Consider the following 56,393-nt stretch of genomic DNA (forward strand, 5'->3'; position numbering starts at 1 on the left):
TACGGGAAGGCCTTTTTGCTATGCGCCTTCAGCGTCAGTTTCCAGGAAGCCCAATCTGTCGATTGGGCTTCTTTTGTTGTGCCTTGTCACTGTGGCGAGGTGATTCCTCTAGTAGTAGATGCAGAGCCAGACAGTCGTCTCGGTAGGGTGGGTCCACTCCACCCTGTGCTGAAGGTGCGCCGGGATGTTGATGTAATCCCCTGGCCCAAGGTGGACGCGCTCCTGGACCCCGGTATCCGGTGTGATGAAGACCAGGATGGCTTCGCCCTGTATCAGCGCCACCCATTCGTGTTCATCCTGATCGAACCACTCCCCCGTGGGGGTCTGTTGCCCCTGGGAGAGGATGCGCTCGATGCGGAAGTGATTGGTGCTGACCAGGTCGGTGAACACCTCATTGGGCAGGGGGGAGGGGATCTGGCCAAGCAGGTTGCCTGTGTGCATGGGCTTGTCTCCGGCTGATGGGGGCTAGCTAAGAGTGTAGAAGCTGGAGGGGAGCTTCCCATGTGGAAGTTGAGGCTTCTAATGAGGCTTTAAATGGAAAAGTTCGGGAAAATGGTGCCTGATCCGCTGCAATCTCGTCAAATTCTTGCTATTTTGCGCGCCATTACGCAAACGATTTCCTTCACACATTCAGGATGAGTTATGGCAACGCAAGAAATGACGGCCCGCACCGGCAATAGCGGGTTTCTGGACTCCTATTTCTCCATCACCCAGCGTGGCAGCACTGTCCGCCAGGAGTTGCTGGCCGGTTTGACCACCTTCCTGGCGATGGTCTACAGCATCATAGTGGTGCCGAACATGCTGGGTGCTGCCGGCTTTGAGCAGGGCCCCGTCTTCGTGGCGACCTGCCTGATCGCCGCCTTCGGCTCCCTGCTGATGGGTCTGTGGGCCAAGCTGCCGATGGCCATAGGTTGCGCCATCTCCCTCACCGCCTTTACCGCGTTCAGTCTGGTACTGGGTCAGGGGCTGAGCATTCCGGTCGCCCTCGGCGCCATCTTCCTGATGGGTGTGCTGTTTACCCTGATCAGCGTCACCGGCGTGCGCCAGTGGATCCTGGACAACCTCCCCTCCGGCATCGCCCACGGCACCGGCATAGGTATAGGTCTGTTCCTGCTGCTGATCGCCACCAACGGCGTCGGCATGGTGATCAAGAACGAAGGGGCCGGTCTGCCGGTTCAACTGGGTGAAGTGACCTCCTTCCCGGTCATCATGACGGTGCTGGGTCTTGCCGCCATCTTCGGTCTGGAGCGTCGCAAGGTGCCGGGCGGCATCCTGATGGTGATCATCGCCATCTCCATCCTCGGCCTCATCTTCGATCCGAAAGTGGCCTGGCAGGGCTTCTTCGCCATGCCGAGCCTGACCGGCGAGAAAGGTTCGCTGGTAGGCAGCATGGATCTGCTGGGCGCCCTCAATCCGGTGGTGATTCCGACCGTGCTGGCGCTGGTGATGACAGCCGTCTTTGACGCCACCGGCACCATACGTGCCGTGGCGGGTCAGGCGGGCCTTATCAACGAACGTGGCCACATCATCAGCGGCGGCAAGGCACTGACTGCCGATTCCGTCAGCAGCATGGTCGCTGGCGTGGTGGGTGGTGCTCCGGCTGCCGTCTACATCGAATCGGCCGCAGGTACCGCGGCCGGTGGCAAGACCGGTCTGACCGCTGCGCTGGTCGGCGTGCTGTTCCTGCTGATGATCTTCCTCTCCCCGCTGAGCTATCTGGTACCGGCTTACGCCACCGCACCGGCGCTGATGTACGTCGGCCTGCTGATGTTGGGCAACGTCACCAAGCTGGACTTCAATGACTCGGTCGATGCCCTGGCAGGCATGCTGTGCGCCGTCTTCATCGTGCTCACCTGCAACATAGTGACCGGCATCATGCTGGGCTTCGTGGCCCTGGTTGTCGGTCGTCTGTTTGCCGCCGAGTGGAAGAAGCTGAACGTCGGCACCGTCATCATCGCCCTGGCGCTGGTGATCTTCTATGCCGGTGGCTGGGCCATCTAAGGCTTCCGGTGATAGTGAAGGGCCCCGCAGGGCCCTTTTTCATGGCTGTGAGGCCGCTAGCAGTTTCTCTCCCGTTTGCCCCGCCAAGTTTCAGATTGAAACGCCAACGCCCCTAATCCTGTTTCAAATCCGAACCTAACCTGCCGTCATTTTCCTCCCGATTTATCCCGTTAGACTGGCTCCATCAACCATCTGCCTACCCCGTGTGGTGGCAAGCCAAGGAGTGAGCCATGAAGAAGCTGATCAATGCCGTCGATGCCGTGGTCCGTGAACAACTGATGGGGATGGCTGCCGCCCACCCCGAGCTCAAGGTACGTATCGAACCCCACTACATCACCCGCGCCGACTCCCCCGTGATGGGCAAGGTGGCGCTGGTCTCCGGCGGTGGCAGCGGCCACGAGCCGATGCACGGCGGTCTGGTGGGCAAGGGAATGCTGGATGGTGCCTGCCCCGGCGAGATCTTTACCTCCCCGACCCCGGACCAGATGTACGAGTGCGGTCAGGCCGTTGATGGCGGCGCGGGCGTGCTGTTTCTGGTGAAGAACTACACCGGCGACGTGCTTAACTTCGAAACCGCGGTCGAGCTGCTGCACGGTGACGGGGTCAAGGTCGGCTTCTCCCTGATCGATGACGACGTGGCGGTCAAAGACAGCCTCTATACCGCTGGTCGCCGTGGCGTTGCCACTACAGTGCTGTGCGAAAAACTGGTGGGGGCCGCTGCCGAAGCTGGCTATGACCTGACCCGCTGCGAGGCGCTGGCCCGCCGCATCAACAACCAGAGCCGCACCATAGGCGTTGCCATGCATGCCTGCACCGTGCCTGCCGCCGGCAAGCCCTCCTTCACCCTGGCCGACAACGAGATGGAGTTCGGCGTGGGCATTCACGGCGAGCCGGGCATAGCGCGCCGCCCCTTCACCGACCTCAATACCCTGGTGGATGACATGTTCAGCGAGCTGGCTGACAACACCCCCTATGGCCGCACCCTGCGCCACTGGGACAGAGCCTCCGGCAGCTGGCAGGAGGAGCACACCTTTATCGAGCCGCTGAATGCGGGCGATCGGGTCATCGCACTGGTCAACAGCCTCGGCGGCACCCCCATCTCCGAGCTGTATGGCGTCTATGGCCGCCTCGCTACCCTGTGCGAAGAGGCCGGCATCCATCTGGTGCGTAACCTCATTGGCCCCTACTGCACCTCCCTCGACATGACCGGCATATCCATCACCTTGCTCAAGGTGGATGACGAGCTGATGACCCTGTGGGATGCCCCCGTTCACACCCCGGCCTTGCGTCGAGGCTGCTAAGGAGCCTTTATTCTCATGCTAAGCAAACATCAGATCGTCAACTGGCTGCTCGACTGCGAACACATCTTTACCGAGCAGCGTGACTACCTCACCGCACTGGATACCGACATCGGCGACGGCGACCACGGCCTCAATATGCAGCGCGGCTTCGCCAAGGTGGCCGAGAAACTGCCAGCGGTGGCAGACAAGGATATCGGGCAGGTACTGAAAACCACCGGCATGACCTTGCTCTCCTCTGTCGGCGGCGCCAGCGGCCCGCTCTACGGCACCTTCTTTATCCGGGCGGCGGCCAGCAGCGACGCCTGTCAGAGCCTGAGTCTCAGCCAGCTGTGCAAAATGCTGAGCGACGGGGTCGAGGGGATCGTCTCCCGCGGCCGTGCCGAGCCGGGTGACAAGACCATGTGCGATGCCTGGTGGCCGGCACTGGCGGCCCTGCAACAGGCGCAGCAGCAAGAGCTGCCGCTCAACGATGCGCTGGACAAGGCGGTGGCAGCCGCAGCGGCCGGTACCGAGGCCACCATCCAGATGCAGGCCCGCAAGGGGCGCGCCAGCTATCTTGGCGAGCGCAGCATAGGCCATCAGGATGCCGGGGCCACCTCGACCCTGCTGCTGCTGACCGCCCTGCGTGACAGAGCGAGGTTGTGACATGATCGGAATCGTAGTTGTCTCTCACAGCGCCATGCTGGCGGCCGGATTGAAAACACTGGCCGACCAGCTCGGCAGCCCGGCCAGATTGCTGCTGGCGGCCGGGGTCGATGACCCCGACCACCCCATTGGCACCGATGCCATCGCCGTGATGAGTGCGATTGAAGAAGCGGACGACGGCAGCGGCGTGCTGGTGTTGATGGACCTGGGCAGCGCCCTCTTGAGCGCCGAGACCGCCCTCGAACTGCTGCCCCCGGAGCTGAGCGCACGGGTGCGGCTCTGCCCCGCCCCGCTGGTCGAGGGCACCCTGGCCGCCGTGGTGGCGGCCGGTTCCGGCCTGACGCTGGACGAGGTAGCCGCCGAGGCGCTCGGTGCGCTGGGCCCGAAACAGGCGATGCTGCCAGCCAGTGCGGCGCCGACCGCCACTGAGACAGCCCCCGCAGCCGACGACGGCTGGCTGCGCTGCGAGGTGGTGGTGGATAACCCCCACGGCCTGCATGTGCGCCCCGCCGCCCGACTGGTGGCCGCTCTCAAGCCCTTTGCTGCCGAACTCAAGCTGCAAAAGGGGGATAAAGAGGCCAACCCCCGCAGCCTGACCCGGCTCGCCATGCTCAACGTGCGCCAGGGCGACCGGCTCACCCTGCTGGCGCGGGGGGAAGATGCCAACGCCGCCTTGGCCTGCTTCCAGCAGCTGGCAGCGGAGCGTTTCGGCGACTGACCTGCCTGCTTCAAGGCGCGGCAGCGGCTTCATCCGCCAGCAGCCGCGCCACTGTTGTGCAAGTAAAAGACGAAGGAGTCCCCGGCACTGCCGCCCCTTCGCCCCGATTCTTAATACATAAAGAGAGAGGGATAGAATATGGACCGCATTATCATCAGCCCCAGCAAATACGTGCAAGGCAACGGGGCCCTCGCCAATATCGGCAACTACGTCAAAGCGCTCGGCGCTAAGCCGCTTATTCTGGCCGACGCCTTCGTCACCAAGCTGGTGGGCGATACCGTTGCCACCAGCTTCCACGGCGCCGGTATCAAGCCGGAGTTCGACTGCTTCAATGGCGAGTGCTCCCGCCCCGAGATCGACCGCCTGCTGGCCCGCTGCAACCAGACGCCCTTTGACGTCATTATCGGCATCGGCGGCGGCAAGACGCTGGATACCGCCAAGTCGGTCGCCTTCTATCAGAAAGTGCCGGTGGTCATAGTGCCGACCATCGCCTCCACCGATGCCCCCACCAGCGCGCTGGCGGTCATCTACACCCCACAAGGGCAGTTCAGCGAATACCTGATGATCCCGACCAACCCCAACATGGTCATCATGGATACCGGCGTGGTCTCCCGCGCCCCGGTACGGCTGCTGGTCTCCGGCATGGGGGATGCGCTCTCCACCTACTTCGAGGCGCGCGCCAACAAGGTCTCCGGTTGCCAGACCATGGCCGGCGGTGCCTCCACGCTGGCAGCGCAGGCCATCGCCGAGCTCTGCTACAAGACCCTGCTGGCCGATGGCTACAAGGCCAAGCTGGCGGTGGAACAGGGGCTCTGCACCAAGGCGGTGGAGAACATCATCGAGGCCAACACCTATCTAAGCGGTATCGGCTTCGAGAGCAGCGGGCTGGCCGCCGCCCACGCCGTTCACAACGGCCTGACCCAGCTCGCCGAGTGTCACCACCTCTACCACGGTGAGAAAGTGGCGTTCGGTACCCTGGTGCAGCTGGTGCTGGAGAACGCGCCGATGGCGGAGATCGAGACTGTGCTGGCCTTCTGCCGCTCGATCGGCCTGCCCACCAACCTGCATATGATGGGGGTCAAGGAGCTGAATATGGCACGCCTGATGGAGGTGGCCAAAGCCTCTACCGCCGAGGGGGAGACCATCCACAACATGCCGTTCAAGGTCACCGCCGAGGATGTGCTGGCGGCCATCGTCACCGCTCACCAGCTGGGGCTGTAACCGCCCCACGGCTGACCCTGCCATATAAATCGGCCCCGCATCTGCGGGGCCTTTTCGTTTTCTGCGGGCCGGTTGGCGACGGCTCGCCGTCAGCCGTGATAGTCGGCGGGATCGATCTCAAGCAGCTTGAGCCGCCGCCAGAGGGTGGTGCGGCTGATGCCAAGATGCTGGGCCATCTGGCTCACCTGCCCCTTGCAGGCGTGGGCGCAGCGCAGGATGGCTTGCCGCTCCAGCTCCGCCAGGGTGAGCAGCGGTTGCCCCACCACCTCGTCCGCCACTTGCTGATAGCCGTGACGAATGGCGGCAGGCAGCGCCTCCGGCGGGATCGGCCCCTGACCGGCATGGAGCAGCGCATGCTCCACCGCACTGCGCAGTTCCCCCAGATTGCCGGGCCAGGGATAGGCGAGCAGACAGTCGAGGGCCGCCGGGCTGAACTGGCGCACCGGTTCGCGCCCCTGCGCCCCTAGCTGCTGGCTGATAAGGCCCGGCAGATCCGCTGCACGCTCCCGCAGGCCTGGCAGCCACAGTTCGCACGCCTGCAGCGCATAGAGCAGCTGGCGGCCAAACAGCCCCTCCTGCACTCGCTGCTCCAGCGGGGCGCTGCTGGTGGCGATGATCCGCACCTTGAGCGGCAGGATGCGGGCCGAATCGAAGCGCTGGATGCGGCCGGTCTTGAGCAGTTGCAGCAGCGCCGCCTGCATGGGGGCAGAGAGGCACTCCACCTGCTCCAGCACCAGGGTGCCGCCGTGGGCCAGCTCGAACTTGCCCGCCCGCTCCTGCCCCGCCTCGTCGGAGCCCATCAGCTCCAGCGCCATCCGCTCGCTTGGCAGCGCCTGACAGTTGAGGGTGATGAGCGGCCCGGCGGCCCGTTCGCTGCCAAAGTGGATCGCCTCCGCCAGCTGGGCCTTGCCCACCTCCTCCTCGCCGCGCAGCAGGATCGGCCCCTGACTCTGGGCCGCCTGCCGGGCGTAGCGCAGCAGCTTGCGCATGGCGCTCGACTCCCCCACCAGCGCCGACAGCTCGGGCACCGTCTGGCGCAGCTGGTGGATGGCCCGCAGCCGATCGACCGGGTGCAGCAGGGCGATAAAGCTGACCCCCTCCGGCCCCGGCAACGGCTTGAGGCTTATCAGCGCATTGATGAACTCCCCCTCCTGAGCGCCGAGCCGCTCCAGCGTCACCTCCACATGGCTGAGCGGCGTCTGCCCCTTGATGGCCAGCTGCAAACGCTGGGGCAACAGCAGGTGCTGCTCCAGGGGTTGGCCGAGACAGCGATCCGGATCGAGCCGCAGCCGGTGTGCCGCCAGGGCGTTGAGGTAGCGCAGCCGGCCCTGGGGATCCCAGGCCAGCACGCCGTCATCCATGCCGTCCAGCAGGGCGTAAAGCTCGCTCAGATGGTGCTGGGACTCCTGCATCAGGGTCTCCATCTGCAGCAGATGGGCCAGCTCGCGCCCGGCGCTGACGGTGAGCGCCAGATCCCCGACCGTTGCCTCCCCCACCCGGCAGATCAGCGCCATGATGGCGACCTGACGGCCGTTGCTGTTGTAGACCGGGCTGGCGCAGCTGTGCCAGGGATGGAGGGTCTGGTTGAAGTGCTGGGGGCCGCTGACGCAGAGCGGCACCCCCTCCAGCGCCGCCAGATTGATGGCATTGGTGCCGATGCGCCCCTCGCTGAAGAAGGCGCCGGGGCCAAACCCCAGCGCTTCGAGTTCTGCCAGCGTCTCACGATGGCCGGTGCGGGCCAGCAGGCAGCCGCTCTCGTCGGTGAGCAGCAGGGCGCAGGGGCGCCCCTCCATAAATTCGTAGAGATCCTCGAGGGCCATCTCGCCAGTGGTGAGCAACTCCCGCTTGCGCTGACGCAGGCTCTGCAAGGTCTGCCCCTTGGCGCTGTGGGGCGGGTGCCAGAGGGTGGCGCTGGTCTGGTGGGCGCAGCGCAGCCAGGAGGCCTGCAGATAGTCAGGCCAGGGCTGAGGAGGCAAGCGGTCAGATAGCAGAGTCACATGCAATATCCGGCAAGAGAGAGACCGACCATTTAACCACTCTTGCCGGCCCGATTCAGTGACCTGCCTCAGAGGGCGGCAATGGCATCCCGATCATCGCCCGCCGCCCCCTCGGCAAATTGCTGGCCGAGCCAGTGGCAGAAGGCGCGGCACTCCGGCATCCCCTCGCTCTCCTGATGGATCAGCAGGCTCCACTGGGGCCCCTTGACCCTGAACGCGGAGAGCGGCAGCAACTGCCCCTGCTCCCTGGCTGGCTGGGAGAGCCGTTCGCTCACCAGTGCCACGCCGAGCCCGGCGCTGGCCGCCTCCAGCAGCAGGCCGGGATCGGAGAAGTTGAGCCCCCGGGTCTGCAGGTTCAGATCCTCCCCCCCTTTCAGGGTCCAGTGGTGCCAGTCCAGCTCCCGCTCGCCATGCAGGGTGGTGCGCTCTGCCGCCGGTTGGGCCAGCACGGCAGGGGCGGCCACCGGCAGCAAGCTGTCCGCCAGCAGTGGCTGGTGGCGGCACTGGGCCTGGGGGGCGAGATCCCAACGCAGGGCGAGATCTATGGTCTGCTCCGCCAGGTCGGGCACCTCGTCGCTGGTGAAGAGCCAGAGATCGATGTCGGAGTGCTGACGATGAAACGTCCCCAACCGGGGCAGCAGCCAGTGGCGGGCGATGGCGCTGCTGGTGTTGAGCACCAGCTGGTTCGGCTTGCGGTACTGCTCGAGGCGCTGGATCCCCACCGCCAGTTGCAGCAGCACGCTCTGGGTGGTCTCCAGCAGATCCTGCCCCGCATCGGTCAGGGCAACCGAGCGCCCCTGCCGGTGGAACAGCGGCTGGCCGAGCAGCTCCTCCAGGGAGCGGATCTGCTGGCTGATGGCGGACTGGGTGAGGTGCAGCTCCTGCGCGGCCTGATGAAAACTGCCGAGGCGAGCCGCCGCCTCGAAGCCCCGCAGCACGTTGAGCGGGGGCCAGTGCTTGAACATCATTGATTAGCTCCACTTATCACTTGCACTGAAAATCGATCGTTTGTTCGCCGTGTTATGGGGGGATAGTCTATTCCCATCGTCAGCAACCTTAATAGTACCTAATCAGAGAGGGAATATGCGGGAACAGGGAATAGTGGCAAAGGGCTGGTTTATGCCCGCCGAATGGTGCCAGCACGCCGCGACCTGGATGGTCTGGCCCCACAACAAGGCGCTGTGGGAATCCGGCTGGGGCGTCACCCTGGCCGAGGTGCAACAGGACTTCGCCCGGGTGGTCAACGCCATCGTCCGGTTCGAACCGGTCAGGCTGGTGGTCGACCCTTCCGCGCTGGCCGAGGCGCGCGCCCTCTGTGACGAGCGGATCACCCTGGTCCCGCTCCCGGTGGATGACAGCTGGTGCCGCGACTCCGGCCCCACCTTCATCTGTCATCCCGAACTCGGCACTGCCGGGGTGAGCTGGCGCTTCAACGCCTGGGGCGGCAAGTCGGTTCACGGTCTGGACGAGGGGTTGGCGCGGCGTATCCTCAACAGCCTGGAGCTGGAGTGTATCGGCAGCTTTCTGGCCAACGAGGGGGGCGCCATCCATGTGGACGGCGAAGGCACCCTGATCACCACGGAATCCGTGCTGCTCAACAGCAATCGCAATCCGGGGATCGGCAAGGGGGAGATCGAGCGGATCTTCAGCCGCCTGCTCGGCATCGAGAAAACCATCTGGCTGCTGGGGGATCCCGACCATGTCACCGGCGACATGACGGACGGCCATGTGGACGGGGTCTGTGCCTTCAGTCGCCCCGGCCAGCTGCTGGTGGATGCCACCCGGGATGCCACCTCGACCTACGGCCTCGTGGTGCGGGAGAACCGACGGGCCCTGGCCCTGGCCACGGATGCCAGAGGGCGCACCTTCGAGTTGCAGGATCTGTACGACGCGAGTGAGGCCATAGACACCGAGGCCGAGGTCTTCTGTGCCTCCTACACCAATTTCTACCTCGCCAACGGCGCCGTCATCATGCCCGCCTACGGGGTGGCGAGCGACCGGGAGGCGGCGGCTGTGCTGCAAGGCGCCTTCCCGCAAAGGGAGGTGGTGCCGGTCTCGATCAACCGGTTGGCCCACGGCGGCGGTGGTATCCACTGCATCACCCAGCAGCAGCCCGCCTGGCCGCTGCGGGGCTGAGCGTTGCACGGCGGCGGCCAATCACAGGGAGTAACCACATCATGATCAGGAAGACACCAAGGTGGATGGGCTGCCTGGCCCTGCTGCTGAGCCTCTCGGCCGAGGCCGGGGAGGCCGATGCGGCAACAGGAGAGGAGAAGGTGCTGCGGCTCTACAACTGGGCGGACTACTTCGCCCCCGATACCCTCAGCGCCTTTACCAGAGAGACAGGGATCCGGGTCATCTATGACGTCATGGACAGCAGCGAGACCCTGGAGGCCAAGCTGATGGCCGGTCGCAGCGGTTATGACCTCATCTTTCCCGGCGATACGGTGGCGGAGCGGCTGATGCGGGCGGGCAGCCTGCAACCGCTGGATCAGGGCAGGTTGCAGCACCTGGGGGAGATAGAGCCAGGCTTGCGGCGCCTGCAGCAAGCCTATCCCCATTCACGGGATGCGGTGGTGCCCTACACCTGGGGCACCATAGGGCTCACCTATAACGCAGCCATGATCCGGCAGCGGATGGCGGATGCCCCGGTCAACAGTCTCGATCTGCTGTTCAAGCCCGAGCTGGCGGCAAAATTTGCCGACTGCGGCATCTCCATCATCGACTCCCCCGACGAGGTGCTGGCTGTTGTGCTGCACTACCTGGGACGGGATCCCCACAGCGGCAAGGCCGAGGATCTGGATGCCGCGCTGGCGCTGCTCAAGGGGCTCAAGCCCCATATCCGCAAGTTCCAGTCCCAGCCGGTGACCCAGCTGGTCAACGGCGATCTCTGCCTGTCCCTGGGTTACAGCGGCGACATGACCCAGGCCAGGCGCGCCGCCGCCGAGGCGGGCAAGGAGGTCGACTTCGAGTACAGATTGCCGAAGGAGGGGAGCACCGTCTGGATGGATACCATGGCGATCCCGGTGGATGCGCTCCATCCTGACTATGCCTACGCCTTCATCAACTTCGTGATGCGCCCGGCCAACATGGCGGCCATCACCAACAGCACCGGCTATCCGACCGCCAGTGCCAGGGCCAGACCCATGGTGGATGCCACCATGACGGCCAACCCGGATATCTACCTGGATGAGGCCAGCTACCAGCGGCTCATTCCGGGCAAAGACATTGCACAACCCCAGATGCGTGCCCGGATGCGAGCCTGGACTCGTTTCAAGAGCAGCCTCTGAACCCCAGGAGTAGAAAGATGTTTTCCCGACGCCACGTATTGAAACAACTGGTCGCCCTCGGCGCCATTGCCGGGTTCGGCAGCCTGCCCGGCGCCCGCTCGGCCTTCGCCGCCGGCGAGACCGGTGCCGCCGGCCGCTACCACATGCCGGAGGAGTCCTCCCCCCAGGCCCTGGTCTGGGTGGCCTTCGGTGCCACCAGCGAGATCTGGGGTCGCAACTACAAGGAGGTGCAGGCCACCATAGGCCGGCTGGTGCAGGCCATGGCGCCCTACACCCGGGTCAACGTGCTCTGCCACCAGGATGACGAGGAGCTGGCGCGCCAGCTGTGCGGGGAGCGCAACACCCACTTCGTCCACGCCGTGATGGACGATATCTGGCTGCGGGATACCGGCGGCGTCTTCGTGCAGGATGAGCAGGGGGAACTGGGGCTGGTGGACTTCAACTTCAACGGCTGGGGGGACAAGCAGGAGCACAGCCATGACGCCAGCATCGCCTCTCTGGTGAGCCGCCAGGCGGATGCCCATTACCTGCAGAGCGAGATCATCGGCGAGGGGGGCGGCATCGAGGTGGATGGCAACGGCACCGCCATCATGACCGAGAGCTGCTGGATCAACAGCAACCGCAACCCCGGCCTCACCAGGGCGCAGGTGGAGGCAGAGCTCAAGGCCAACCTGGGGCTGCGCAAGATCATCTGGCTGCCGGGGATCAAGGGCCGCGACATCACGGACGCCCACGTAGACTTCTACGCCCGCTTCGTGCGCCCCGGGGTGGCGGTGATCAACATGGACAAGGATCCCGACTCCCACGACTACAAGGTGACCCGCCAGCACCTGGCCATACTGCAGCAGGCGACGGACGCCGACGGCAACAAGCTGGAGCTGCATCAGCTGCCGCCACCCCTGGGCGGGCGGGACAACAAATTCAGCCGCAGTCCGGACTTTGCCGCCGGTTACATCAACTACCTGCCGATCAACGGCGCGGTGATCGCCCCCGAGTTTGGCGACAAGGCAGCCGATAGCTACTGCCGCGATCTGCTGGCCAAGCTCTACCCCGGCCGCAAGATAGTGCAGGTCAACATAGACCCGGTGGCGGCAGGGGGCGGTGGCATTCACTGCATCACCCTGCATCAACCGGCCTGAGCCTCCTCTGCCGACTCATGACCCGGTGCGACTCGACGCTCCGGGTCATGTCCCTTGGTACAACAGCCCCTCAGATCCCCGTCATGCCGATCTCGTCGAGCTGGACGTGGGCGGGTTGGCGCAGGGTGTAGAGCACGGCCTCGGCCAGATCCTCTACCTGCAGCCAGCCGGGCTTGCGATCGCCCGGGCAGGCCGGGGGCGGCACCTGGACCAGCCCGGGGCAGAGGGTATGAACCCGAATGCCCTGATGCTGCACCTCTTCCCGCAGCGCCTTGGCGAACCCCAGCACGGCAAACTTGGCGGCGCAGTAGACGCTGGCCCTGGCGTAGCCGTGCCTGGCGGCCTGGGAGGCGATGTTGATGACGGTGCCATGGCGGCTCGCCAGCATGTCCGGCAGGCAGGCCTGGGTCAGCAGGAAGGTCCCCTTGGCGCAGGTGTCCATGACCCTGTCCCACTCCGACTCCGGCAAGTCCTGCACCAGGTAGTCGCTGCCCACCCCGCTGTTGTTGACCAGCAGGTCGATGGGACCGAGCCGCTCCCGGGCCTCGGCGTGGCGGGCGCGCACCTGATCGCCGTCGCAGAGATCCAGCGCAAGCGGCAGTACCCTCACCCCGTAGCGGGCGTTGAGCCGCGCCGCCTCCTGCTCCAGCAGTCCCAGGCGGCGCGAGACCAGCACCAGCTCCACCCCCTGGCTGGCCAGGGCCTCGGCGATGGCCAGCCCTATGCCACTGGCGCCACCGCTGATCAGGGCGCGTGTTGCTCTCAGTTCGTTCATCTTGTCTCCTCCTTCAATGGAGCAGCCATTGTGGCGGCTGGGGTTAGGGGATCCCAGGGGAGGGAGGGGGCGGATTCGAACCCTGGTTCGTGTTTTGGCGAGACGATTCGAACTTTGGTTCTATGTGGGCGCGACCGGGCCCAAGCCGTGCAAAAAAAGACGCCGCCCAGTGGGCGGCGTCTTGTTTCTCTTGCGGGCGGGTCACTCCACCGGGGGTGGCACGGGCGCCTCTGCGGCGGGTGCCTGCTCCCCCTCTTTTATCCAGGCATCCAGCAGGGTGTAACCCACCGCCAACACCACGGGGCCGATAAAGAGCCCTATGATCCCCAGCGCCAGCAGGCCGCCGATGACGCCCACCAGGATCAGGATCAGCGGCAGGTCGGCGCCGCGCTTGATGAGGAAGGGGCGCAGGAAGTTGTCCATGGTGCCCGCCAGCAGGGACCAGACCAGCAGGAAGGTGCCCCAGGTGGTATCCCCGCTCCAGTAGAGGTAGCCCACGCTGGCCAGCAGCACGGGGAAGGGGCCTATCTGGGCGACGATCAGCAGGAACATCAGCACCACCAGGATCATGGTGTAGGGAATGCCGGCGATGAGCAGGCCTATCCCGGCCACCGAGGATTGCACCAGGGCGGTCACCACCACCCCCATGGCGACGGCGCGGATGGCCTGGGAGGCGAGCACCACGGCGTTGTCGCCACGCTGGCCCGCCAGGCGGTGGGCGAAGCGGCGAATGCCGTCGGCGGCTTTTTCCCCGGAGTGGTAGAGCAGGCCGCAGATGGCCACCGTCAGCAGGAAGTGGACGAACAGCAGGCCGAGGTTGCCCGCCTGGGCCGCCAGCCAGCGGGCTGTCTGGCCGAAGTAGGGGGCCAGCTTGGCGAACAGCACCTGACCGCCGCTCGCGAGGATCTGCTGCCAGAACTCGAACAGCTTGTCGCCCACCAGAGGCACCTGTTGCAGCCAGAGCAGCTCGGGGGGCGGGGAGTGGCTCAGCTCGGTGCCGAGATCGATCAGCATGGGGGCCTTCTCCGCCACGTTGGCCAGCGCCATGAACAGGGGGATGACGAACATCAGCAGCAGGATGCCGCTCATCAGCAGGGCGGCCAGGGTGCGCTTGCCCCACAGCAGGCGCTGGGCCATCTGCATCAGCGGCCAGGTCGCTATGGTGATCATGGTGGCCCAGACCAGGGCGGGCAGGAAGGGGCGCAGCACCATGAAGCACGAGATGATGAGCAGGCTGAGAAACAGCAGGCCCAGGGTGATCTTGGCCAAATCCACTTTTTTCATATGCATTGCGTTCCCTTTAACGAGGGGTGGGGCGCCGGGATCCGGCGCCAGTATTGATAAAAGACAGCAGCCACCAGAGTGCGGCACTCAGCCAGAACCCCAGGCAGCCATAGAGTAACCCTTTTCCCGCCAGGAGCAGCACAGAGCTGTCGGTGAGCACAGGGAGCACGAACAGCCCCCCGCCGATGAGCAGGCCGCCCGCCAGGGCCAGCAGAGTGGCATGGAGGGCGGGAGCTGGGTGTCGTTCGAGTTGTAGCAGATTACCCGATACCAGTCCCAGGGTGAACATGGCGAGCCCCGCCAGGGCGGTGGACTGGGTCAGCCAGCCCGCCAGGGCGCAGGCCAGCAGCAGGAGAGCCCAGGGAGCTTGGCGCTGCGCCAGTGCCGCCAGGGGGGTGCGCAGTGCCAGCAGCAGGGCGCCGAGACCCAGGCCGGCCGCCACATCCGAGAGGAAGTGCACGCCGAGCCAGATGCGGGCCAGCCCGGCCAGGGCCGCCAGCAACAGGGCCAGCCCCATGCCCTGCCAGGCTCTGAGGGAGGTCAGGGCGCCGAGCAGCAGGCCCCAGTAGAGCAGGGTCGAGGCGGCGTGGCCGCTCGGCATGCCAAAGCCCTGGGCGCTCCTTTGCCCCAGCATGGGATCGAGGTGGAAGGGCCTGGGCCAGGCTACCCCCTCCTTGAGCAGCTGCACCAGCAGGGTGAGCAGCACCATGGCAAACAGCAGGTTGCGCAGCCTTGGCCAGCCCAGCAGTGGGAGCAAGAAGGGGAGCAGGGCCAGCTGGAAGGCCGCCGATCCCAGCAGATTGCCGACCTCAAGCCAGCGCGCGTCTGGCCCCAGCCACTGCTGCAGGCGCTGGATCAGCGGCAGCTCTGCCCTGTGCAGGGCGCTGCCTTCGGGACTGAAGTCCGGCACCCACTGCACCTCGCTCTCGGGCACCTCGGCCAGCCGGGGGGCGAGCCAGTCGAGCTGCGTCGGGAAGCGGCGCTGAGCATGGGGCAGGCTGGCGGCATCGATCAGCCTGGCGTTGAGAATTTCGCCGCCGAGGTTGGGGGCCTCAAGCAGGGAGACAAAACCCGAGCCGCGCTGGGCCCGGATGGGGGTCAGCGTCTGGCAGGCGAATACCATGGCGCGCTGCCAGCGACCCAGCTCCCCGGTGATCCGGCCATGGAGCCCCGTCTCCTCGAACAGCTCCCGCAGGGCCGCCTGGGCGGGCGTCTCGCCCCCGTCTATGTAGCCGCCACTCAGGCTGTAGCGATCGGAGATCCTGTCCTGAACCAGCAACAGATCCTGCTGGTGGCGGATCACGCAGGCGGCCGCACCTGGGGGCGCCTCGGCGGCGAACAGGGAGGATGACAGGGAGCCGAGCAGCAGAAGCAGTAAGAGAGCGAGTCTGGGCATGATGGTGCCACTAAGGGAATAGATGGGGACAAGGGTCACAGAAATCAGATACTTGGGCAATGACTTCCGGTGGATGGCCGGCGCAGGCAGGGAGTGTCTTGGCCCAATCTGGGGCGCAAGGATTGCCGTCGGCCCGGGCAGTCCCTAGTATTGGCGGCTATTGTTCTTCTCATTCAACACATCTTGGGGCCTTTCATGCGACAGTTCGGTTTCTTCCTGGGGATTGCCATCGGCGTCATCCTGATACTGTTTGGCAGCATCGTCATCTTCCAGGCCTTGCCTGCCGCACTGGACGTGCTGGAGATGCCGAGCCGCATTCCGTTCGTGCGCGAGGTCTACACTTGGCTGATGACCAGTGCCAATGGCCTCACCAGCCAGCTGGAGCAGAACTTCCTGGAAGCCTTCCAGACAGTGCTCAAGCTGATCCTGCTCATCACCTTCATGTGGGTCTGCGTCAAGCTGGTCAACATGGGAGTGCTGATCATCCGGGCCGGCGTCGACCTCATCCGCACCGCCATCGAGCACAGCGAAGACAAGGTGGCCAAGCCCACCGAGCAGGACCGCCACCTGTAAGGCTCCTCTGCCCATTCGCAGATAAACGACAGGCCATCCTCGGATGGCCTGTTTGCATGGTGCACGGGTTCGCCCTCTTGCACGACTTAGTTGAGCAGCTTCTCCAGCTCGGCCTCGGCATCCGCCCTGGCCTGATCGCTCTGCTTCATCCCCTGGGTTTCCACCTTGGCGGCCTGCGCCTGCACAGTGCCGGTCGCCCCGCTGACCACCTTGTTCAGCTGTTGCTGCGCACTGGCTTCCGCTTGCTTGGCGGTATCGCTGACCGCCTGCTGGGCGGAGCGGGTCACGGCCTGGTTGGTTTGCCGCAAGATATCGGTGGCATCGCTCACCGTCTGGGTGGCCGAATCGCTCACCGCCTTGCTGGCTTGTTGCTGCGCCGAGGCGGTGGCACTGCCGAGCGCCTGCTTGGCCGAGTCGCTCATCGCCTTGCTGGCCTGCTGCTGCGCCGAGGCGGTGGCACTGCCGACCGCCTGTTTGGTCGAGTCGCTGACAGCCTTGCTGGTCTGCTGCTGCGCCTGGGCAGTGACGCTGCCGACCGCCTGTTTGGCGGAGTCGCTGACAGCCTTGCTGGCCTGCTGCTGCGCCGAGGCGGTGGCACTGCCGACCGCCTGTTTGGCCGAGTCGCTCACTGCCTTGCTGGCCTGCTGCTGCGCCGAGGCGGTGGCACTGCCGACCACCTGTTTGGCCGAGTCGCTCACAGCCTTGCTGGCCTGCTGCTGCGCCGAGGCAGTGGCACTGCCGATCATCTGGCTGGTCGAGTCGGTCAGGGCCTGAGTCGCGCTCTGTTGCAGGTTGCCCATCACATTGCCAAGCAGGGAACCGCTTGTTCCCGTCATCACCTTGCCGGCGTCGGTGAGGGCGGTGGCGGTCGGGTTGCCGGCTTGCCACTCCTGCATGGTGCTGGGCCAGGTCGGGGTCGCCGCCGTCAGGTTCTCGCCAAACACCTGGGTTGCGCCGTCGCCCTTCTGCAACATGACGGAGAGCTGGTTGGTGTCGGCGTTCCACACCATGCCAGCCTGTTTGGCCACATCCGGCACTGGGGCGTAGCGGGAGACCACGTAAAACAGCGGCCCCTCCTGCTGCAACTCGTTGGCCGTCTTGAGCAACTGCATGGTGCTGTCGTAGTTGGGCCCCAGCATGGCGGTCATCCTGTCCTTGATCAGCGGCTGTTCGAACAGGTTGGCCTCGTTCGGATCGAAACCGACCAGGGGTTTGAGCAGGGCCCACATCAGCTGGCTGGTGGGGCTCATCAGCAGCAGGGGGGCAACACAGGCGGACAACATCAGGCTCAGGCAGGCAGCCTGGAGCAACGGCATGATACGCATCGACGACATATCCAAGTAATTATTTGATTAATATGGGGTTATGCTGTCATATCCCGACAACATCACCTGAACTGGGCCGCATCATCCCGAGAGCGAGGGTGGGCGCAGGCAGGCTATCATATTGCTCCCGGAATGCCAGATGAGCCGACACTTATTGGTCAAGTCGGCGACACTGGTGGTCGCTTTAGGGGATCACTCTCTCGTTGTCACAGGTGTCACTCATGATCCGAACCGCGTTTTGTCTGTTTGCCCTCGGCGGTCTCTTCCCTGCCCAGGCGGCCCCGACGTCGAACACCCTCAGCCACTCGGTGGGCACGGATCTGGTGTTGCCCCTGGGCTCGTTGCCCGAGCGGGTCTGCTGGTATCAGGATCAGAAATATTCCCTCGGATCGCGTATCCAGCAGGGGGATCTCTGGCTGGAGTGTGGCCCGCAAAACGACCAGGAGAGCAACGGGCCCCTGGCCTGGCGCGAACCCGCCAGCTACGAGCCCGTCGACGAAGGGACGGCCAACAGGGAGACGATCAGGGTGGGTCAGTGAGCCTTTTCTTGATCCAGCTACAGACACGGGCGTGATCCCTGTCGCATAATGCAGCTCCTTTCTTCTCTTGGCTGGAACCTAAGAAATGGCTCGTCGCTCTTCCAATGCACAACGTCGTCGCAGTAGCTGGTGGTACAAACGCTTGTTGGCAAGGGAGCGGGAAGAGCGCGAAGCGCGTTCCGTCCGGGATTGATACCGCATTGAAAAACGGAGCCTCGGGCTCCGTTTTTTATTTATCACCAGCTCGGCGGTGCTCTTCCAATGCACAGCTTGGTTGCCGTAACGGGTGGTACAAACGCTTGTTGGCAAGGGAGCGGGAAGCGCGCGAGGGCGCTGCGTCCGGGATGGATACCGCATTGAAAAACGGAGCCTCGGGCTCCGTTTTTGCATTTATCACCGTCAGCATCACGACAACGGGGGCCATTAGGCCCCCGTTTTGCGTTTGCAGATGTTGGCTGCTTGCGGCTTAGCGCTGCAGGGCGGCCAGTGCCAGTTCGACCCGTTTGGCGTATTCGGGGTCGGCCTGCTCGAAGTGCTTGAGCTGGGCCGCGACTATGGCGTCATCCTCCACGTTGACGAGGGAGCGTGCCAGGTTGGCGGCGAGGCGCGCGCGCTGCCCCTCGTCCATCAGGCGGAACAGATCCCCCGGCTGGCTGTAGTAGTCGCTGTCATGGTCACGGAAGTCGTAGTGCAGGGCGGCCCCTTCCAGACTCAGGGCCGGCTCGTGCTGCTCGCTCGGCTGCTGGGTGCCGAAGCGGTTCGGCTGGTAGTTGGGGCTGGCGCTGCCATTGCTGTCTGCCCGCATGGCGCCATCGCGGTGGGCGCCGTGGTGGAAGGGGCAGCGCGGGGCGTTGACCGGCAGCAGGCCGTGGTTGACGCCGAGGCGATAGCGCTGGGTGTCACCGTAGGAGAACAGGCGACCCTGCAGCATGCGATCCGGCGAGAAGCCGATGCCGGGCACCACGTTGGCCGGGGTAAACGCCGCCTGCTCCACGTGGGCGAAGTAGTTGTCCGGGTTCTGGTTGAGCTCAAGCACGCCGACCGGGATCAGCGGGTAGTCGCTGTGCGGCCACACCTTGGTGAGGTCGAACGGATGGATCTGGTAGGTCTGGGCCTCGGCTTGTGGCATCACCTGCACATAGACCTTCCAGCGTGGGAAGTCGCCCCGCTCTATGGCGTTGTAGAGATCCGCCTGGCTGGTCTCTCTGTCCTGGCCGACGGCATTGGCCGCCTCCTCATCTGTGTAGAAGCTGTGGCCCTGCTCTGTCTTGAAGTGGAACTTGACCCAGAAGCGCTCGTTGGCCGAGTTGATGAAGCTGAAGGTGTGGCTGCCGTAGCCGTTCATCTCCCGCAGGCTCCTGGGGATGCCGCGATCGCTGAACAGTATGGTGACCTGATGCAGGGATTCCGGGTGGCGTGACCAGAAGTCCCAGGCGGCGGTGGCGCTGCGCAGGTTGGTGCGTGGATCCCGCTTCTGGGTGTGGATGAAGTCGGGGAATTTCAGGGGATCCCGGATGAAGAAGACGGGGGTGTTGTTGCCCACCAGATCCCAGTTGCCCTGCTCTGTGTAGAACTTGAGGGCGAAGCCGCGCACGTCGCGCTCGGCGTCGGCGGCCCCCTTCTCACCGGCCACGGTGGAGAAGCGCAGGAAGACCGGGGTCTGCTTGCCGATGGCATTGAACAGGTCGGCCTTGCTGAATTGGCTGATGTCGTGGGTGACGGTGAAGGTGCCGTAGGCGCCCGAACCCTTGGCGTGAACCACCCGCTCGGGAATGCGCTCGCGGTCGAAGTGGGCGAGTTTCTCCATCAACCAGATGTCTTGCATCAGCACGGGGCCGCGGGGGCCGGCGGTGAGGCTGTTGTTGTTGTCGACGACGGGGGCACCGTTGGCGCTGTGCAGGGTCTTGTCAGTCATGGGGCATCTCCTTGTGATGAGTCGCCAGACTAGGGGAAGGGCGCGCCCGGCTCCAATGGAGTGTGCCTAACCCTTTGATTGGTTTCGCTGATGGGGGGTGGAAACGAACGCCAGCCTTGCGGCAAGATGGGACTCAGCCAATCAGGAGGTCTCATGTCCATCACCATTCGCCGCGCCGGGCCGGAAGATGCCGCCCCCCTGCGCGATCTCTACGCCATGCCCAAAGCCCAGGCCGGCACCCTGCAACTCCCCTTCGCCTCGCTGCACCACTGGCAGCAGCGGCTCGAGCCGCGGGACGGGGTCACTGTGCTGCTGGCCGAATCCGATGGTCTGGTGGTGGGTAACCTGACCCTGTGGCAGGAGCCCAACCCGCGTCGACGCCACGTGGCGAGCCTCGGCATGGCGGTGCGTGATGACTGGGCCGGGCGCGGCGTGGGCTCGGACTTGATGGCGGCGGCACTGGATCTGGCGGACAACTGGCTCGGGCTGACTCGCCTCGAGCTCACCGTCTGGAGTGACAACGAAGCGGCGCAGGCGCTCTACCGCAAGTTCGGGTTCGTGCAGGAAGGTGTCGCCCGGGATTACGGCCTGCGCCACGGCGTGCTGGTGGACACCCTCTATATGGCGAGAGTGCGTTCATGATCGACTATCGCGAGCGCCTGACTCCCGTGCTGCGGGCACTGGAGCAGGAGCCGGATCTCTCCATCGAGGAGCTGGCGAGCCGCGCCTGTCTCTCCCTCTATCACTTTCACCGGGTGTTCACCGCCGTGGTGGGGGAGTCCCCCGGCGAGATGTGTCGCCGGCTGCGGATGCAGCGGGCGGCCTGGCAGCTCTGCTATACCGATGCCAGCGTCACCGCCATCGCGCTGGGGGCGGGGCTCGCCAGCTCCCAGGCCTTTGCCAAGGCGTTTCGCCGTCACTATGGCTGCACCCCGGGCGCGTTTCGCCGCGACAAGGGCAAGAACGGACACCATGAGAGCAAGGATGGACACGCATGGGATGGTCCATCCCCTTATGCTGAAGGCCACTCATCAGCAAGGAGCAACACCATGAAAACCGTCGAGATGGATGCCCGCACCCTGGCCTATGTCAGGGTCACAGGCCCCTATGGCGAGGGCTATGACGCCGTCTGCCATCGCCTTCACCAGTGGGCCGCGCCCCGAGGCCTGGAAGGGGGAGAGTGGATCTTCATCTACCACGACAACCCCGAGGTGACGCCGCCTGCCCAGTGCCGCACCGACATCGGCATCAGCGTGCCGGTGGGCACCCTGGGGACGGGGGAGGTGGAGATCCAGCTCATCCCCGCCGGGCGTTACGCCCAGTCCCGCTACCTCATCACGGATCGCAACCAGTACGGGCCGCGCTGGCAGGAGCACATAGGCGACATAGTCTCCGCCGGGCTGGCGTTCGGCGACGGCCCCTGCTTCGAGCTCTATCACAGCGTGAGCAATGACCCCCTGCGCGACGACGTGAGCTTCTGCTCCAGCGTACGCTAGGCAGACGGCAATAAAACGAGGCGCCCAGGGGCGCCTCGTTTTATTGGGGGGATGGCGCCATGCCTGCATCAGGGGGCAGCCCACCAAGGTTCGCTCGTTCAGGGTTGGCTGGGCACCTTGTTCCGGCGGGACTTCCACCACCAGCGCAAGCGGATCTGGGAGATCAGCATGCCTGCCAGCATCGGGGCGCAGCCTACACCAAGGTTCGCTCGTTCAGGGTTGGCTGGGCACCTTGTTCCGGCGGGACTTCCACCACCAGCGCAAGCGGATCTGGGAGATCAGCATGCCTGCCAGCATCAGGGCGCAACCTACGATGGCTCGCTCGTCCAGATTTTCCCCCAGCAGCAGCACACCGCCGATGGCGGCGAATACCGTCTCCAGGCTCAAGATGATGGCGGCGTGGGCCGGGTGGGCACCGCGCTGGCCGACCACCTGCAGGGTGTAGCCTATGCCGACCGACACCAGCCCCGCGTAGAGCAGGGCCTGCCAGCCCGCCACGGCGCCGCCTAGGGTCGGGGTCTCGATGACAAAGGCAGTACCAAGACTGAGCAGGCCGCACACCACGAACTGCACCCCGGCAAGGCGGATGGGGGCGACCCGGTTCGAGTAGTGATCCAGCACCAGCAGGTGAACGGCCCAGAACAGGGCACCGATCACCTGCAGCAGATCACCGTAGCCTATGGTGAACTCCTCGGTGACGCTGAGGTAATAGAGCCCGGCCATGGCGATGAGGGCGCCAATCCAGGTGTTGGCCCCCGTCTTGTGGCGCAGGGCCAGGCCGATGACGGGCACCAGAATGATGTAGAGACCCGTAATGAAGCCCGCCTTGGCGGCCGTGGTGTAGAGCAGCCCCACCTGCTGCAGGGAGGCGGCGCTGAACAGCACGCCCCCGGCGATCAGGCCCCCGACCAGCAGCAGGCGGCGATCGCCCGATGATGATCCGGATTGCGGTCTGGGCTGGCGCGACTTGAGCCACCACAGGAGCGGCAGCAGGGAGGCGGCCCCGAGCAGGAAGCGCAGGCCGTTGAAGGTGAAAGGCCCCATGTGATCCATCCCCAGGCGCTGGGCGACGAAGCCCAGCCCCCAGATGGCGGCGGCCATCAATAACATCATGTTTGAACGCATACGGATTCATCCCTGAGAGAGCAGTGACAGAGGCACTCGGGCCCCTCCCAGTACGATACCCGTCAGCGGGGGGCTTTGTCGCCGGTGATTTGCAATCAGATGGGCGCCAGCCCGAGGCGGCTACCAGCCGCCAGCCAGCCTGGCGAGCAGGGGCAGCAGGGCGAGCAGCAGCAGGTTGCCCCGAAGGATCCAGATCACCCAGAACTGCTGCTGGATGGAGACTATGGGGGCGCGCCCCTGACGCAGGGAGCGGCGCCAGTGATGGAACAGCCGGCTGGGGTAGCCGAAGCTGAGGGCCATGGCGAAGAACAGCAGCAGCTTGGTGCGATAGCCGGGATTGGCCAGCAGGGCCGAAGGTTGCAGCGGATGAGCGAGCACCATGAGCACGCCAGTGATGAAGATGAACAGCAGCGCCAGCGCTGCCAGGCTGTCTGCCAGCAGCAGCTTGCGCACCTGCTCGATGGACATGCCGCGCCGAAACAGAAAGTACACCGAGGTGATGGCGCCGGTCAGGGTGATCACGGCGCAATAATGGAGCGCGGTCAGCAGTTCCGGGTTCAACATCCGAGCCTGTTCCTTCTCGTTGGCCACATGGCAAGCTTCTCTTTGGACGCCATAGAGCGGGGCTGATATTCTGACACTACACGACGTCGGGGGATAGCAGGAGGCAGGGTTGGATAAACGGGCAGTCTCCAAAAAGACCTGGTCCCTGGTTGCCAGGATGCGTCTGGGCCTGTTGCTGTTGTTCATTCCCGTGCTGATGCTGGGCGCCATCTACTACCTGCACATGGAGCGCAGCCTGCAACGAGAGTTGCAACACCGTCTGCTCGCCACCAACCACCAGTTGCGTCACGTCTTCATCGAGCCCTACCTGCACGAAATGGAACGCCAGTTCACCCTCATCTACGACCAGGTGAAGGTGGACGACATCAGCGGCCCCCGCCTGCACAATGCCGAGAGCTACCTCAAGGAGTGGCGCCTCTACAAGGGGGTCATGGCTGATCTCATCTACATCTATGTCGGCACCGCCGAGCGCCAGATGCTGATCTACCCCGAGTGGCAGGCGGATACGGGCTTCGATCCCAGGACGCGCCCCTGGTATCAGCTGGCCAGCCAGCATGTGGGCAAGATGGTCTGGACCGAGCCCTATTACGACTACACCAACGGCAACCTGGTGATCGCGCTCGCACGGGCGCTCACCGACCAGGAGGGCAGGGTGCGCGGGGTGTTCGCGGTCGATGCCATCTTGGCGCCCTTCTCCGCCCAGCTGAACCGGCAGTGGAACAGCGGTTACCAGATGATCGTCAACCAGTCCGGCAAGGTGCTGGCCCACCCCGATCCTTCCCGGCTGCTCAAGCCCATGACGCACCCGAGCTGGCTCTCCCGCTTCAGCGCTGAGGACGGCATCTTCCTGGACTCGGACTCCCGGCAGTTTGTGGCCTACAGCCGCCTGCCCGATCGCAACTGGGTGCTGATCAGCGTGCTGCCGGCGTCGAGCATTCAGGTCGTGGTGGCGAGCGCCTCCCTCAACGTGCTCGGGGTGGTGGTGCTGGCCTGCATGCTCTATGCGCTGCTGGCCCTGGTCTGGTCCCGTTATTTCAGGCGGATGCTGGACGAGATCTCCACCATGATCCGCGCCAGCAGGATGCCACCCGATGGGGTGCCCCATGGGGGCATGCACGAGCTCAGGCACGTCTATGCCGAGCTGGCGGAGGTGAGCAAGGATTACCACGAGGCGCGCCAGCAGGCGAATCTGGACAAGTTGACCGGCCTCTACAATCGCCGCTTCTTCGACGAACGAGTCAATCGTCTGCTGTTCGAGCATCAGCCGTTCTGCCTGGCCATGGTGGATCTGGACGATTTCAAGCGGGTCAACGACACCTTCGGCCATCAGACCGGAGACGTGGTGCTCAAGCGGGTGGCCAAGCTGGGCAACCAGCTGCTGGAGGATCACGGCTGGGTCTGCCGTTACGGCGGCGAGGAGCTGGTGGTGCTGTTCGCCAACCCCGACATCCACTTCTGCCAGATGCTGCTGGAGCAGTACAGGATAGGGGTCGCGTCCCTGGACTGGCGTGAACCCGGCCTCGGGATCACCTTCAGCGGCGGCCTGGTGGCGAGCGCCCCCGGTCTGGATGCCAAGGGGCTGCTCGATATCGTCGATGCCGAGGTGTATCGCGCCAAGCGAGATGGCAAGAACCGCATCTATCTGGGGGGAGACGCCCCCTTGGCGCAGCAGGTGCCGCCGGAAGACGATGGGATACTGAGCAAGGAAGAGGCCTGAGGGCCTCTTCTTCATTCAGCGGCTCAAGGAAGCAACTGCCACGCCCACAGGGGCCAACCCAGCTCCGAGGCGCACTGGCGCAGGGCAGGGGCCGGATTGACAGCATGAGGATGGCTCACCGCCCGCAACATGGGCAGATCGTTGTGGGAGTCGCTGTAACCGAAGCTCCCCTGCCAGATCTGCTCCCGCCCGGCAAAGAGCTGGTTGATGCGGGCCACCTTGCCCTCGCGAAAACTCAGGGTGCCGCGGGTCTGGCCGGTCAGCCTTCCCTCCTCCTCGTCGAGCAGGATGGCGACGCAGTGATCCATCCCCAGCATCTTTGCCATGGGTGCCACCAGATGCTCGCCGGAGGCGGAGATGAGCACCAGCTCGTCACCGCGCTGGCGGTGCCACTCGATGCGGGCCAGCCCCTCGGGGTAGAGGCGCTCGCGCAGCACCTGCTCGGCAAAGCGGGTGCAGAGGGAGTCGAGCCACTGGCGCGTCTTGCCCGCCAGGGGTTGCAGGGTGAAGGCCATGTATTGATGCATGTCCATCTTGCCCTGATGGTAGAGAGACATCATGGCCTGCTCCTCGGCCACCATGCCCGCCGGGGCCAGCTCCTCGGCCACCATGTACTCCAGCCAGAGGCTGGCGGAATCCCCGGCAATCAGGGTCTCGTCCAGATCAAACAGTGCCAGTGCCATGGGCGCTCCTCGCAGTGAAAATGGAAATGAAATGCGGCCTCATGCTACCTCACAGAGCTGATCCCGGGCCACCGCCAGGGTCACGGCGCTGCCCACGGCCAGCAGATCGCCGGCACGGCGGTTGAGGCAGTCCACGGTCAACAGCCCCGCCTCGCACTCCACCTGATAGCGGATGACGTTGCCGAGCAGCTGTTGCTGGCGGACGATGCCGGGCAGGCTGGGCTCGCTGCTGGTCGCCCCGGCGGGCAGCAGGGTGATGGACTCCGGCCGCAGCGCCAGCTTGCCCTGAAAACGGGGGCCGAACAGGGACTTGCCCTGCTCTGCGCCGAGCAGGTTGTAGTTGCCGATAAAGCCCGCCACAAACTCGCTGGCGGGACGGGTGTAGATCTGCTCCGGCGTGCCGCTCTGCACGATGGATCCCTTGTTCATCAGGAAGATCCGGTCCGACAGGGTGAGCGCCTCCTCCTGATCGTGAGTCACGAAGATGGTGGTGAGCTCGAGGCGCTGCTGGATCTCGCGGATCTGCTGGCGCAGGCTGCGGCGGATGCGGGCATCCAGCGCCGAGAGCGGCTCGTCCAGCAAGAGGATCCGCGGCTGTACCACCAGGGCCCGGGCCAGCGCCACCCGCTGGCGCTGGCCGCCGGAGAGCTCGGCCGGATAGCGGCGCTCGAAGCCGGTCAGCTCCACCAGCGCCAGTGCCTCCTGCACGCTGGCGGCGAGCTCGCGTCCCGGCTGGGGCTTCATCTTGAGGCCGAAGGCGACGTTGTCCCACACCGTCATGTTGGGGAAGAGCGCATAGCTCTGGAACACCATGCCGATGCCCCGCTTCTGGGGCGCCTGCCAGGTGATGTCTTCCCCGGCCACCCGCACCTGACCACCATCCACCGGGGTGAGTCCGGCCAGCGCCCGCAGCAGGGTGGACTTGCCGCAGCCGGAGGGGCCGAGCAGGGTCACCAGCTCCCCCTTGCGAATGCCGAATTCGATCCCCTCGAACACAGGTGTATCGCCGTAGGATTTGTGCAACTGATTGACTTCTAAATGAAACATCTTGGATCACCGATGAAATCTGTTGGCCGCCCAGGTGAGCAGCAGGGTCAGCAGGAAGTAGCTCATCACCAGGGCGCTGGTGAAGTGGCCCGAGGTGGACCTCATGTTGTAGAGGTAGACCTGCAGGGTCTCGTAACGGGTGCCCACCAGCATGTTGGCGAACACGAACTCGCCGAGCAGGAAGGAGAGGGAGAGAAACAGCGCGGCCAGCAATCCCTTGCGCAGGCAGGGGATCACCACCAGCAGAAAGGCGCGCCGACTACTTGCCCCCAGCAGGTGGGCGGCATCCATCAGATCCTTCAGCGCTACCCCCTGCAGGCTGTTGGCCAGCGCCCGGTACATGAAGGGCAACACCACTGTGAACCAGGTGCCGATCAGGATCCACGGGGTGCCGATAATGGGCAGGACGCCGTCGGCGTAGATCTGCAACAGCCCCACCGAGGAGACCACAGGTGGCACCGCGAAGGGGAGCAGGATCAAGAGGTTCATCCAGGGATCCAGCCTGGGGAAGTAGTAGGCCACCACCAGCACGGTGGGCACCAGCACTAGCGTGCCCAGCAGCAGGGTGGAGAAGCAGACCAGCAGGCTGCGGCCAAAGGCTGCGAGAAAGCGCGGATCGCCCCACAGCTTGAGATACCAGTCGAGGGTGAAGCCATCCGGCAGCAGGGTCGCTCCCCAGCGGGTGGAGATCGAATAGAGAAAGGTAGCCAGCAGCGGCAGCAGCAGGGTGGCAACCAGCCCACCCAGCACCCACTTGGGCCAGCGCGGCGTCAAATCATGCATGGGATTGCCCCTTGTTCACATAGCTCTTTTTCAGCAGCCACTGGTTGGCGGCCGTCACCACCCCCAGCAGCACCATCAGGATCACCGCCAGCGCTGCCGCCAGGTTGGGCTCCAGGAAAATGTCGCCGGAGACCAGGCTCGCCACCCGTATGGTCACCAGATTGAAGTTGCCCGTGGTGAGGGCGTAGGCGGAGGCGTAGGCTCCCACAGCGTTGGCAAACAGGATGATCAGGGTGCCGAGCAGCGCAGGCGTCAGCACCGGCAGCGCCACGTGCCACACATACTGTCCCTTGCTGGCACCCAGCAGGGCGGCGGCCTGGGGCCACTCATCCTGCAGCGCATCGAACGCCGGGTAGAGCAGCAGCAGGGCGAGGGGGATCTGGAAGTAGGTGTAGATGAGGATAAGGCCTGACCCCGAGTAGAGGTTGAAGCCGTCGATGAGGCCCCAGGATTTGAGCAGCAGGGTAACGGCGCCGTTGATGCCGAGCACTATGATGAAGGCGAACGCCAGCGGCACCCCGCTGAAGTTGCCGGTCATGGTGACAAAGGCCAGCAGCAGCCGCTTGACCCGCTCGCCGCTGTGGCGCAGTGCTGCCGCCCCGAACGTGCCGATGGCGAGGCCCGCCAGACTGGCGATACCGGCGATACGCAGAGAATTGCCGAAGGATTGCAGGTAGAAGGGGGAACTCAAAATCTCCCGGTAATGGTCGAGGCCCCAGCCATCGGGGGTCTGAAAGCTGCCCACCAGCACCCACACCATGGGGGCGAGCTGGAACAGGATCATCAAGAGGACAAAGGGCAGCAGCACCAGGGCCGGCAGCCAGTGGCGGCGTGCCCGGCGTGGCTTCACCTGTTGATCCGCGAGGATCTTTGTGGTGGCAGGCATCATCAGTGCACCTCGCGCATAAAGGCCGCCTTGAGCAGCTGTGGCGCTGCCGGCTTGTCGTGGGGAATACCCAGCAGATCCGCCATCAGGGCGCAGAGCTGGGTCTGGGCGATCACCACCCCATCCGGCCAGCGCTCGACGAAGGCATCGCCAAACAGCCAGAGCGGCACGGCGCGCTCCTCGGGCAGGGTGCCGCCGTGGCTCAGATCATTGTTCATGCCGTGATCCGAGGTGATCACCACCTGATACCCCTCTGCCAGCCACTGGGGCAGCAGATCGGCCAGCAGGCTGTCCATGCGCCGCGCCTGATTGCGGTACTGGCGGGAATCGAGGCCAAACTTGTGGCCCGCATCGTCCACCCCCATCGGGTGGATCAGCAAAAAATCAGGATCGTACTGGCTGCGCAGCCATTCCCCATCCATCAGCAGATGGCTGTCGGGATAGTTGTCATCCCAGTAGAAGCAGCCGTGCTGAATGGGTAGCTGCTCGTCGTGAGTAAAGCGATCGCGAGCCGCCAGCCAGGGGCTCTGGTTGTAAAGCTCGCTCACCCAGTAATAGGCCGCCGCCGCGGTGTGTTTGCCCGCGGCCCGGGCCAGATGGAAGATGGATTCATGCAGACTGAGGCGACTCACTCCGTTGTGGGTGATGCCGCTCGCCACCGGCGGCACGCCGGTCAGGATGCACTCGTAGAGGGGCCGGGAGAGAGAGGGCAGGGCAGCATTCAGGGTCGTATGCAGGCCCCGCCCCGCCTCCACCATGCCGAAAAGGTAGCCCATGCAATGGGCTACCTCGGCTGCCAGACCATCCACAAGTACCACTATCACCTTGTGTTGCACTGGGTTCCCTTACTGCATGTTGATCATGACGGTTTCTTGCCACTGGCGCGGCAGGGCCTTGGAGCTCTGCTCCCAGGCGGCGTGATCCTGAACCGGCTTGGCATTGGCATACTGCTCGGCTGGCAGCAGCTTGGCTTTCACGTCGTCCGGCAGCGCAACATTGCTGCGGATCGGGCGGGCGTAGCCGCGTGCCAGGTTGATTTGACCGGCATCGGAGAGGATGTATTCCCGCGCCAGCTTGGCGGCGTTGGGGTTCTTGGCCCACTTGTTGATGATGGTGGTGTAACCGGCGATGACGGAGCCGTCGCTCGGGATCACCACGTCAAACTTCTTGGGGTCGATCTGGTCGCGGTAGTTGAGGGCGTTGAAGTCCCACAGCACCCCCACTTCCACCTCGCCCTTCTCGATATTGGCGATGGTGGGGTCGTTCAGGGAGAGACGACCCTGCTTGGCCAGCTGGCCGAACAGCTCCAGCGCAGGCTTGAGGTTCTTCTCGCTGCCGCCGGTAGCATAGGCCGCCGCCAGCACGCCGTTGTTGGCCTGGGAGGCGACGCCCACGTCACCCAGGGTCACCTTGTAGTCGCCACCCAGCAGGGATTGCCAGCTGGTGGGGGCTGCCTTGACCAGATCCTTGTTGATCAGGAAGGCGATGGTGCCGGTATAGGCCAGCATCCAGTGACCGTCCGCATCCTTGGCCCAGTTGGGAATATCGGCCCAGGTGGAGGGCTTGTAGGGCTGGGTGACCCCCTGCTTGACCGCCACCGGGCCGAAGGCGCCGCCCACGTCGCCGATGTCGGCGGTGGCATTGGCCTTCTCGGCGGCGAACTTGGCGATCTCCTGCGCGGAGCTCATGTCGGTATCCTGATGCTTGATGCCGTAGATGCTGCCGAGCTGCTGCCAGGTATCCTTCCAGTTGGCCCAGCTGTCGGGCATGCCGATGCTGTGGAGCTGGCCTTCGCCGCGGGCGGCCTTCTCGAGATCCGCGATGTTCTCGGCGGCAAACAGCGGTTGACTGATGGCCACCAGGGCCAGTGCACTTGCGATCACGCTTTTCATCATCCCATCCCTCTGGACTAGGTCAGTTAAGGTTCGAGAGGGATGCTAGAGGGGAATTGTGACGGTGGCGGGGCGCTTTGATGGCGTTTTCATGACAATCGCCCTGTCATGGCGCTGTCATCCACAGCGGTTACAACTCGGGACCGACAGCCGCTGGTCTACTCCAGGGGACGCACACCGGAATGACCGACAGGGATGTGACAGTGACAGAGCGATTGAGTGAACAGGGGCTGACCGATGGCCGCAACCCCTCCAAGTGCGAACAGATTTGCCGGACCCTGCGCCGCTATATCGGCAGCGGCCAGCTGGGGGCCGGGCAACAGTTGCCCGCCGAACGGGCCCTGAGCGAGCGCTTCGCCACCACCCGCATCACCATCAAGGAGGCGCTCTCCAGCCTGGAGGCGGATGGCCTTATCTATCGGGCCGAGCGGCGCGGCTGGTTCGTGGCGCCGCCCCGCCTCACCTATGACCCCGCCATCCACACCCACTTTCACCAGTGGATCGGCGAGCAGCAGCGCGTGGCCGAAACCCGGGTGCTGGCCCACGGCGGCGAGCTGGCCAGCAGCGAGCTGTGCAGCCGGATGGGGCTGGCACCCTTCACCCCGCTCTACGAGATCCGCCGCCTGCGCCTGATCGACGGCCGCCCTGTGCTCCACGTCAGCCACCACCTGCTGGCCAGCCGCTTTCCCGATATCGCCAGCGCACCGCTGGCGAGCTCCCTCACCGAGCTCTATCAGCAGCGCTATGGCATAGGCCAGGGTGGGGCGAGTCTCGAGATCACCCCCTCGGCGGCGCGGGGAGAGATAGCCCGCGCCCTCAATCTGGCCCAGGGGAGCGCCGTGCTGCGGCTGGTGCGGGTCAACTATGACGAGCGGGGGGCGCTGGTGGATTGCGATATCGAGCACTGGCGGCCGGATGCCATCCGTATCTGTCTGGATACCCGGGCGCTGCAACCGGCCACAGGCAGATCGCAGACCGTTCAACTCACGGGATAACGGAACGCCAGCGAAAACGGACGGATCCCGCAGGATCCGCCGGGATCAGTTGTCGATATTGGGGATAAGGTCGTCGAAGCTCTGGTAGCCGCAGTCCGCCAGTTGCAGCGACATTGTGTAGGTCTTGCTGCCCTCCCGCTGGCCTATGGCGGGGCGGTTGAGCTTGAGCTCCTGATGCCAGTACTCCTTCATGCGATCGATCAGGGCCATGGCCTCGCTCTCGTCCAGGTGGAGCTGGCACAGCGCCATGTAGTTGTTCGACTTGTGCATGTTCTCCACCAGATAGTCCCCCAGCACCGACATGGCCTGGCGTGCCTGCTGGCGGGCGAAGCGGCTGTGCTGCTCGAAGCTGATCCGCTCGCTGATGAGGAAGTGGTAGCTGTTGTCGATGCCGAGCTGCAAGATGCCGAGCTTCTCCAGCTTGCGCAGATAGAGGTAGCAGGAGGCATCGGTCAGGCCGTATTCCCGCTTGAGATCGATCAGGGTCTTGTCGCGCCAGAAGATGTTGGCGAGGAAGGCGTAGAGCCCCGGCTCCTTGTGAAACGCCTCGTCCTGCTCCTGGGTGAAGACGGCGCGGCGGCTCTGGGCGTCCTGGGTGCGATCCAGCAACTCCTCGAACGAGAGCCCCACCAGGTGGCAGATCTCCAGCAGGGTATCGAACGGCAGGGAGGGCTTGTTCATCATCCGCTTCACGGTGGCGATGGAGACCCCCATGGCTTCCGCCAGGGTCTGATAGCGGATCCCCTTGTCGGTCAGGGTCTTCTTCAGGGTGTCGAGAATGTGGTTGGCCAGGGTCTGGCTGTAGGTCATGCAACTATTCCTTTATCTGCATTTTTAGTCGTGCCAGAAAGTGAGTCATTTATCTGTATCGGGCTCAATTTTTGACACCTAGAAAAACCAGAGGAGAGTAATCCGGTGATAACGGCTGAAATGGCCTGACCAGTTGTGGTGCAAGGTGGCAGATAATGACACTCGGTGGTGCATATCCTTCAACCTTCCAACATTTTGCTGGTGATGCATATTACATCGCACATAATCCAACACGAATCGGATTCAATACCTTCCTGGTTGAGAAAACGATTGTTTGCTTCCAATTTAAGGGTTTTTTTAACCGCAAGGTTTTATTCTTTCCTGGCATTGAGCGGAACTCGCAAGAGGTCCGCTTTTTTTCTTTTCTCCGAATTTGAGCCCGCCGTCAAGGAAGGGGCGCATTTTTTGGCACCTCCTGCGCCGCCCTCCCGAGGGATTATTCTCCCTTGCAGGGGAACAGCTTGGGGATCTCCCGCACCAGCCAGCTCTTGGCCTTGCCCATGGTATCGCGCCGCCACGCCAGCACGACCTGCACCTGATGGCGATATTCGGGGCCGATCACCTTGAGGCGGCCCGCCTTGATGTCCTCTTCTATCCAGCTCAGGGGCATGGTGCCGACACCGATCCCCGCCAGCAGGGCATCGCGCTTCTCCCCCATGGTGCTGACGGTCAGGCGCGGCTGCTTGTCCAGCAGGCGATAGGTGAGGGCGGGCTTGCGCCGCGCCGTGTCGGCGATGGCGATGGCGCGGTAGCGGCGCAGGGTCTCGTCCGCCAGGGGCTCGGGCTCCCCGTGCAGGGGGTGAGCCGGGTGGGCGACGTAGAGCATCACCTCCTCCTGCAAGGGCTGGTACTTGATGCCGGTCAGGGTGATGTCGGGGTTGAGGGAGGAGATGAGCAGGTCGGCGCGGCCATCCTCCAGACACTCCCAGCTGCCCGCCAGCACCTCGGCCCGCAACCGCAGCCGGGTATCCGTCAGCTCGGCCAGCCGCTCCACCAGGGGGTAGAGCGCCTGCAGCGGCACCAGGGCATCGACGGCTATGGTGATGTCGGTCTCCCAGCCCCTAGCCAGGGCCCGGGTCTCCCCCACCAGATGCTCGGCCGCCTCCAGCAGCAGGCGACCCTGCTCCAGCAGCATGCGCCCGGCGGGGGTGAATTTGGTTCTGTGGCCGCTGCGATCAAACAGCATGGCGTCCAGCTCGTCTTCCAGCTTCTGCACCGTGTAGCTCAGCGCCGAGGGCACCTTGCCCAGCTCGTCGGCGGCGGCCGCGAAGCTGCCACGGCGGTCTATGGCGTCCAGCACCCGGATCGCCTCCAGGGTCAGCGCCCGCTCCTTGTTCGATTCCTTGGCCATATCTAACCTTCAATTTTTTTGAACATGTTTGCCAGATTATCTCGCTAACAACTTAGGGCAAGTGACTTTAATATTCAATCAACGCTTAGGCAGGAAGGCCAGGCGGCCAAATAAAAGGTAGTTCCAGGCTGAGACATCACACAGAACGATGTCTGCTGTAGGTGAAAGAACAACACACTATTTGAATAACCTCTTGCATGGATGCATTGATTCGGGCCAGACCGGCCTTGGCAATGACATAAAAACCAAGAGAGTGAATGAACATGAAAAACGTAATCAAGATGCTGGCCGTTGCAGGCCTGATGACCGCAGGTTTCGCCCAGGCTGCCGTACCGGCCGACATCAATGCCGCCCCTGGCGTGCTGTTCGTGAACTGGAACGCGACCGCCGCCATGGCTGGCAAGTCCAACCCCATGCTGGAGGTGCGCGATGAGTCTGGCGATCTGCTGGCATCGGTTCACGCCAGCCTGATGGGCACCCAGCAGGTCAAGATCCCGAGCCGCACCCAGGGCAACCTGACGGTCAGCCTGGGCAGCGAGAGCAGCAGCTACCGCATCCCGTTCGGTCTGGGTGACGGTCGCCAGCGCTAATCAACCGTTTCAAGGTATTGGAGGAGCACACCATGATGAAATTGAGAGCCGCAGCAGAACGGGGTCATGCCAACTTCGGCTGGCTGGATGCACGCCACAGCTTCTCGTTCGGTCACTACTATGACCCGGACTGGATGGGGCACTCCGTCCTGCGGGTCATCAACCAGGATCTGGTGTCGCCGGGTGGCGGTTTCGCTACCCACCCTCATGCCAACATGGAGATCCTCACCTGCGTGCTGAGCGGCACCATAGAGCACAGGGACAGCCTCGGCCATGCCGAGCAGATCCCGGCGGGGGATTTCCAGCTGATGAGCGCAGGGTCCGGCATCCGGCACAGCGAGTACAACCCCTCGCAGACCGAGCCCCTCTCCCTGTTGCAGATCTGGATAGAGCCGAATGAAGTCGGTACTACCCCGGGTTATCAGCAGAAGAAGATAACCACCCAGCCGGGGCTGACGCTGGTCGCGTCACCGGATGGGGAGGATGGATCCTTCAGGATCCGCCAGCAGGCCCGCATCTGGCGGCTGCAACTTGCCGCAGGGGAAACCCTCGAATGGGCATTGCAAGGGCGCCATGGTTACCTGCATATGATTTCAGGGGAGCTGACTGGCAACGGTCTGGCTGCCCGACCCGGCGACGGCCTGCTCAGTCGCGATGAGGCGTCCTGGACGCTCACCGCCTCCGAGGGGAGTGAAACCCTGCTGTTTGATCTGCCCTGATAGATAAATCACGGCGAAATGAATGAGTTAACAATTAGCTCTTACACTGTTTATTACCAAGATGGGTAATCAAAGGAATCTGACAATGGACAAGATGAAAGATGTGGCACTGCTGGCGGGTCGTATTTTGCTGGCGCTGATGTTCGTGATGGCAGGCTGGGGCAAGATCGGCGGTTACGCCGGTACCCAGGGTTACATGGAAGCCATGGGCGTGCCCGGGTTCATGCTGCCCCTGGTGATCCTGCTGGAGCTGGGTGGCGGTCTCGCCATCGTGCTGGGTCTCTTTACCCGCAGCCTCTCGGTGCTGCTGGCCGGCTTCACCCTGATGGCCGCCTTCATCTTCCACTATCAGCCTGCCGAACAGATGCAGATGCTGATGTTCATGAAGAACCTGTCTGTGGCCGGTGGTTTCCTGGCCCTGGCGGCAGCCGGTCCTGGCGCCTTCAGCCTGGATGCCCGCCTCGGCAAGTGCTGGTAATACCCAGATAGTTCAAGTTTTCCAACGCCTTTTGGCCGGTGCAGCTGCACCGGCTTTTTTATGCCCGCCAGGGGGCGAATGCCGGTACTGTGACGAGGCCCCTGGCGGCGGCAAGCGCCTTTTGCATCTTATCCCCCGATCCCCGACAATCCCATTTCGTGTGAAGTGACGGAAATGGCTCGCCTTTTCCGGCGCGCACCCCTCTTCATGAAATTGGCGGGAGTCGTCCATGTTTACCCTCTACCACTCCAATCAGCTGGATCTGCTCAAGGAGCTGCTGGTGAGCCGCATCCGGCAGGTGCCCCTCTCTCACCCCTTCGAGCACGAGCAGATCCTGGTGCAGAGTCCCGGCATGGCCCAGTGGCTCAAGCTGGAGCTGGCCAAGGCCTTCGGCATCGCCGCCAATATCGACTTTCCGCTGCCCGCCAGCTTTATCTGGGAGATGTTCACCCAGGTGCTGGCGGACGTGCCGCGCCAGAGCCCCTACAACAAGGGCTCCATGAGCTGGCAGCTGATGACCATCTTGCCTGCCTTGCTGGATCGCCCCGCCTTCGTACCACTCGCCGCCTATCTGGGTGGGGATGACGAGGATCCTGCCCGGGATCCCGAGCAAGTGCGGCTCTGGCAGCTCTGCCAGAAGGTGGCGGATCTGTTCGACCAGTATCTGGTCTACCGGCCTGACTGGATCGCCCGCTGGGAAGAGGGGGAGGGATTGGGGTTAGAACTGGCCGGGGTGAGCGGTCAGGATTGGCAGCCGGAGCTGTGGCGCGAGCTGGTGGCCCGCACCCTGGCGCTCTCTCCGAGCGGTTACCACAGAGCCAACCTCTACGAGGAGTTTATCCACGAGCTGGCGCGCACCCGGGATCTGCCGGGCAAGCTGCCGCAGCGGGTGTTCGTGTTCGGCATCTCGGCGCTGCCGCCGCGCTATGTGGAGGCGCTGCTGGCCCTCGGCAGCCGGCCGGAGGTGGAGGTGCACCTGTTTGTCACCAACCCCTGCCGCTACTACTGGGGGGATCTGCTTGATCGCAAGACCCTGGCACGGCTGGAGAACAAGCTCAAACCCGGTACCGACATCGAGACGTTGCAAGGCCCCGCCAACCCGCTGCTCGCCTCCATGGGCAAGCTGGGGCGCGACTATCTGCATCAGCTGATGGAGCTGGAGGTGCCGCAAATCGAGGCCTTCGTCGACATCGACGAGGTGGATACCAAGGGCAATGTCAGCCTGCTGCGCGCCATCCAGAAGGATGTGCTGGAGCTGGCCGAGCGAGGCGCCGGTCAGTTCGATCTCGACAGCAGCCATCACAAGAGCCCGATCGATCCGGCGGATGGATCCTTGCAGATCCACGCCTGCCACGGCCCGATGCGCGAGCTCGAGGTGCTGCACGATCGGCTGCTGGCGTTGTTCGAGCAGGACCCGTCCCTCACCCCGAAAGACGTGGTGGTGATGATGCCGGATGTGAACAGCTACGGCCCCTACATCCAGGCGGTGTTTGGCGCGCGGGGCCAGATCCCCTTCGCGGTCTCGGATAGGGCGGCGAGTCAGGAGAGCCCGCTGCTGCAGAGTTTCCTCGCCCTGCTCAGACTGCCCAACGCCCGCTTGGGGGCGGGGGAGCTGCTCGCCATTCTCGAGGTGCCCGCCGTGCTGCGCCGCTTCGAGCTCGATGACGACGAGTTCAACCAGCTGCGGGTCTGGGTGCAGGAGACCGGCATCCGCTGGGGGCTGGATGACGGCTACCCCGAGCGCTTCGATCTGCCGCCCATGTCCGGCAACAGCTGGCTGTTTGGCCTGCGCCGCATGCTGCTCGGCTTTGCCATGGGAGATGGCGAGCCGGTGGCGGGCATCCTGCCCTACGCCGATATCGAAGGCCAACAGGGGCTGGCGCTCGGCAAGCTCGCCTGGTTCGTCGACTCGCTGGCCGAATTCCTGCCCCGCTTGCAACAGGCGCAGCCGCTGACGGAGTGGCACGCCTGCCTGCTGGCGCTGCTGGAGCGCTTCTATCTGGCCGACGAGGAGGAAGAGCGTCAGCTCCAGCTCATTCGCAGCCAGCTGGCCGAGTGGCAGACCCGGCTCGGCGAGGCCCGCTTCGAGCAGCCCATCACCGCCGATCTGTTGCAGGATTATCTCGGCAGCGTGCTGGGAGAGTCCCGCTCCAGCCAGCGCTTCCTCGCCGGTCAGGTCAACTTCTGCACCCTGATGCCGATGCGCTCCATCCCCTTCAAGCAGGTCTGCCTGCTCGGCATGAACGACGGCGTCTACCCGCGCACCCTGGCCCCCATGGGGTTCGATCTGATGGCGGTGGCGTCGCGGCGCGGAGATCGCTCCCGCCGCGATGATGACCGCTACCTCTTCCTCGAGGCACTCTTGAGCGCCCAGCAGGGGCTCTATATCAGCTATCAGGGCTTCAGCGCCCAGGACAACAGCGACAAGGTGCCCTCGGTGCTGCTGGCGGAGCTGATCGACTATGTGCGGCAGGGCTTTGTGCTGGCGGGGGATGAGAGCCTCGATGACGAGACCTCAGGCCGGCGGCTGCTTCAGCACCTGATGGTGGCGCACCCGCTCACCCCCTACAGCCGCAACTACTTCTATCCGCAGGCGGGTTCGCGCCTCTTCACCTATGCCGCCGACTGGCTGCCCGCCCTCAATCCGGTGCGCGGCGCCGCCAACTTCCAGAGCGGCGAGCTGCCTTTACCTCCGGAATGGGGAAGAGAGCAGGGGCTGGAGCTGGCGGAGTTGCTGCGCTTCTATCGGCAACCCACCAAGTACTTCCTCAACCGCCGCCTCAAGGTGTGGTTTGAACTGAACGAGGCCAACATCGAGGACAGCGAGCCGTTCGAGCTGGACGGCCTGCAACATTATCAGCTGAAAGATCTGCTGCTCGACGCTCATCTGGCGGAAGGTGACAGTACAGTGCGTCGCGAGCGGTTGCAGCTCACCGGCCTGCTGCCCCAAGGGTGGTTCGGCAGCCTGCTGCTGGACGATCTGGATGCCGAGATGGGCAAGCTGGCGGATCGGTTGCGCCCCTGGGTTGCTGCTGATGAGACAGAAAAACGGGCGGTGGAGATCGATATCTCCCTGACTCAGGGCCAGCTGCAGGGGTGGATCGACACCCAGAAGGGGCGAGCGCTGGTGGTCAAACCCGGCAGCTTCAACGGCAAGGATCTGCTGCTGGGCTGGGTTCAGCACCTCTGCCTCTCATTGAGCAGCGCCCCCGGCGACACCCTGCTGTTCGATGCCAAACAGAGTCTGCGACTGCCAGCGCTCTCTGCCGACGAGGCGCGCCCCAGGCTGGCGGCTCTGGTGGCGCTCTGGGCCCAGGGGATGAAGCGGCCGCTGCCGTTTTTCCCCAATACCGCCTGGGATTGGCTCAAGGCGATGGAGAAGGATCCGGACAAGCCTGAGGCGGCCGACAAGGCGGCCCTCACCCGCTTCAACGGCGGCTACATGGTGACGGGGGAGGGGCAAGACCCTTATGTCGCCCGCTGCTTCCCCGAGCTGGATGACGCCGTGCTGGACCAGTTGCAGGCCCTGGCCCGCGAACACCTGACTCCGCTGCTCAAGACCCTGGAGGAGCTGAAATAATGGCTAACCCGCTCAATACATTGCGTTTTCCCCTCCATGGTGAACGACTGATCGAAGCCTCCGCCGGTACCGGCAAGACCTACACCATAGCCGGTCTCTACCTGCGCCTGCTGCTGGGCCACGGCCCGCTGATCGAAGAGGGGGAAGACGCCGGTCAGCCCAGCGCCCACGAGCGGCCCCTCTCGGTGACCGAGATCCTGGTGGTGACCTTTACCGAAGCGGCCACCGCCGAGCTGCGGGGGCGGATCCGCGGCCGCATCCACGAGGCGCGCCTCGCCTTTATGCGCGGCCATAGCAGTGACACCCTGCTGGCCCAGTTGCTGGCAGAGGTGGAGGATCACGAGCTGGCGGCCCGCCGCCTGCTGGCTGCCGAGCGCCAGATGGACGAGGCGGCTGTCTTCACCATCCACGGCTTCTGCCAGCGGATGCTCAAGCAGAACGCCTTCGAGTCTGGCGCCCTCTTTGAAACCGAATTTTTGACCGACGACAGCCAGCTCAGGCTGCAGGCGGTAAGCGACTACTGGCGCGCCGAGTTCTATCCGGTGGACAAGACCCTGGCGAGCTCGGTGCGCGCGCTCTGGCCGAGCCCCGCCGCCCTGCTGCGGGAGATGAACGGCTGGCTCGACAACAGCGAGCTGGAGATCCATCCCGCCTTGGGTGACGAAACCCTGGCCGCCCGCCATCAGGCCGCCATGGCCCGCATCGGGGCGGTGAAAGATGCCTGGCTGGCGCAGACGGACGAGATCCGCCGTCAGACCGAGGGGCAAATCAAGCTCTATACCGGCAAGAACTACGAAGGCTGGCTTGCCAAGATAGGCGACTGGGCCCAGGATCCGGCCAGCGGTTATACCCTGCCCAAGGATCTCGAGCGCTTCGGCCAGGAAACCCTGGAGGCCAAGCTAAGCAAGGGGAAGGCATTACCGACCCTGCCGCTGTTCAGCCAGATCGACGAGCTGCTGGCGAGCCGCCCCGGTATCCGGGATCTTATCCTGCAACGGGCGGCCAGGGTGGTGCGCAGCCGGATGCAGGCCAGCAAGCGGCAGGCCCATCAGCTCTCGTTCGATGACCTGCTCAAAGATCTCGACGGGGCGCTCGGCTCCAGCCTTGGCGAGCGGCTCTGCGAGCGCATTCGCGCCACCTACAGGGTGGCGATGATCGACGAATTTCAGGATACCGACCCCCAGCAGTACCGCATCTTCCATCGCCTCTACGGCGGCCACACAGACACGGCGCTCTTGATGATCGGTGACCCCAAGCAGGCCATCTACGGCTTTCGCGGCGCCGACATCTTCACCTACATCCAGGCCAGGCGAAATGTGAGCGCCCACTACACCCTGGGGCGTAACTGGCGCTCCAGCGGCGCCCTGGTGGGGGCGGTCAACGGTCTGTTCGAGCGGGCGAAAGATCCCTTTATCTACGAAGCGGATATCCCCTTCCTGCCGGTGGAGGCCCAGGGCAAGAGCAAGGCGCTGCTGCTCGATGGCGCCACCGCCCCCGTGCTCCACTGCTGGCAGCTGACCGGCCAGCCCACCTTCAACCGGGGGGATTACCAGAGCAAGATGGCCCGCGCCACCGCCGCCGAGATCCACCGCCTGCTGACCCTGGCCCGCGAGGGCAAGGCGCAGATCGGCGACAAGGCGGTGAAGGCGGGGGATATCGCCGTGCTGGTGCGTACCGGCGCCGAGGGCAAGCTGGTGCAGCAGGAGCTGGCGCGCCTCGCCATCGCCTCCGTCTATCTGTCGAACCGCGAGAGCGTGCTGGAGCAGGTGGAGGCGCGGGAGATCCTGCTGATTTTGCACGCCTGCCAGAACCCGAGCGAAGAGCGCAGCCTTAGGGCGGCACTCGCCACCGGCCTGTTTGATCTGGATGCCAGGGCGCTCGATGCGCTGGCCTCGGACGAGCGGGCCTGGGAGAGCGCGGTGCAGGAGTTTATGGAGTACCGATCGATCTGGCATCGCCGCGGCGTGCTGGCGATGCTGCGGGCCCTGCTGCACAGGCGCAATCTCGCCTCCTCCCTGCTGGCGAGCCCCTATGGCGAGCGGCGGCTGACCAACTTCCTCCATCTCGGCGAGCTGCTGCAACAGGTGAGCAGCGAGCTGGATGGGGAATATGCCCTGCTGCGCTGGCTGGGGGAGGCGGTGAGCCGCCCGGGCGGGCAGGATGCGGAGCAGGTACTTCGCCTCGAATCCGAGCGCAAGCTGGTGCAGATCGTCACCATCCACAAATCCAAGGGGCTGGAGTATCCCCTGGTGTTCCTGCCCTTTATCTGCAGCCACAGAACCGCCGAGACCCCGCTCTATCACGAGGCGGACGAGGCGGGCAATCGCACCATTCTCGATCTAACCGGCGCCGAGGGGTCCCTGGCGGAAGCAGACAGGGAGCGCCTCGCCGAAGACTTGCGGCTGCTCTACGTGGCCCTGACCCGGGGTGTCTACGCCACCTGGCTGGGGCTGGCCCCGGTGCGCTCGGGCAACGGCAAGTCGGAGAAGACAGAGCTGCACCAGACCGCCATCGGCTACCTGCTGCAAAAGGGGGAAGAGGGGGATGCCGAGACTCTGGCGACCGCCCTGACCGAGCTGGCGCAGGCGCTGCCCGGGGTGGTGGTCGGTGAGCCCTCGCTCACCCGTCCGGCCCCGTTGCCGCCGGAGGAGGAACAGCTGGGGGAGCCCCAGGTGCGCCACTTTACCGGTCGGCTGGAGCGGGACTGGTGGATCAGCTCCTACTCCGGGCTGGCGGCCCAGGGGAACGGCCACGGCAAGGGGGTCCTGGCAAACCCCGGCTTCGATGACGAGGTAGTGACCGAGGCGGCTGCATTGGCTTCCGAGCAACCGGAGGAGGTGCCCCAGCCCTCCATCTTCACCTTCCCCAAGGGCGCGCGCCCCGGCACATTGCTGCACAGTCTGTTCGAGACCATAGACTTCGAGAGCGCGGCGGGCGAGCCGCTGGCGCAGCATATCGCTGGCCTGCTGGCGCAAGACGGCTTCGACGAGAGCTGGGCCCCCGTGTTGCAACAGCAGGTGGAGGCTGTGCTGGAGACTCCCCTTGAGACCGGCCTTGGCGATCCGGTGCGGCTGCGGGATCTGGCCCCCGAGCGCAAGCAGGTGGAGCTGGAGTTCTTCCTGCCCATGGGGCGGGTGACGGCACCGGCGCTGACCGCGCTCTGCCAGCAGCACGACCCCCTGTCGCGGGGCAACAAGCCGCTCGGCTTCGCCACAGTGCAGGGGATGCTCAAGGGCTTTATCGACCTGGTGTTCGAGTGGCAGGGGCGCTGGTATCTGCTCGACTACAAATCCAACCACCTCGGCATGAGCCCCGCCGATTACAGCCGTCCGGCGCTGGAGCGGGCGATGGCGGAACACCGCTACGACCTGCAATACCAGCTCTATTCCCTGGCGCTGCACCGGCTGCTGGCCCTGCGGTTGCCGGGCTACGACTTCGACCGGCACTTTGGCGGCGTTTTCTATCTGTTCCTGCGCGGCATGCCGCAGGGGGGGGTATTCCATACCCGCCCGAGCCGTGAACTGGTGCTGGGGCTCGACAAGTTGTTTAGTGAAGGTGTGGAGCCTGACGATCATCGTTTAGAAAAATCAAACAAGGCAGAGGCATGAGGGGCGAGATGAAGAGCGACGGGATGATCGAACGGCTGAAAGCCCTGGCACTGGCGGGGCGTATCCGCCAGCTGGATCTGCAATTTGCCAAACTGGTGGCCGATCTGGGCGGCGGCCCCGAGCTGGTGCTGGGGGCCGCGCTCGCCTGCTTCGAGCTGGGGCGCGGCCACGTCTGCCTGCCCCTTGAAATGCTAACGGCCGGTTCCCTGCGCCCGTTCGGGCTGGATCCGGATCAGAGCCGGGATCTGCTGGGGGATCTCGCGGATCCTGCGAGCTGGCCCGCCCTGTTTGCGGCCAGCCCGCTGGTTGGCTCTGAAGCTCATGAGGGGGTCGCCCCGCGCTGGCCGCTGCGGCTGTGGCACGGGCGGCTCTATCTCACCCGCTACCACGACTTTGAGCTGGGGGTGGCCCGCCATCTGCGCGCCTTGAGTGAACGCGCCGAATGGCCGGAGATAGCCCCGGCCCTGTCGCGGCTCTTTGCCCGCGACTACGGCCTGGTGTTCGATGCGCTGCTCAAAGCCCGCCTCGCGCCCGACTTCTCCGCCCGCCACTTCGTCGAGAAGTATCTGGATCTGGTGTTCCCGAACGAAGTGGATTGGCCCGCCATCGAAGGGCTGCTGGCCAGCGCCCAGGCGGCGAGCGAGCTGAGCAAGCTGGATGCGTTGGTGCCCGAGGCGCTCTGCTGCAACGGCCAGAAGCTGGCGGCGGCCACCGCGGCGGCGCGCCCCTTCGCGGTCATCTCCGGCGGCCCCGGCACCGGCAAGACCACCACTGTCGCCAAGCTCCTGGCCATCCTGGTGGAGACCGGCCTGCAAGGGGGCAAGGCCCCGGCGATCCGGCTGGTGGCCCCCACCGGCAAGGCGGCAGCGCGCCTCACCGAGAGTATCGGCTCTGCTCTGCAGGCCCTGGATCTGCCCCCGGAGTGGGCCCAGGCCATCCCCACCGAGGCGGGCACATTGCACAGGCTGCTCGGGGTGATCCCCGGGCGCAGCCAGTTCCGCCACCACGCGGGCAACCCGCTGCACCTCGACTTGCTGGTGGTGGACGAGGCCTCCATGGTGGACCTGCCCATGATGGCGCGCCTGCTGGACGCGCTGCCAAGCCACGCCCGCCTCATCCTGCTCGGCGACAAGGATCAGCTCGCCTCGGTGGAGGCGGGGGCCGTGCTCGGGGATATCTGCAGCTTTATCGAACAGGGCATCAGCCCGGCGCAGGCGCAGTGGCTCTCCCGTCAGACCGGCTACCGCCTGCAGGGCACGCCTGCAGGTGCACCGGTGCGCGACAGCCTCTGTTTGCTGGCCAAGAGCTGGCGCTTCGATCGGCATTCGGGCATTGGTCAGCTGGCACGGGCCTGCAACGGCGGCGATGCCGCGGCGGTGGAAGCTGTCTGGAGTGCAGGATTCAAGGACATTAGCCTGCATCCCTGGGCTGGGGAGGCCTACGACGAGCTGATTGCAGAGGGGGTCGCCGGTTACGGCAGCTATCTGAAGGCGGCCCGCGCGGGGGAGGAACCCACCGCCGTGTTCAAGGCGTTCAACGGCTTCCAGATCCTCTGTGCCCTGCGGGACGGCCCCTTCGGCGTCGAGGGGCTCAACGAGCGCCTCGAACTGGCCCTGTCCAGGGCTGGCCTCATCGCCCGCGACGGCGACTGGTATGCGGGCCGCCCTGTGATGGTGGTGCGCAACGATCACGGCATCGGCCTCTACAACGGCGACATGGGGCTCTGCCTGCCGGACGAAACCGGCCGCCTCAAGGTATGGTTCGAGCAGCCGGACGGCACCCTGCGGGCCCTCTTGCCCAGCCGGTTGCCGCCCCATGAGACGGTCTACGCCATGACCATCCACAAATCCCAGGGCTCGGAGTTTGCCCATACCGTGCTGGTGCTGCCGGACAGCCCCAGCCCGCTCCTGACCCGAGAGCTGGTCTATACCGGCATCACCCGTGCCAAGGCCCGCCTCGATCTCTACGGCGATCGCGCCCTGCTGGCACAGGCGGTGCGTAAAAAGACCGAGCGGTATTCCGGATTGGCGGAGAGGTTGGGGGAGTGAGCGATTGGACGGTGGTAAAGGATTTACCTCCATGGGGAAAGAAGTTTGCTACGTATTATCATAAATCGATTCTGAATAGAGGTTATGGATGAAGGATTTACTTAAGTCATTGAAAGATAATGCCACATCTAGACTAAATAATCCTATTATCGGTGCTTTCGTCTTGTCTTGGATGTTTTTGAATATAAATGGGGTGGCTAGGTTTATATTGGAAGGCAACCAAGGAAAGCTTGACATTATAAAGAATAAAAGCTGGGTCTTTACAGACGACCTGGTAATTCCATTTTTAGTATCTATTGGGTATTTAGTAATACTTCCTATTTTAAATGCGGTCTACAGTTTTATACATGATAATTGCATTGATAAAGTAAGAGATGAAAATAGCAATAAAGCACAGAAAGATGCCTTTCTTAGGAGAAAGGAAACAGTGAGTGCAAAAATTGAGTCAACAGATGAATATGTTGTTAAGTTAAAGGACAAGGAACTAGATTTATGGGCAGAGCAAAAATTAGAACTCATCCGTGAAATAATAAGTCTTAAGGGGAAATATTCAAAGTTGCTTTCTGATTTCGAACTTAAATCGAAGGAGTTTCGTTCTGAAAACAATAAAATGAGTCTATCTATTGGACAATTGGAAGATGCCAATAAAAACTTGTCTGCACAGGATTCAGAACAGCGAGATTATATTAGGAAGGTTGTGACAAACCTTGATAAACTATTGAACTCAATAGAAAATAAAATCCTAAGCAATAATAAGGTTGATGAAATAGAAAAAATTAGAAATGAAATATTAGACGTTAGAAATAAATTCTATTTATGGGATGATGATATTCCATTCTGATTTTTTCATTGCTTGTAGTTTATCTCGTATGTTGGGCTTCACAGGCTCAGCACCAACCTACCGATTGGGTAGGTTGGTGCTGAGCGTAGCGAAGCCAAACGTTTACCGCGTAATCTCTTTTTTCCTCCCCCTCATCCCCAGCCCTTCTCCCGCAAGGGGAAAAGGGTGTAATGCCGTCACCGCTGTCCGATTACGCTTCGCTAATCGAACCTACGTGGCTGATGGTATTGCGGTTAACCGAATCGGCATGGCTGGCGATCATATTTCCGGTATTGCTTTATTCCCTCTCCCTTTGGGAGAGGGCAGGGTGAGGGGATCATTTAGCCATTAGATGGTCAGCTCCAGCCGGTTGCCTTCGGGATCCAGGAAGGTGCTCTCGTAATAGCCGTCGCCGGTCCAGCGGGGGCCGTCCAGGTGTTTCACCTCGGCGCTTTTCAGCAGCTTGAGGCGGGCGGTCATCTTGTCCACGGCCTCCACGCTGCCGAGGGAGAAGGCGAGGTGGGCCAGCCCCTGCAATGGGTGCGGCAGACTGAGATCTGCCGGAAACAGGGTGGGAGTGTGCATCAGCTCCAGACTGGCGCCCCCCTCGAAGCGCACGAAGTAGGAGGAAAACTGTTTGGTCGGGTTGTGGTAGCGCTCATTGGCCTGCCCGCCAAACAGGGTGCAGTAGAATGCCTTGAGTGCCTCCAGATCCTGCGCCCAGATGGCGACGTGATGGATATGCATGGCTGGTCTCCTGTGAGTTGATACCCCCAATGCTATGCCGGGGCCTGCCCCTTCGACATGGCTGAGCCCGTCCTGATGATGTCTGAAACTGCCAATCATCTTCAGTCGATTGCGGCGCAACCGAGATCGGGTGAGTGCCAAGAGCCAACTGCGCCACGCTGAGCCGGTGTGAAACCAAGGCTCGCGAGCTGCTTATGTCGGGCATAAAGAAGAAGGCCCCCGAGTCGGGGGCCTGTCTTGATATCACCCGCAAAAGAGCGCGGACTTATTTTCTCAAAAACGGCAGCAATACCGTCATCAGCTGTTCCGGGCACTCCTCCGTGACGAAGTGGCCGCATTCACCGAGCATGGCGCCCTGCAAATTCACCGCTCGTCCCTGCATCGTCTGCTGGGGGGCGTCACGGGTGGCATGATCCGCACCTATTGCCAGCACCGGCATCAGCAGTTTTTTCTCTCCCCGCTGTTTATTTTGTGCAATGGTTTGCGGAATCGCCCGGTAATACGCGAAGCCTGCCCGCAATCCGCCAGGGGAGGAATAAGCATCTATATAGGTTTGTGCGGCGACGCGATCACGACGATAGGACCAGTGGTCAAAAATGAAATTCAGATAGTCCCGCTCTTTGCCAGCCGTCAGCATTTCCGGCAAGTCCTGTACCTGATTAAACATGAAGTGCCAGAGGAAAATATTGTCCTGGGGATCGACGAAGATGGACGGTGCCGGCGCCAGGCCCGGAATAACCGCTTCGGTCAATGCGATTTTCTTGATGTCTGCGGGATAGTCACTGGCCAGGGCATAACCCACCCACATGCCGATGTCGTGACCGACAACCGAATATTGCTTATGACCGAGCTGATTCATCATATTGTGCAATGTGGTCGCCACAGCCCCGGTATCGTAACCCGTGCTCGGCCGATCGGAATAACCGGTTCCCGGCGGATCAACCGCTATCGCCATATAGCCTTCGGCGGCGAGTCCGGTCATCACATGACGCCAGGCATACCAGGTTTGCGGCCAGCCCGGGATCAGCAACACGGGCTCCCCCTTTCCCGCCGTCACATAATGGATCTTCTGCCCCGCCACCTTGACATAGTGATGCTGAAAGCCGGCCTCATTGACCTGTGTTGTTACTGACGTCACTGCCGGGCGTTGTGTATTTGCCGCGACCGCAGTGCCCTGCAATGTGAGCAGCATGACTGCCGCCAGAGATACTCTGAAGAATGTGTTCATACCCTTTCCGTTTTAATTATCTATAAAAAATCCCCGCAGAAGGCCATAGACAAGGCGTCTGTAAGCTGGGGTGGTGGCTATTATTTGTCGATCAACAGCGAATAGGGTAAGAGGGCGTCTCAATCTTTGTCAATCACCAAAAAATAATTCTTTGTTAGTCGACAATGAACTGGTAGCCTTGGCCTGAAATGACAGATGCGGAGAGTGTGTTATGGCTGGCAGACCAAGAGAATTTGATCGTGAAGAGGCGTTGCGCATAGCAAAAGAGGTGTTCTGGCAGCGTGGCTATCAAGGGACTTCCCTGTCTGATCTGGTGGCTGCACTGGGGATTGCGTCTGCACGGATTTATGCCGCCTTCGGCTCAAAGGAAAATCTTTTCCGTGAGGCGATAGCGCTTTATCTGGCCGAAGAGGGGGCTTTTGCTGACGCCGCCCTGTCACAGCCGGGCACCCGCCAGGCTGTCAGGCAACTGCTGGTGAACGCGGTCGAAGCCTACACCCGTGACGATAGGCCTCACGGCTGCATGGTGGTCCTGTCGCTGACCAACTATGGCCGTGATAACGAAGAGATCATGGCATGGCTGGCCGGTTACCGCCGGGAGCGGATAGAGGGCATCATTGAGCGCATCCGGCAGGGCGTTCAGTCCGGTGAACTGCCGGAAAACACCGATATACAGGGGCTCGGGGATTATGTGGCGACCGTGTTTCACGGGATCTCCATCCAGGCCCGGGATGGCGTCAGTCGGGCGCGTCTGCTGGCAATGACGGATATCGCCATGCAAGGCTTCGATGTCATGACGGCCCCGCCGGGCGCGCAATAACTCGGTTGTTTCTTTCAGGAGAATTTCTGATGTCATATTCAGTGTCTTCAGCCTCGCCAGTGTGCGAGGAGTGGATATGCACCTGGCTTTCCAGCTCCCAGCCTGCCTCGGGAGAGGCGTTTCCGTTTCCATCGGATATAGCGGTCATTGATGGGGATCAGACACTCCGGCAGTCACTGCGCATCAGCCTGGGCGGCCAAAAGCTGCGGCTGATCTTTTCCAATCGTTATGGCGCCCAGCCGATGGTCATAGGCGAGAGCCATATTTCCGTGCCTGATCTGTGCGGCGCACTGGCTGTCACCTTTAATGGGCAAGCCGGCGCGACAATTCCAGCGGGGGGGACTCTGTGCAGTGATGAAATTCCACTGGATATTCCCTCGCTATCGGTGATCACTCTGCGGACCTATCTGCCGGAACCGATTCCGGTCGATACCTTCCACTGGGATGCCCGTCATATTTCGTTGCTTGAGCCGGGTAATCGGGCCGTCAGGGAAGAGGCCGGCGACGGTCAGAGAATCAGCTCCCGTTTGCTGGTTGAAAGCGTCCAGGTTCAGCCGGGATCCGCGTGCCGCGCTCTGGTCGTCATCGGTGATTCTATGGTGGATGGCAACGGCGTGGAGATGGACACCTATGGCCGTTGGACAGATTTTTTGGCAGAGCGCCTTGTTGCCGACAATATCGCGGTGGTGAATGCCGGGCAGTCGGGTTCCCGGTTGCTGAAAGACGGCGTCGGCATCGCCAGCCTGTCGCGTTTCGAGCGTGATGTGCTGCAGCAACCCGGTGTCACCGGCTGTATCGTGCAGGTCGGGCTGAATGATATCGGGTTGGCGGGCACGGCACTGGATCCGGATAGTCCGGTGCCGGCGGCAACGGTGCTGATCAACGGCTATCGGCAATTACTGAAGAGGGCGCGGGAATACCATATCCGCATGACAGGCGTCACCCTGGTGCCGCTGCGGGGAGCCGGTGAGTATGGTATTGAGCGCTTCTATCAGCCTGAAAAAGAGGTTGTCCGGCAGGCAGTGAATCACTGGATGCGCACCAGCGGGGAATTTGATGCGGTGATTGACAGCGACCTGCTGGTGCGGGATCCGGAGTGCATGTCGCGGCTCGGCGCGCACTACGATGTCGGGGATCACCTCCATCTCAATCTTGAAGGACATCTGCGGGTCGCACGGTCAGTGCCGCTGGCCGTTATCCGGGCTGATTGACGGCTTTCCCCGGCGACCCCAAGCGCCCCGCCATGTTGCGGGGCGATTCACTCAACAACAACCCCTCATATTCATCGTCTGCCTCATGTTTATATGCTGCTGGCCGGAAGTTGATCCGGGGATCGACGATCTGGCCAGGCAGTGACCTTCATTTCGGCTGCGCCGCCAGCCGCTGAGGCAGTGTACCGGCTCCAGACTGGCGCCCCCTCGAGGCGTGCGAAGTCGGAGCTGAACGGCTTGGCTTGTGGTCGCGCCCATTGGTCTGCCCGCCAAACAGGGGGCAGTGGAATGCCTTGAGCGGCTCCGGATCCTGCGCCCGGATGGCGACGTGATGGAGGTGCATGGCTGCTCTCCTATGACTAGGCGCCCTTGATGTTATGCTGGGGCCTTCCCCTTCGACATGGCTGAGCCCGTCCTGATGATGTCCGACACTGCCAACCCCGAGCTTATCGACGTCTCCCTCGACTGCCGCGAGCAGATCTGCTGCGACAGCCTGCTGCCCGCCCTTGCGCAGGAGCGGGTCTGGCTGGCGGGCTACTCCCGCCTGCGCACCCGCTATCGCATCGAGCGCCGCCTGGCGGACGTGCACTGCTTCCTGCTGACCCTGGGGGGCGAGGGGGAGGTGCTGATCGGCGATCGCTTCGAGCGGCTGCCAGTAGGGAAGTGGGCGCTGATCCCGGCGGGGGAGGCGCTCTGCTATCGATTGCCAGAGACGCGATTGCCAGAGATGCGATGGTCAGAGACGCAGCTACCGGAGACGCAGTGGCCAGCGCCGGAGCAGCCGCAACCGACGGCTGGGGGAGATTGGGATCTGGTGTGGCTGCTGCTGCACAAGGGCTCCCCCTGGGATGCCTTTGCGAGCCGCCCTCGTCTGGGCTGTACCTCCCAGCAGGGGACCCTGCTTCGTACCATTGAGAACCTCCATGCGGAGCAGGAGCGTCATCAGGACCCGCTGCTCAGTGCGCTCTTGGTGGAGCAGCTCGGTTTCTACCTGCGCCGCCTGCTGCAGAAGGGGGAGGGGCAGAGTCGCGGCGAGCGGCTGGCCCTGCGCCTGGAGCTGCTGCTCAAGGAAACCCTGACCGAGTGCTGGGACATAGGGCGGATGGCCGCCGCCCTGCACCTCTCGGAGCGCCAGCTTTATCGGCTCTGTCAGCAGCACTTCGCGCTGGCCCCCATGGCGCTGCTGCAACGGCTGCGGCTGCAGCGGGCTGCGCTCCTGCTGGCGAGCCGGGCCGATTCGGTGAAGCTGCTGGCCGCCCAGTGCGGCTTCAAGAACGAATACCACTTCTCCACCGCCTTCAAGCGCCAGCACGGCTTGGCCCCGAGCCACTATCGCCGGTTGCATCACCCCGCCTTCAAGGGGTGCTGAGGGCGCCCCAAAAAAGAGCGGGGCCCGAGGTCTCCCCCGTGCCCCGCACGCCACTGGCGGTGTCAGGTGCTGGATTTGATGCTGACGAACTCGGGGTAGGCATCGACGCCGCACTCGTGGAGATCCACGCCCAGCATCTCTTCCTCTTCGCTCACCCGCAGGCCCATGGTGGCCTTGAGCAGGCTCCAGACGACCAGAGAGACGGCAAAGACCCAGCCGAAGATGACGGCGGCACCGAGCAACTGGGCGCCGAAGGTGGCGCTCGCGTTGGAGAAGGGCACCACCATCAGGCCGAACAGGCCGCAGACCCCGTGTACCGAGATGGCACCGACCGGATCGTCGATCTTCAGGCGGTCGAAGGCGACGATGGCGTAGACCACCAGGGCACCGGCCAGGGCGCCGATCAGGCTGGCGAACAGCGGGCTGGGGGAGGCCGGGTCGGCGGTGATGGCGACCAGGCCACCGAGGGCGCCGTTGAGGATCATGGTGAGATCCGCCTTGCCCCAGGTGAGCTTGCTGACCAGCAGGGCGCCAACCACACCGGCCGCCGCGGCGGCATTGGTGTTGACGAAGACGGTGCCGATGGCGGTGGCGTCAGCGGCGCTGGAGAGCGCCAGCTGGGAGCCGCCGTTGAAGCCGAACCAGCCCATCCAGAGGATCAGGGTGCCCAGGGTCGCGAGCGGCAGGTTGGAGCCGGGGATGGGGTGGATCTCCCCCTGCTTGCCATATTTGCCACGACGGGGGCCGAGCAGCAGCACGGCGGCCAGGGCCGCGGCGGCGCCCGCCAGGTGGACTATGCCGGAGCCCGCGAAGTCGGAGAAGCCCGCCTCTTTCAGGAAGCCGCCACCCCAGCTCCAGTAGCCCTCGATGGGATAGATGAAGCCGGTCATCACCACGCAGAACAGCAGGAAGGACCAGAGCTTCATCCGCTCGGCCACCGCCCCCGAGATGATGGAGGTGGCGGTGGCCACGAACACCACCTGGAAGAAGAAGTCGGCGTGCAGGGAATGGCCCGCGTCGTCCGCCTGGCTGCCCATCAGGCTGCCAAAGCTCGGCAGCCAGCCGCCGGCGCCGTTGTCCACGTACATGATGTTGTAGCCGACCAGAAGGTACATGACGCAGGCGATGGCATAGAGCAGGATGTTCTTGGTCAGGATCTCGGTGGTGTTCTTGGCGCGGACCAGGCCCGCCTCCAGCATGGCGAACCCGGCGGCCATCCACATGACCAGCACGCCGGAGATCAGCAGGTAGAAGGTGTCGAGTGCATAACGCAACTCGCTGACGGATGTGATCAACTCTTCCATGTCGTATTCCTCGGTTCCAGTCGTATCAAAGGGCGTCGGCGTCTGTCTCGCCGGTGCGGATCCGCACGGCGGCCAGCAGGTCGCAGACGAAGATCTTGCCGTCGCCTATCTTGCCGGTGTGGGCGGCCTGGCTGATGGCTTCGATGATGGGCTCGACGTTGTCGGCCTGGGTGGCGATCTCCAGCTTCACCTTGGGCAGGAAATCCACCTGGTATTCGGCACCTCGATAGAGTTCGGTGTGTCCCTTCTGGCGGCCAAACCCCTTGACCTCGGAGACCGTCAGCCCCTCTACACCGAGGGTGGCGAGGGCTTCGCGAACGTCATCGAGTTTGAACGGCTTGATGATGGCAGTGATTAACTTCATGCAATGTCCCCAATCCTTGGTGCTTCATTCAGGCAAACGCAAATATTGCGCCAAGAATTTTCCCCTATTTATTCAATGATTTAATTCATCCATGCCCGAGAGGCTGGTGAGAGACGCCCCATTTGGGCAGGGTTGCGCCAAGGCGGTGCACCGCCCTGGTGCAAGGGGGCGGGCAGATAAAAGGGGGAAGGCGTGACGGCGCTCAAGACCGGCGGCAGGCCCTGCTGCTACTGTTATTCAGGGGAACCAGGGGACGGCCGATAACCTTGTCATGACAGGGATTGCAGGCAGGCAGTCGTCGTCGGGTAGCCCGGCAGGCGGCCGCATTTTTCAATGATGTTCAACCGTCGGACTCGAGTCACCCGCAGTGGCGCGGGGGAGCAGAACAAGGATGGATTCCATGCTGCAGGACAATGACACTATCAGGATCCCGGATCTCAACGACGCCGCGGTGCACGGCATTCTGGAGGTCATCAGCGACGGGGTCTGGGACTGGAATGCCAACACCGGCTTCGTCTATCGCAATCCGGGCTGGTACCAGATGCTGGGCTATGAGCCGCACTCCTTCGACAACAACGTCTTCACCTGGGAAAACGTGATACACCCGGACGATCTGCCGCGGGTGATGGCTCGCTTCGATGCCTATCTGAGCGGCCAGACAGCCGACTACAGGGCCGAGTACCGCTGTCGTTGCCGCAACGGCGACTATATCTGGGTTGAGGATTGTGGCCGCATCATAGCGCGCAACCCGGACGGAACCGTGGCCAGGATGATAGGGGCGCACCGGGACATCCATGCCCAGCGGGAGCTCTACGCCCGGCTGGAGCTGCACAATCGCACCCTGGAGCAGCAGGTGGCGGAGCGCACCGCCGAGCTGGAGCGGCTCAACCTGGCGCTCCAGCATCAGGTGGAGGAGAACCGCCGCCTGGCGGAGACGGACTCCCTGACCGGGGCCGCCAGCCGCTATCGGCTGGAGCAGGCCGTCCGGCTGGAGTATGAGCGGGCCCGGCGCTTCAAGGAGCCCTTCGCCGTGATCGCCATGGACGTGGACGACTTCAAGCAGATCAACGATCGCCACGGCCACGGGGTGGGGGATCATACCCTGATCGACATAGTGCGCCTGACGCGCGGCGCCATCCGCGAGATCGATCTGCTGGCCCGCTGGGGGGGCGACGAGTTCATGCTGGTGCTGCCCAACACCCGGCTGGCGGATGCCCACGTGGTGGCCGAAAAGCTACGACAGCGGCTGGGCCATGCCAGGGTCAAGGGGGTGGAGCCCATCACCCTGAGTTTCGGTCTGGTGGAGTCCAGGCCGGATGAGCCCCTTAACCAGCTGATGGCGAGGGTGGACAGGGCGCTCTACCGGGCCAAACTGGCGGGCAAGGATCAGCTCTCTGGCTAGGGGGCGCCGCTATCCATCCCCGCTGCCATCTTCACTCAAGGGAATGACCCTTGCCCCCCGAATGCGGCTTGACCTTGGGATCATCTTGACTCCAATCGAGCACACTGGTCTGATGCGCGCTCTTTCATTCCTGTGAGATGTATCTTAATGAAAAAGTGCCTTCTGATTGCCCTGACCGCCCTGCCCCTGGTTGCCCACGCCGGCCTGATGGATTCCCTGACCGACTCCGTGACCAGCAGCGTCACCAGCACCGCCAAAGAGATGGCCGGTACTGCCGTGGACAGCGCCTCCAACGAAGCGATCAAAACGGCCCTGGATATCAAGGAAGGCGGCTCCAACAAGCAGGCCATCAAGGACAAGCTGGGCGCCCCGGCCAGCACCAAGACCGATGCCGGTCTGGAAGTGTGGACCTATGATCTGAGCGCCCTGAACAAGGCCTCTCCGCTGCTGGCCGAGACCACCAAGTCCCTGCTGAAGGATTCCGAAGTGGCGCAGAAGAACGTGGTGATCAAGTTCGAAGGCGAGACCGTCAAGACCCTGAACCTGGCCAACAAGGCCTGAGTCCTGGTGACGTGCATGAAAAAGGGGCCCGCGGGCCCCTTTTTGCTGGCTGGCGTTCGACATCACACCTTGAAGCGGCGCACCAGGGCCAGCAGCTGGCGGTTGGAGCCGAGCAGTGACGCTGCGCTCTGCTCGGTCTGGCTGCCGTTTTGCACCAGCAGGTTCAGCATGTCGCGAATGCTCACCATGTTGCGGTTGATCTCCTCGGTCACCCGGCTCTGCTCCTCGGCGGCGGTGGCGATCTGGCTGCTGAGATCGTGGATCTGCACCACGGAGTCGGCCATGCTGTCGAGCCCGCCGGTGACCTGACCCGTGGTGTCGGCTGCGGCCTGGCAGCTGCGCTTGGTCTGCTCCATGGCGACCACGGCCTCGGCCACCCCCTGGGTGAGCCGTGACAGCATGCTGCCCACCTCGGCGGTGCTGTTCTGGGTACGGGCCGCCAGGGCACGCACCTCGTCGGCCACCACGGCGAAGCCTCGTCCCTGCTCCCCGGCCCGGGCCGCCTCGATGGCGGCGTTGAGTGCCAGCAGGTTGGTCTGGGCGGCGATGCCGCCTATCACCCCGAGCACGCTGCCGATCTGCTTGGCATCCTCCTGCATCTCCAGCACCTTGGCGGCGGCGAGATCCACCTCGTCGATCAGGGCCACCACGCTGGCGGAGGCCGATCCCACCACCTTGCGCGAGTTGGCGGCCTGGCCATTGGCGGCCTCGGTGAAGCTCGCCGAGTCGCTGGCGTGCCGGGCCACGCTGTCGGCGGTGGAGCTGAGCTCGGTGAGGGCGGTGACCACCTGATCCGTCTCGCTGGCGTGTTCCCCCAGGATCCGTCGGCTCTGACCGGTCTGCTGATCGAGCTGTGCCAGCTCCCGGGTGATGAGGTCGGTGGCGTCCGTCACCTGCACCATCATCTGCTGCAGGTAGGCGATGAAGCGGTTCACCGACAGGGCTATGTTGTCCAGCTCGTCATGACCCTTCACCTGGATGCGGGCCGTCAGATCCGCATCGCCGGCGCTGAGGGCATCTATGTTGAGCCTGAGGGTCTGCAGCCGGCGGCCGAGCTGGCCGATGGCCAGCACCATGAGCACGAACAGCAGTCCCACCAGGGGCAGCTGTATGCTGGCCAGAGTCGCGAGCACGTCCCGGCTGTCCTGGGTCAGGACGCGGGTCGGCAGGGCGGTGGCGAGCAGCCAGGGGGTGCCGTCGATGGCCTCCATCAGCAGGGTCTGCTCCTCCCCCTGATCCTGGAAGGTGGTGCGCAGCAAGCCCTTGCTCGCGTCCTGGCCGAGCAGGCCGGCGATGGCTCCGGCGAAGGGGTAGTCGGCGTGGGCGGAGAGGTTGCCGAGCACCACATCGCCGCCGAGGCGGGCGTTCTTGCTCAGGATCTTGCCGTCAGCCTCGATTATCATCACCTGGCCGCCGATCTCCTGCTCCTTCCTGGCCACCAGATCGTTGAAGAACCCCAGGGTCACGTCTATGGTCGACACCCCGTAGAGGGCGCCGTCCTTGTAGATCCCCATGGCGCAGTTGGTTCTCGGCTGCTGGCTGGCACCATCCTTGTAGGCGGCGGCCCAGACGCACATGCCGCGGGGAGCCTGCTGCCCCGCCTTGTGCCAGGGTTGCTCGAAGTAGTTCGGCGCCTCGGCCGAGTTCCAGTAGGTGTTGGGGATGAGGGCGTTGGCCGCATCCCTGTGATAGAAGGTGCTGAACTTGGCGCGACTCGCCTCCCGTTGCTCCGGCAGGGGCCAGATGCCGCCGCCGAAGACCATGGCGTTGCCGTATTGATCGATGAGGGCGGGCAGCAGGGCGTCTATCTGCTCGCTCGGCAGCCGGGCCACCAGCTGGGTGATGCTGCGGGACTGGCTCTGCACCCCGTTGAGCTGGTCGCGGATGTCGGTGGCGATCTCGCTGACCCGCAGCGCCACATTCTGCTCGCCGGCCTTCTGCAGCGCCGGCTTGATCCAGAGCTGGATGCCGATCACCGTCAGGGCGCACACCAGCGCCATGAACCCCAGGAAGACGGCGGTATAGCGCCCCTTGATTGTGCCCAGATTCCATCCCATAACGACTCCTGTCCACCGT

Annotated in this window: 49 protein-coding genes; 26 read left to right on the forward strand and 23 right to left on the reverse strand. The window is 63.7% G+C overall.

The window, feature by feature from the left end; genetic code table 11:
- Positions 1-108 precede the first annotated feature (108 nt).
- The gene (locus AAHB08_RS07345; protein WP_042001328.1) at positions 109-441 is read right to left on the reverse strand and encodes a cupin domain-containing protein; all 333 of its coding nucleotides are present in this window, start codon (positions 439-441) and stop codon (positions 109-111) included.
- A 201-nt stretch (positions 442-642) separates the two neighbouring features.
- On the opposite strand from AAHB08_RS07345, the gene AAHB08_RS07350 reads away from it, so the two are divergent.
- The 5 genes from AAHB08_RS07350 (at position 643) to AAHB08_RS07370 (ending at position 5,886) form a co-directional block, all read left to right on the forward strand.
- Positions 643-2,001, forward strand: a complete 1,359-nt coding sequence (locus AAHB08_RS07350) for an NCS2 family permease (RefSeq protein WP_342058558.1) — start codon at positions 643-645, stop codon at positions 1,999-2,001.
- A 230-nt stretch (positions 2,002-2,231) separates the two neighbouring features.
- Positions 2,232-3,302 (forward strand): dihydroxyacetone kinase subunit DhaK, encoded by a 1,071-nt coding sequence (dhaK, locus tag AAHB08_RS07355; protein WP_139746148.1) that lies wholly within the window; start codon positions 2,232-2,234, stop codon positions 3,300-3,302.
- A 15-nt stretch (positions 3,303-3,317) separates the two neighbouring features.
- Positions 3,318-3,947, forward strand: coding sequence for a dihydroxyacetone kinase subunit DhaL (gene dhaL, locus AAHB08_RS07360; RefSeq protein ID WP_128815089.1), 630 nt, complete (start codon positions 3,318-3,320; stop codon positions 3,945-3,947).
- A gap of 1 nt (position 3,948) precedes the next feature.
- Positions 3,949-4,665, forward strand: a complete 717-nt coding sequence (gene dhaM, locus AAHB08_RS07365) for a dihydroxyacetone kinase phosphoryl donor subunit DhaM (protein ID WP_342058559.1) — start codon at positions 3,949-3,951, stop codon at positions 4,663-4,665.
- A 138-nt stretch (positions 4,666-4,803) separates the two neighbouring features.
- A complete protein-coding gene (locus AAHB08_RS07370) occupies positions 4,804-5,886 on the forward strand; it encodes a glycerol dehydrogenase (RefSeq protein ID WP_342058560.1) in 1,083 nt (360 codons plus the stop codon).
- Between the two features lie 89 nt (positions 5,887-5,975).
- Here AAHB08_RS07370 and dhaR read toward each other — a convergent pair whose 3' ends face one another.
- Positions 5,976-7,883, reverse strand: a complete 1,908-nt coding sequence (dhaR, locus tag AAHB08_RS07375; RefSeq protein ID WP_342058561.1) for a dihydroxyacetone kinase operon transcriptional regulator DhaR — start codon at positions 7,881-7,883, stop codon at positions 5,976-5,978.
- Positions 7,884-7,951: 68 nt separating this feature from the next.
- Positions 7,952-8,851, reverse strand: coding sequence for a LysR family transcriptional regulator (locus AAHB08_RS07380; protein WP_342058562.1), 900 nt, complete (start codon positions 8,849-8,851; stop codon positions 7,952-7,954).
- A 115-nt stretch (positions 8,852-8,966) separates the two neighbouring features.
- Between AAHB08_RS07380 and AAHB08_RS07385 the strand changes: the two genes are divergently transcribed.
- The 3 genes from AAHB08_RS07385 to AAHB08_RS07395 are packed head-to-tail and all read left to right on the forward strand — an operon-like array spanning position 8,967 to position 12,312.
- Positions 8,967-10,019 (forward strand): agmatine deiminase family protein, encoded by a 1,053-nt coding sequence (locus AAHB08_RS07385; protein WP_342058563.1) that lies wholly within the window; start codon positions 8,967-8,969, stop codon positions 10,017-10,019.
- Between the two features lie 41 nt (positions 10,020-10,060).
- Entirely contained in the window at positions 10,061-11,173 is a 1,113-nt protein-coding gene (locus tag AAHB08_RS07390; RefSeq protein WP_342058564.1) for an extracellular solute-binding protein, read from the forward strand.
- A gap of 17 nt (positions 11,174-11,190) precedes the next feature.
- Positions 11,191-12,312, forward strand: coding sequence for an agmatine deiminase family protein (locus tag AAHB08_RS07395; protein WP_342058565.1), 1,122 nt, complete (start codon positions 11,191-11,193; stop codon positions 12,310-12,312).
- A gap of 70 nt (positions 12,313-12,382) precedes the next feature.
- Here AAHB08_RS07395 and AAHB08_RS07400 read toward each other — a convergent pair whose 3' ends face one another.
- From AAHB08_RS07400 to AAHB08_RS07410, 3 genes are all read right to left on the reverse strand, one after another.
- On the reverse strand, positions 12,383-13,087 hold the full coding sequence (locus AAHB08_RS07400; protein ID WP_342058566.1) for an SDR family oxidoreductase: 705 nt from the start codon (positions 13,085-13,087) through the stop codon (positions 12,383-12,385).
- 201 nt (positions 13,088-13,288) lie between these two features.
- On the reverse strand, positions 13,289-14,377 hold the full coding sequence (gene ydiK, locus AAHB08_RS07405; protein ID WP_247627490.1) for an AI-2E family transporter YdiK: 1,089 nt from the start codon (positions 14,375-14,377) through the stop codon (positions 13,289-13,291).
- Between the two features lie 10 nt (positions 14,378-14,387).
- Complete coding sequence (locus tag AAHB08_RS07410; RefSeq protein ID WP_342058567.1) at positions 14,388-15,767, reverse strand: bifunctional NUDIX hydrolase/phosphatase PAP2 family protein; 1,380 nt, start codon at positions 15,765-15,767, stop codon at positions 14,388-14,390.
- 195 nt (positions 15,768-15,962) lie between these two features.
- Between AAHB08_RS07410 and AAHB08_RS07415 the strand changes: the two genes are divergently transcribed.
- Positions 15,963-16,340 (forward strand): hypothetical protein, encoded by a 378-nt coding sequence (locus AAHB08_RS07415; protein ID WP_106885584.1) that lies wholly within the window; start codon positions 15,963-15,965, stop codon positions 16,338-16,340.
- Positions 16,341-16,426: 86 nt separating this feature from the next.
- Here the strand turns inward: AAHB08_RS07415 and AAHB08_RS07420 are convergent, their stop codons facing one another.
- A complete protein-coding gene (locus AAHB08_RS07420) occupies positions 16,427-17,665 on the reverse strand; it encodes a hypothetical protein (RefSeq protein WP_342058568.1) in 1,239 nt (412 codons plus the stop codon).
- Positions 17,666-17,886: 221 nt separating this feature from the next.
- Between AAHB08_RS07420 and AAHB08_RS07425 the strand changes: the two genes are divergently transcribed.
- Positions 17,887-18,204 carry a YnjH family protein gene (locus AAHB08_RS07425; protein WP_342058569.1) on the forward strand — a complete coding sequence of 106 codons (318 nt, stop codon included), beginning with the start codon at positions 17,887-17,889 and terminating at the stop codon, positions 18,202-18,204.
- 466 nt (positions 18,205-18,670) lie between these two features.
- On the opposite strand, the gene AAHB08_RS07430 is transcribed toward AAHB08_RS07425, so the two are convergent.
- The gene (locus AAHB08_RS07430) at positions 18,671-20,119 is read right to left on the reverse strand and encodes a catalase (RefSeq protein WP_342058570.1); all 1,449 of its coding nucleotides are present in this window, start codon (positions 20,117-20,119) and stop codon (positions 18,671-18,673) included.
- Positions 20,120-20,272: 153 nt separating this feature from the next.
- Between AAHB08_RS07430 and AAHB08_RS07435 the strand changes: the two genes are divergently transcribed.
- Together AAHB08_RS07435 and AAHB08_RS07440 are read left to right on the forward strand one after the other, a co-directional pair.
- Positions 20,273-20,761, forward strand: a complete 489-nt coding sequence (locus tag AAHB08_RS07435) for a GNAT family N-acetyltransferase (protein WP_139436211.1) — start codon at positions 20,273-20,275, stop codon at positions 20,759-20,761.
- Positions 20,758-21,615 carry an AraC family transcriptional regulator gene (locus tag AAHB08_RS07440; protein WP_342058571.1) on the forward strand — a complete coding sequence of 286 codons (858 nt, stop codon included), beginning with the start codon at positions 20,758-20,760 and terminating at the stop codon, positions 21,613-21,615. The genes AAHB08_RS07435 and AAHB08_RS07440 overlap by 4 nt, the downstream gene beginning before the upstream one ends.
- A 213-nt stretch (positions 21,616-21,828) precedes the next feature.
- Here the strand turns inward: AAHB08_RS07440 and AAHB08_RS07450 are convergent, their stop codons facing one another.
- On the reverse strand, positions 21,829-22,740 hold the full coding sequence (locus AAHB08_RS07450) for a DMT family transporter (protein WP_342058572.1): 912 nt from the start codon (positions 22,738-22,740) through the stop codon (positions 21,829-21,831).
- Positions 22,741-22,860: 120 nt separating this feature from the next.
- Complete coding sequence (locus AAHB08_RS07455; RefSeq protein ID WP_202047557.1) at positions 22,861-23,304, reverse strand: DUF2214 family protein; 444 nt, start codon at positions 23,302-23,304, stop codon at positions 22,861-22,863.
- Between the two features lie 109 nt (positions 23,305-23,413).
- On the opposite strand from AAHB08_RS07455, the gene AAHB08_RS07460 reads away from it, so the two are divergent.
- The gene (locus tag AAHB08_RS07460; RefSeq protein WP_342058573.1) at positions 23,414-25,021 is read left to right on the forward strand and encodes a sensor domain-containing diguanylate cyclase; all 1,608 of its coding nucleotides are present in this window, start codon (positions 23,414-23,416) and stop codon (positions 25,019-25,021) included.
- Between the two features lie 23 nt (positions 25,022-25,044).
- On the opposite strand, the gene AAHB08_RS07465 is transcribed toward AAHB08_RS07460, so the two are convergent.
- From AAHB08_RS07465 to AAHB08_RS07490, 6 genes are read right to left on the reverse strand one after another with little or no spacing between them, the layout of a single operon-like run.
- Complete coding sequence (locus tag AAHB08_RS07465) at positions 25,045-25,704, reverse strand: HAD family hydrolase (protein ID WP_205642993.1); 660 nt, start codon at positions 25,702-25,704, stop codon at positions 25,045-25,047.
- A 39-nt stretch (positions 25,705-25,743) separates the two neighbouring features.
- Positions 25,744-26,751 carry an ABC transporter ATP-binding protein gene (locus AAHB08_RS07470; protein ID WP_342058574.1) on the reverse strand — a complete coding sequence of 336 codons (1,008 nt, stop codon included), beginning with the start codon at positions 26,749-26,751 and terminating at the stop codon, positions 25,744-25,746.
- Between the two features lie 6 nt (positions 26,752-26,757).
- Positions 26,758-27,534, reverse strand: coding sequence for an ABC transporter permease (locus tag AAHB08_RS07475; protein ID WP_342058575.1), 777 nt, complete (start codon positions 27,532-27,534; stop codon positions 26,758-26,760).
- Positions 27,527-28,423, reverse strand: coding sequence for an ABC transporter permease (locus AAHB08_RS07480; RefSeq protein ID WP_342058576.1), 897 nt, complete (start codon positions 28,421-28,423; stop codon positions 27,527-27,529). Before AAHB08_RS07480 ends, AAHB08_RS07475 begins: the two co-directional genes overlap by 8 nt.
- On the reverse strand, positions 28,423-29,256 hold the full coding sequence (locus tag AAHB08_RS07485; protein WP_342058577.1) for an alkaline phosphatase family protein: 834 nt from the start codon (positions 29,254-29,256) through the stop codon (positions 28,423-28,425). The genes AAHB08_RS07480 and AAHB08_RS07485 overlap by 1 nt, the downstream gene beginning before the upstream one ends.
- A 9-nt stretch (positions 29,257-29,265) precedes the next feature.
- A complete protein-coding gene (locus AAHB08_RS07490; protein WP_342058578.1) occupies positions 29,266-30,312 on the reverse strand; it encodes an ABC transporter substrate-binding protein in 1,047 nt (348 codons plus the stop codon).
- Positions 30,313-30,494: 182 nt separating this feature from the next.
- Here AAHB08_RS07490 and AAHB08_RS07495 point away from each other — a divergent pair, with 182 nt between their 5' ends.
- Positions 30,495-31,307, forward strand: coding sequence for a UTRA domain-containing protein (locus AAHB08_RS07495; RefSeq protein ID WP_342058579.1), 813 nt, complete (start codon positions 30,495-30,497; stop codon positions 31,305-31,307).
- Positions 31,308-31,352: 45 nt separating this feature from the next.
- Here the strand turns inward: AAHB08_RS07495 and AAHB08_RS07500 are convergent, their stop codons facing one another.
- Together AAHB08_RS07500 and AAHB08_RS07505 are read right to left on the reverse strand one after the other, a co-directional pair.
- Positions 31,353-32,117, reverse strand: coding sequence for a helix-turn-helix domain-containing protein (locus AAHB08_RS07500; RefSeq protein ID WP_005330085.1), 765 nt, complete (start codon positions 32,115-32,117; stop codon positions 31,353-31,355).
- 436 nt (positions 32,118-32,553) lie between these two features.
- Entirely contained in the window at positions 32,554-33,468 is a 915-nt protein-coding gene (locus AAHB08_RS07505; protein ID WP_342058580.1) for a LysR family transcriptional regulator, read from the reverse strand.
- A gap of 257 nt (positions 33,469-33,725) precedes the next feature.
- Here AAHB08_RS07505 and AAHB08_RS07510 point away from each other — a divergent pair, with 257 nt between their 5' ends.
- From AAHB08_RS07510 to AAHB08_RS07540, 7 genes are all read left to right on the forward strand, one after another.
- Complete coding sequence (locus tag AAHB08_RS07510; protein WP_202047548.1) at positions 33,726-34,058, forward strand: hypothetical protein; 333 nt, start codon at positions 33,726-33,728, stop codon at positions 34,056-34,058.
- Positions 34,059-34,090: 32 nt separating this feature from the next.
- Complete coding sequence (locus AAHB08_RS07515; protein ID WP_342058581.1) at positions 34,091-34,777, forward strand: pirin family protein; 687 nt, start codon at positions 34,091-34,093, stop codon at positions 34,775-34,777.
- Positions 34,778-34,862: 85 nt separating this feature from the next.
- Positions 34,863-35,255, forward strand: a complete 393-nt coding sequence (locus tag AAHB08_RS07520) for a DoxX family protein (protein ID WP_106885601.1) — start codon at positions 34,863-34,865, stop codon at positions 35,253-35,255.
- A 229-nt stretch (positions 35,256-35,484) separates the two neighbouring features.
- On the forward strand, positions 35,485-38,835 hold the full coding sequence (recC, locus tag AAHB08_RS07525) for an exodeoxyribonuclease V subunit gamma (protein ID WP_342058582.1): 3,351 nt from the start codon (positions 35,485-35,487) through the stop codon (positions 38,833-38,835).
- On the forward strand, positions 38,835-42,443 hold the full coding sequence (gene recB / locus AAHB08_RS07530; protein ID WP_342058583.1) for an exodeoxyribonuclease V subunit beta: 3,609 nt from the start codon (positions 38,835-38,837) through the stop codon (positions 42,441-42,443). The genes recC and recB overlap by 1 nt, the downstream gene beginning before the upstream one ends.
- Before the next feature lie 8 nt (positions 42,444-42,451).
- A complete protein-coding gene (gene recD, locus AAHB08_RS07535; protein ID WP_342058584.1) occupies positions 42,452-44,491 on the forward strand; it encodes an exodeoxyribonuclease V subunit alpha in 2,040 nt (679 codons plus the stop codon).
- Positions 44,492-44,579: 88 nt separating this feature from the next.
- Entirely contained in the window at positions 44,580-45,332 is a 753-nt protein-coding gene (locus AAHB08_RS07540; protein ID WP_342058585.1) for a hypothetical protein, read from the forward strand.
- Positions 45,333-45,659: 327 nt separating this feature from the next.
- Here AAHB08_RS07540 and AAHB08_RS07545 read toward each other — a convergent pair whose 3' ends face one another.
- Together AAHB08_RS07545 and AAHB08_RS07550 are read right to left on the reverse strand one after the other, a co-directional pair.
- Complete coding sequence (locus AAHB08_RS07545; protein WP_342058586.1) at positions 45,660-46,058, reverse strand: VOC family protein; 399 nt, start codon at positions 46,056-46,058, stop codon at positions 45,660-45,662.
- A gap of 265 nt (positions 46,059-46,323) precedes the next feature.
- Positions 46,324-47,286, reverse strand: a complete 963-nt coding sequence (locus AAHB08_RS07550; RefSeq protein WP_342058587.1) for an alpha/beta fold hydrolase — start codon at positions 47,284-47,286, stop codon at positions 46,324-46,326.
- Between the two features lie 211 nt (positions 47,287-47,497).
- Here AAHB08_RS07550 and AAHB08_RS07555 point away from each other — a divergent pair, with 211 nt between their 5' ends.
- The 3 genes from AAHB08_RS07555 (at position 47,498) to AAHB08_RS07565 (ending at position 50,686) form a co-directional block, all read left to right on the forward strand.
- Positions 47,498-48,106: a TetR/AcrR family transcriptional regulator gene (locus tag AAHB08_RS07555; protein ID WP_342058588.1), complete on the forward strand. Its 609-nt coding sequence runs from the start codon at positions 47,498-47,500 to the stop codon at positions 48,104-48,106.
- Positions 48,107-48,135: 29 nt separating this feature from the next.
- Complete coding sequence (locus AAHB08_RS07560) at positions 48,136-49,317, forward strand: SGNH/GDSL hydrolase family protein (protein WP_342058589.1); 1,182 nt, start codon at positions 48,136-48,138, stop codon at positions 49,315-49,317.
- Positions 49,318-49,717: 400 nt separating this feature from the next.
- Complete coding sequence (locus AAHB08_RS07565; RefSeq protein WP_342058590.1) at positions 49,718-50,686, forward strand: helix-turn-helix domain-containing protein; 969 nt, start codon at positions 49,718-49,720, stop codon at positions 50,684-50,686.
- A 62-nt stretch (positions 50,687-50,748) separates the two neighbouring features.
- Here the strand turns inward: AAHB08_RS07565 and AAHB08_RS07570 are convergent, their stop codons facing one another.
- Both AAHB08_RS07570 and glnK read right to left on the reverse strand, forming a co-directional pair.
- Positions 50,749-51,990, reverse strand: coding sequence for an ammonium transporter (locus AAHB08_RS07570; RefSeq protein ID WP_342058591.1), 1,242 nt, complete (start codon positions 51,988-51,990; stop codon positions 50,749-50,751).
- Positions 51,991-52,015: 25 nt separating this feature from the next.
- Positions 52,016-52,354: a P-II family nitrogen regulator gene (gene glnK / locus AAHB08_RS07575; RefSeq protein ID WP_025328566.1), complete on the reverse strand. Its 339-nt coding sequence runs from the start codon at positions 52,352-52,354 to the stop codon at positions 52,016-52,018.
- A gap of 400 nt (positions 52,355-52,754) precedes the next feature.
- On the opposite strand from glnK, the gene AAHB08_RS07580 reads away from it, so the two are divergent.
- Both AAHB08_RS07580 and AAHB08_RS07585 read left to right on the forward strand, forming a co-directional pair.
- The gene (locus tag AAHB08_RS07580; protein ID WP_342058592.1) at positions 52,755-53,756 is read left to right on the forward strand and encodes a sensor domain-containing diguanylate cyclase; all 1,002 of its coding nucleotides are present in this window, start codon (positions 52,755-52,757) and stop codon (positions 53,754-53,756) included.
- 147 nt (positions 53,757-53,903) lie between these two features.
- The gene (locus tag AAHB08_RS07585) at positions 53,904-54,317 is read left to right on the forward strand and encodes a hypothetical protein (RefSeq protein WP_139436257.1); all 414 of its coding nucleotides are present in this window, start codon (positions 53,904-53,906) and stop codon (positions 54,315-54,317) included.
- 62 nt (positions 54,318-54,379) lie between these two features.
- Here AAHB08_RS07585 and AAHB08_RS07590 read toward each other — a convergent pair whose 3' ends face one another.
- On the reverse strand, positions 54,380-56,374 hold the full coding sequence (locus AAHB08_RS07590) for a methyl-accepting chemotaxis protein (protein ID WP_342058593.1): 1,995 nt from the start codon (positions 56,372-56,374) through the stop codon (positions 54,380-54,382).
- Positions 56,375-56,393 lie beyond the last annotated feature (19 nt).

It is taken from the genome of Aeromonas sp. OTU364 (assembly GCF_038440395.1).
GTDB lineage: Bacteria > Pseudomonadota > Gammaproteobacteria > Enterobacterales > Aeromonadaceae > Aeromonas.

Excerpts from the sequence above, each read along its gene's own strand:
- AAHB08_RS07345 (WP_042001328.1), bottom strand. The coding sequence starts at position 441 with ATGCACACAGGCAACCTGCTTGGCCAGATCCCCTCCCCCCTGCCCAAT.
- AAHB08_RS07350 (WP_342058558.1), top strand. The coding sequence starts at position 643 with ATGGCAACGCAAGAAATGACGGCCCGCACCGGCAATAGCGGGTTTCTG.
- dhaK (WP_139746148.1), top strand. The coding sequence starts at position 2,232 with ATGAAGAAGCTGATCAATGCCGTCGATGCCGTGGTCCGTGAACAACTG.
- dhaL (WP_128815089.1), top strand. The coding sequence starts at position 3,318 with ATGCTAAGCAAACATCAGATCGTCAACTGGCTGCTCGACTGCGAACAC.
- dhaM (WP_342058559.1), top strand. The coding sequence starts at position 3,949 with ATGATCGGAATCGTAGTTGTCTCTCACAGCGCCATGCTGGCGGCCGGA.
- AAHB08_RS07370 (WP_342058560.1), top strand. The coding sequence starts at position 4,804 with ATGGACCGCATTATCATCAGCCCCAGCAAATACGTGCAAGGCAACGGG.
- AAHB08_RS07380 (WP_342058562.1), bottom strand. The coding sequence starts at position 8,851 with ATGATGTTCAAGCACTGGCCCCCGCTCAACGTGCTGCGGGGCTTCGAG.
- AAHB08_RS07385 (WP_342058563.1), top strand. The coding sequence starts at position 8,967 with ATGCGGGAACAGGGAATAGTGGCAAAGGGCTGGTTTATGCCCGCCGAA.
- AAHB08_RS07390 (WP_342058564.1), top strand. The coding sequence starts at position 10,061 with ATGATCAGGAAGACACCAAGGTGGATGGGCTGCCTGGCCCTGCTGCTG.
- AAHB08_RS07395 (WP_342058565.1), top strand. The coding sequence starts at position 11,191 with ATGTTTTCCCGACGCCACGTATTGAAACAACTGGTCGCCCTCGGCGCC.
- AAHB08_RS07400 (WP_342058566.1), bottom strand. The coding sequence starts at position 13,087 with ATGAACGAACTGAGAGCAACACGCGCCCTGATCAGCGGTGGCGCCAGT.
- ydiK (WP_247627490.1), bottom strand. The coding sequence starts at position 14,377 with ATGCATATGAAAAAAGTGGATTTGGCCAAGATCACCCTGGGCCTGCTG.
- AAHB08_RS07410 (WP_342058567.1), bottom strand. The coding sequence starts at position 15,767 with ATGCCCAGACTCGCTCTCTTACTGCTTCTGCTGCTCGGCTCCCTGTCA.
- AAHB08_RS07415 (WP_106885584.1), top strand. The coding sequence starts at position 15,963 with ATGCGACAGTTCGGTTTCTTCCTGGGGATTGCCATCGGCGTCATCCTG.
- AAHB08_RS07420 (WP_342058568.1), bottom strand. The coding sequence starts at position 17,665 with ATGCGTATCATGCCGTTGCTCCAGGCTGCCTGCCTGAGCCTGATGTTG.
- AAHB08_RS07425 (WP_342058569.1), top strand. The coding sequence starts at position 17,887 with ATGATCCGAACCGCGTTTTGTCTGTTTGCCCTCGGCGGTCTCTTCCCT.
- AAHB08_RS07430 (WP_342058570.1), bottom strand. The coding sequence starts at position 20,119 with ATGACTGACAAGACCCTGCACAGCGCCAACGGTGCCCCCGTCGTCGAC.
- AAHB08_RS07435 (WP_139436211.1), top strand. The coding sequence starts at position 20,273 with ATGTCCATCACCATTCGCCGCGCCGGGCCGGAAGATGCCGCCCCCCTG.
- AAHB08_RS07440 (WP_342058571.1), top strand. The coding sequence starts at position 20,758 with ATGATCGACTATCGCGAGCGCCTGACTCCCGTGCTGCGGGCACTGGAG.
- AAHB08_RS07450 (WP_342058572.1), bottom strand. The coding sequence starts at position 22,740 with ATGCGTTCAAACATGATGTTATTGATGGCCGCCGCCATCTGGGGGCTG.
- AAHB08_RS07455 (WP_202047557.1), bottom strand. The coding sequence starts at position 23,304 with ATGTTGAACCCGGAACTGCTGACCGCGCTCCATTATTGCGCCGTGATC.
- AAHB08_RS07465 (WP_205642993.1), bottom strand. The coding sequence starts at position 25,704 with ATGGCACTGGCACTGTTTGATCTGGACGAGACCCTGATTGCCGGGGAT.
- AAHB08_RS07470 (WP_342058574.1), bottom strand. The coding sequence starts at position 26,751 with ATGTTTCATTTAGAAGTCAATCAGTTGCACAAATCCTACGGCGATACA.
- AAHB08_RS07475 (WP_342058575.1), bottom strand. The coding sequence starts at position 27,534 with ATGCATGATTTGACGCCGCGCTGGCCCAAGTGGGTGCTGGGTGGGCTG.
- AAHB08_RS07480 (WP_342058576.1), bottom strand. The coding sequence starts at position 28,423 with ATGATGCCTGCCACCACAAAGATCCTCGCGGATCAACAGGTGAAGCCA.
- AAHB08_RS07490 (WP_342058578.1), bottom strand. The coding sequence starts at position 30,312 with ATGAAAAGCGTGATCGCAAGTGCACTGGCCCTGGTGGCCATCAGTCAA.
- AAHB08_RS07495 (WP_342058579.1), top strand. The coding sequence starts at position 30,495 with ATGACCGACAGGGATGTGACAGTGACAGAGCGATTGAGTGAACAGGGG.
- AAHB08_RS07500 (WP_005330085.1), bottom strand. The coding sequence starts at position 32,117 with ATGACCTACAGCCAGACCCTGGCCAACCACATTCTCGACACCCTGAAG.
- AAHB08_RS07505 (WP_342058580.1), bottom strand. The coding sequence starts at position 33,468 with ATGGCCAAGGAATCGAACAAGGAGCGGGCGCTGACCCTGGAGGCGATC.
- AAHB08_RS07510 (WP_202047548.1), top strand. The coding sequence starts at position 33,726 with ATGAACATGAAAAACGTAATCAAGATGCTGGCCGTTGCAGGCCTGATG.
- AAHB08_RS07515 (WP_342058581.1), top strand. The coding sequence starts at position 34,091 with ATGATGAAATTGAGAGCCGCAGCAGAACGGGGTCATGCCAACTTCGGC.
- AAHB08_RS07520 (WP_106885601.1), top strand. The coding sequence starts at position 34,863 with ATGGACAAGATGAAAGATGTGGCACTGCTGGCGGGTCGTATTTTGCTG.
- recC (WP_342058582.1), top strand. The coding sequence starts at position 35,485 with ATGTTTACCCTCTACCACTCCAATCAGCTGGATCTGCTCAAGGAGCTG.
- recB (WP_342058583.1), top strand. The coding sequence starts at position 38,835 with ATGGCTAACCCGCTCAATACATTGCGTTTTCCCCTCCATGGTGAACGA.
- recD (WP_342058584.1), top strand. The coding sequence starts at position 42,452 with ATGAAGAGCGACGGGATGATCGAACGGCTGAAAGCCCTGGCACTGGCG.
- AAHB08_RS07540 (WP_342058585.1), top strand. The coding sequence starts at position 44,580 with ATGAAGGATTTACTTAAGTCATTGAAAGATAATGCCACATCTAGACTA.
- AAHB08_RS07545 (WP_342058586.1), bottom strand. The coding sequence starts at position 46,058 with ATGCATATCCATCACGTCGCCATCTGGGCGCAGGATCTGGAGGCACTC.
- AAHB08_RS07550 (WP_342058587.1), bottom strand. The coding sequence starts at position 47,286 with ATGAACACATTCTTCAGAGTATCTCTGGCGGCAGTCATGCTGCTCACA.
- AAHB08_RS07555 (WP_342058588.1), top strand. The coding sequence starts at position 47,498 with ATGGCTGGCAGACCAAGAGAATTTGATCGTGAAGAGGCGTTGCGCATA.
- AAHB08_RS07560 (WP_342058589.1), top strand. The coding sequence starts at position 48,136 with ATGTCATATTCAGTGTCTTCAGCCTCGCCAGTGTGCGAGGAGTGGATA.
- AAHB08_RS07565 (WP_342058590.1), top strand. The coding sequence starts at position 49,718 with ATGGCTGAGCCCGTCCTGATGATGTCCGACACTGCCAACCCCGAGCTT.
- AAHB08_RS07570 (WP_342058591.1), bottom strand. The coding sequence starts at position 51,990 with ATGGAAGAGTTGATCACATCCGTCAGCGAGTTGCGTTATGCACTCGAC.
- glnK (WP_025328566.1), bottom strand. The coding sequence starts at position 52,354 with ATGAAGTTAATCACTGCCATCATCAAGCCGTTCAAACTCGATGACGTT.
- AAHB08_RS07580 (WP_342058592.1), top strand. The coding sequence starts at position 52,755 with ATGCTGCAGGACAATGACACTATCAGGATCCCGGATCTCAACGACGCC.
- AAHB08_RS07585 (WP_139436257.1), top strand. The coding sequence starts at position 53,904 with ATGAAAAAGTGCCTTCTGATTGCCCTGACCGCCCTGCCCCTGGTTGCC.
- AAHB08_RS07590 (WP_342058593.1), bottom strand. The coding sequence starts at position 56,374 with ATGGGATGGAATCTGGGCACAATCAAGGGGCGCTATACCGCCGTCTTC.